This is a genomic window from Myxococcus sp. CA051A (assembly GCF_013336705.1).
GTDB classification, from domain to species: domain Bacteria; phylum Myxococcota; class Myxococcia; order Myxococcales; family Myxococcaceae; genus Myxococcus; species Myxococcus llanfairpwllgwyngyllgogerychwyrndrobwllllantysiliogogogochensis.
In genome coordinates, this window is the sequence record NZ_JABUMS010000028.1 from 1 (window position 1) to 57671 (window position 57671).

The 57671-nt window shown below is 69.5% G+C and carries 41 protein-coding genes (1 of these 41 running past the window's edge); 27 read left to right on the forward strand and 14 right to left on the reverse strand.

Features of this window, described 5'->3' with window-relative positions; translation table 11 throughout:
- Positions 1 to 244: 244 nt before the first annotated feature.
- From HUA74_RS42030 to HUA74_RS42045, 4 genes are all read right to left on the reverse strand, one after another.
- A complete protein-coding gene (locus HUA74_RS42030; protein ID WP_174459075.1) occupies positions 245 to 487 on the reverse strand; it encodes a hypothetical protein in 243 nt (80 codons plus the stop codon).
- A 28-nt stretch (positions 488 to 515) separates the two neighbouring features.
- Positions 516 to 962: a hypothetical protein gene (locus HUA74_RS42035; protein ID WP_217443712.1), complete on the reverse strand. Its 447-nt coding sequence runs from the start codon at positions 960 to 962 to the stop codon at positions 516 to 518.
- A gap of 9 nt (positions 963 to 971) precedes the next feature.
- On the reverse strand, positions 972 to 5618 hold the full coding sequence (locus tag HUA74_RS42040; RefSeq protein ID WP_174459077.1) for a DUF4157 domain-containing protein: 4647 nt from the start codon (positions 5616 to 5618) through the stop codon (positions 972 to 974).
- Positions 5619 to 6017: 399 nt separating this feature from the next.
- Entirely contained in the window at positions 6018 to 6377 is a 360-nt protein-coding gene (locus tag HUA74_RS42045) for a transposase (protein WP_174459078.1), read from the reverse strand.
- 501 nt (positions 6378 to 6878) lie between these two features.
- On the opposite strand from HUA74_RS42045, the gene HUA74_RS42050 reads away from it, so the two are divergent.
- The 23 genes from HUA74_RS42050 to HUA74_RS42160 all read left to right on the forward strand — a co-directional run bounded on the left by HUA74_RS42050 (position 6879) and on the right by HUA74_RS42160 (position 44595).
- A complete protein-coding gene (locus HUA74_RS42050) occupies positions 6879 to 7490 on the forward strand; it encodes a DUF4255 domain-containing protein (protein ID WP_174459079.1) in 612 nt (203 codons plus the stop codon).
- A complete protein-coding gene (locus HUA74_RS42055) occupies positions 7487 to 8224 on the forward strand; it encodes a hypothetical protein (protein ID WP_174459080.1) in 738 nt (245 codons plus the stop codon). Before HUA74_RS42050 ends, HUA74_RS42055 begins: the two co-directional genes overlap by 4 nt.
- 11 nt (positions 8225 to 8235) lie before the next feature.
- Positions 8236 to 9897, forward strand: coding sequence for a phage tail sheath subtilisin-like domain-containing protein (locus HUA74_RS42060; RefSeq protein ID WP_174459081.1), 1662 nt, complete (start codon positions 8236 to 8238; stop codon positions 9895 to 9897).
- Positions 9898 to 9914: 17 nt separating this feature from the next.
- Entirely contained in the window at positions 9915 to 10370 is a 456-nt protein-coding gene (locus HUA74_RS42065) for a phage tail protein (protein ID WP_174459082.1), read from the forward strand.
- Between the two features lie 37 nt (positions 10371 to 10407).
- The gene (locus tag HUA74_RS42070; protein ID WP_174459083.1) at positions 10408 to 11916 is read left to right on the forward strand and encodes a phage tail sheath protein; all 1509 of its coding nucleotides are present in this window, start codon (positions 10408 to 10410) and stop codon (positions 11914 to 11916) included.
- Entirely contained in the window at positions 11913 to 12422 is a 510-nt protein-coding gene (locus tag HUA74_RS42075) for a phage tail protein (protein WP_174459084.1), read from the forward strand. Before HUA74_RS42070 ends, HUA74_RS42075 begins: the two co-directional genes overlap by 4 nt.
- A gap of 4 nt (positions 12423 to 12426) precedes the next feature.
- A complete protein-coding gene (locus HUA74_RS42080) occupies positions 12427 to 13326 on the forward strand; it encodes a hypothetical protein (RefSeq protein ID WP_174459085.1) in 900 nt (299 codons plus the stop codon).
- A gap of 3 nt (positions 13327 to 13329) precedes the next feature.
- On the forward strand, positions 13330 to 13518 hold the full coding sequence (locus HUA74_RS42085) for a hypothetical protein (protein WP_174459086.1): 189 nt from the start codon (positions 13330 to 13332) through the stop codon (positions 13516 to 13518).
- 12 nt (positions 13519 to 13530) lie between these two features.
- Complete coding sequence (locus tag HUA74_RS42090) at positions 13531 to 14616, forward strand: phage late control D family protein (protein WP_174459087.1); 1086 nt, start codon at positions 13531 to 13533, stop codon at positions 14614 to 14616.
- Entirely contained in the window at positions 14616 to 15320 is a 705-nt protein-coding gene (locus HUA74_RS42095; protein ID WP_174459088.1) for a phage baseplate assembly protein V, read from the forward strand. Before HUA74_RS42090 ends, HUA74_RS42095 begins: the two co-directional genes overlap by 1 nt.
- Entirely contained in the window at positions 15314 to 16876 is a 1563-nt protein-coding gene (locus HUA74_RS42100; RefSeq protein WP_174459089.1) for a hypothetical protein, read from the forward strand. The genes HUA74_RS42095 and HUA74_RS42100 overlap by 7 nt, the downstream gene beginning before the upstream one ends.
- A gap of 21 nt (positions 16877 to 16897) precedes the next feature.
- Positions 16898 to 17290: a GPW/gp25 family protein gene (locus tag HUA74_RS42105; RefSeq protein WP_174459090.1), complete on the forward strand. Its 393-nt coding sequence runs from the start codon at positions 16898 to 16900 to the stop codon at positions 17288 to 17290.
- 1 nt (position 17291) lies between these two features.
- Positions 17292 to 19646 (forward strand): putative baseplate assembly protein, encoded by a 2355-nt coding sequence (locus tag HUA74_RS42110; protein WP_174459091.1) that lies wholly within the window; start codon positions 17292 to 17294, stop codon positions 19644 to 19646.
- A gap of 2 nt (positions 19647 to 19648) precedes the next feature.
- Positions 19649 to 22090 carry a phage tail protein gene (locus HUA74_RS42115; protein WP_174459092.1) on the forward strand — a complete coding sequence of 814 codons (2442 nt, stop codon included), beginning with the start codon at positions 19649 to 19651 and terminating at the stop codon, positions 22088 to 22090.
- Positions 22091 to 22093: 3 nt separating this feature from the next.
- A complete protein-coding gene (locus HUA74_RS42120; RefSeq protein ID WP_174459093.1) occupies positions 22094 to 23026 on the forward strand; it encodes a hypothetical protein in 933 nt (310 codons plus the stop codon).
- A gap of 38 nt (positions 23027 to 23064) precedes the next feature.
- Positions 23065 to 24990 carry a hypothetical protein gene (locus HUA74_RS42125; RefSeq protein ID WP_174459094.1) on the forward strand — a complete coding sequence of 642 codons (1926 nt, stop codon included), beginning with the start codon at positions 23065 to 23067 and terminating at the stop codon, positions 24988 to 24990.
- A 24-nt stretch (positions 24991 to 25014) separates the two neighbouring features.
- On the forward strand, positions 25015 to 29664 hold the full coding sequence (locus HUA74_RS42130) for a hypothetical protein (protein ID WP_174459095.1): 4650 nt from the start codon (positions 25015 to 25017) through the stop codon (positions 29662 to 29664).
- Between the two features lie 42 nt (positions 29665 to 29706).
- Complete coding sequence (locus HUA74_RS42135; RefSeq protein ID WP_174459096.1) at positions 29707 to 34305, forward strand: hypothetical protein; 4599 nt, start codon at positions 29707 to 29709, stop codon at positions 34303 to 34305.
- A complete protein-coding gene (locus HUA74_RS42140; protein ID WP_174459097.1) occupies positions 34299 to 35918 on the forward strand; it encodes a hypothetical protein in 1620 nt (539 codons plus the stop codon). The genes HUA74_RS42135 and HUA74_RS42140 overlap by 7 nt, the downstream gene beginning before the upstream one ends.
- A gap of 147 nt (positions 35919 to 36065) precedes the next feature.
- Positions 36066 to 38075: an ATP-binding protein gene (locus HUA74_RS42145; protein WP_174459098.1), complete on the forward strand. Its 2010-nt coding sequence runs from the start codon at positions 36066 to 36068 to the stop codon at positions 38073 to 38075.
- A 53-nt stretch (positions 38076 to 38128) separates the two neighbouring features.
- Complete coding sequence (locus HUA74_RS42150) at positions 38129 to 39838, forward strand: kelch repeat-containing protein (protein ID WP_174459099.1); 1710 nt, start codon at positions 38129 to 38131, stop codon at positions 39836 to 39838.
- A 581-nt stretch (positions 39839 to 40419) separates the two neighbouring features.
- A complete protein-coding gene (locus tag HUA74_RS42155; protein ID WP_174459100.1) occupies positions 40420 to 43974 on the forward strand; it encodes a hypothetical protein in 3555 nt (1184 codons plus the stop codon).
- Positions 43975 to 44595, forward strand: a complete 621-nt coding sequence (locus HUA74_RS42160) for a hypothetical protein (RefSeq protein WP_174459101.1) — start codon at positions 43975 to 43977, stop codon at positions 44593 to 44595.
- Between the two features lie 156 nt (positions 44596 to 44751).
- On the opposite strand, the gene HUA74_RS42165 is transcribed toward HUA74_RS42160, so the two are convergent.
- The 8 genes from HUA74_RS42165 to HUA74_RS42200 form a co-directional block, all read right to left on the reverse strand.
- A complete protein-coding gene (locus HUA74_RS42165) occupies positions 44752 to 45267 on the reverse strand; it encodes a gamma carbonic anhydrase family protein (RefSeq protein ID WP_174459102.1) in 516 nt (171 codons plus the stop codon).
- Positions 45268 to 45295: 28 nt separating this feature from the next.
- Positions 45296 to 46684, reverse strand: a complete 1389-nt coding sequence (miaB, locus tag HUA74_RS42170) for a tRNA (N6-isopentenyl adenosine(37)-C2)-methylthiotransferase MiaB (protein ID WP_141644407.1) — start codon at positions 46682 to 46684, stop codon at positions 45296 to 45298.
- 73 nt (positions 46685 to 46757) lie between these two features.
- Entirely contained in the window at positions 46758 to 47279 is a 522-nt protein-coding gene (locus HUA74_RS42175) for a hypothetical protein (protein ID WP_141644406.1), read from the reverse strand.
- Between the two features lie 162 nt (positions 47280 to 47441).
- Positions 47442 to 49511: a hypothetical protein gene (locus tag HUA74_RS42180; protein ID WP_174459103.1), complete on the reverse strand. Its 2070-nt coding sequence runs from the start codon at positions 49509 to 49511 to the stop codon at positions 47442 to 47444.
- Between the two features lie 599 nt (positions 49512 to 50110).
- Entirely contained in the window at positions 50111 to 50941 is an 831-nt protein-coding gene (locus tag HUA74_RS42185; RefSeq protein ID WP_174459104.1) for an Imm49 family immunity protein, read from the reverse strand.
- 22 nt (positions 50942 to 50963) lie between these two features.
- Entirely contained in the window at positions 50964 to 51536 is a 573-nt protein-coding gene (locus tag HUA74_RS42190) for an imm11 family protein (RefSeq protein WP_371745618.1), read from the reverse strand.
- Between the two features lie 23 nt (positions 51537 to 51559).
- The gene (locus HUA74_RS42195) at positions 51560 to 52222 is read right to left on the reverse strand and encodes an AHH domain-containing protein (RefSeq protein ID WP_174459106.1); all 663 of its coding nucleotides are present in this window, start codon (positions 52220 to 52222) and stop codon (positions 51560 to 51562) included.
- Positions 52219 to 53310, reverse strand: coding sequence for a hypothetical protein (locus tag HUA74_RS42200; RefSeq protein ID WP_174459107.1), 1092 nt, complete (start codon positions 53308 to 53310; stop codon positions 52219 to 52221). The genes HUA74_RS42195 and HUA74_RS42200 overlap by 4 nt, the downstream gene beginning before the upstream one ends.
- Before the next feature lie 253 nt (positions 53311 to 53563).
- Between HUA74_RS42200 and HUA74_RS42205 the strand changes: the two genes are divergently transcribed.
- The 4 genes from HUA74_RS42205 to HUA74_RS42220 all read left to right on the forward strand — a co-directional run bounded on the left by HUA74_RS42205 (position 53564) and on the right by HUA74_RS42220 (position 56199).
- Entirely contained in the window at positions 53564 to 54208 is a 645-nt protein-coding gene (locus tag HUA74_RS42205) for a glutathione S-transferase family protein (RefSeq protein ID WP_174459108.1), read from the forward strand.
- A 168-nt stretch (positions 54209 to 54376) separates the two neighbouring features.
- Positions 54377 to 54649 carry a hypothetical protein gene (locus HUA74_RS42210; RefSeq protein ID WP_371817398.1) on the forward strand — a complete coding sequence of 91 codons (273 nt, stop codon included), beginning with the start codon at positions 54377 to 54379 and terminating at the stop codon, positions 54647 to 54649.
- A 130-nt stretch (positions 54650 to 54779) separates the two neighbouring features.
- A complete protein-coding gene (locus HUA74_RS42215) occupies positions 54780 to 55208 on the forward strand; it encodes a YciI family protein (protein ID WP_141644403.1) in 429 nt (142 codons plus the stop codon).
- A gap of 67 nt (positions 55209 to 55275) precedes the next feature.
- Complete coding sequence (locus HUA74_RS42220; protein ID WP_174459110.1) at positions 55276 to 56199, forward strand: JmjC domain-containing protein; 924 nt, start codon at positions 55276 to 55278, stop codon at positions 56197 to 56199.
- Between the two features lie 27 nt (positions 56200 to 56226).
- Here the strand turns inward: HUA74_RS42220 and HUA74_RS42225 are convergent, their stop codons facing one another.
- Together HUA74_RS42225 and HUA74_RS42230 are read right to left on the reverse strand one after the other, a co-directional pair.
- Positions 56227 to 57624, reverse strand: coding sequence for a VWA domain-containing protein (locus tag HUA74_RS42225; RefSeq protein WP_174459111.1), 1398 nt, complete (start codon positions 57622 to 57624; stop codon positions 56227 to 56229).
- A protein-coding gene (locus HUA74_RS42230) for a class I SAM-dependent RNA methyltransferase (protein WP_174459112.1) crosses the window boundary here: on the reverse strand, positions 57624 to 57671 show its 3' end. The gene runs 1266 nt beyond the window's last position; the window shows 48 of its 1314 coding nt (coding positions 1267–1314); its start codon lies beyond the right edge, outside the window; its stop codon occupies positions 57624 to 57626. Before HUA74_RS42230 ends, HUA74_RS42225 begins: the two co-directional genes overlap by 1 nt.

Below are 57671 nucleotides of genomic sequence, written 5' to 3' on the forward strand. Positions count from 1 at the left end.
ATCGTCCACGGCGGGAACTCCTCGGCTCCCCTGCCAGGGGGAGACCGTCTCGGTTGGTTTCACCGAGGAGCTTCCCTCTTTCACGCTCATCCCTGCTCGCCGACTACACACTTATAGGGACACGACCCTGGATTTCGCCACCCGGCCCGGCGCCGACAAGTCCTCACCCTTGGCGGAGCGCTATCCGCAACTCCTCAACCAGGTTGACGAGGACCTCGCCACATTGGCGCGGACATTGCGAAGCTCAGCGCTTCCTCCGACGCGTGAGCCAGCTCGTCACGGCGACGAGGACCAGCGCCAGGTAGACCCAGCCTCCGAGGTGGATGGCGTCCGTGAGCCACGGCGGTGTCACGGGGTGGGGCTCAACGAGCCGGGCCGCCGCGACGACGAGGCCCGTGATGGATAGCGCGACGAGGAGGAGCGCCCAGAGTGGCAAGCCGAAGAGGCTCACGACGAATCGGCCATGACTGTCTTTCTCGAGGGGCATCGGGTGCGTTCCCAGAGGACCACCGGTGTCAGGTGAGCAGGTGCTTGAGGAGCGGCAGGACTCGCTCCGACTCCTCACCTGGATGTGTCTCCACCCACCAGTCGAGGTGGCTCGAGATGTAGTGCGCAGCGGATATCACCTCGGGCGTCAAGGCGACCGTCTCCGCCGAGACGAACCGATAGTGCTTCGGGTCCACGTATCGGAGGACGATGCGTGCCCACTGAGCCCGGTGGCACACTCCGCAACTCCATTGCTCGAGCGCGTGAACGTCCTCTGTTCCGACGGGGTCCCGAAGCTTGAGATATGCGTCGCTGAACTCCTGGAGTCCTGTGTCCAGGAGTTCGCCCGGCCGAACGTTGATGCTCTCCGGATCCCAGCGGAGGTCCGAGGTATGCAGATTCGTCTCATCCTCGACCGTGTGCGCACCACAATGAAGACAGGTCAACGGAGTCAGGAACCATACGACGTAGGCCATCATGGACTCCTAGTTGGGTGGCACGGGGGGACGTCCTGTCGGAGGGCCGAAGACGATCTTCAAGCTGCGGCCCTGGACTTGAATGACAAAGTAACCCTCGGGATAGCGTTGAACCAACTGGGCTTTGAGCCCGTCGCTGGAGAGGGGAGAAAATGTCCTGGGCGACACTCCGAATTGCCGAGCGAGGGGAATGGCGAGATCTTCGTCCACGGAGATGATGAGCGGCACCGCGCCTGGGGTGGTGTCCGCGAACAATGCGTCCACGATGATTCCGCGGTCCACTCCGCCTTTCCCCTTTCCGACCTGCGCGGCGATCAATTCGTCGAGGGCCGCGCGATAGCGAGGATGGGTGCGGTCGGGGGTGATGCCCTGGAGGCTCGGGAGAGATGGCGATGGGCGGCCAGTCACAGTCTGTCCCCCGACTGCTTCCGCGCCAGCGAGTGGTGAGAGGCGGAGGTCCGCGTCGGGTCCAACGATGTCTGCGAGAGTTGGGGTCGCGCCATCTGGAGGGTCGATATAGGGCCCTAGACCCCGAGCATTTCGGAGGCCGTTGATGGCATCCCGATGGCTGATGGCCAGGTCCGCGAAGCGGATGCCGGGGGCACCTGTCGTCGGGTGGACGCCCGCCAACAGGTTGTCGATGGCGACGCGCGCGTTGCTGTCCAGGATGATGGTGCCGGAGGTCACTGGCGCGCCCGGGAGAAGCACCTCCGCTGGCTCTAGGCCATACGCGACCCGTGCCAGGCGGACGAGGCGGCCGGAGGCGCCTCCCGCCGAGTCGAGCAGATCCTCCGCCATGCGCACCGGCGCCCGCTGGAGCAGGGCCTGCAGATGCGAGCCACGCACTGGCCCCGTCGCCCCCAGGCCGAGCGCGGTGTTCACCCGGCCGATGCCGACGGCGGCAATCACATCGCGTGCCTCGGCCGCCGAGATGTCCATGATGGCGGCGCGCGCGGCCACGGAGAGTTGGCGCAGCAGCGCCTCGGCCTCCGCGGCGGAAAGTTGCATGGCCCAGACGAGCTGAGGCCGCGTCACCGCATCATCGAGCCGCGCCAGGACCTCGAGGCCCCGTGGGCCCACCTGCGCCGCGGTGTCCACGAGCTCGCGCGCCGAGTACCGCGACAACAGCCTCCGCAGCGCGTCTTGAGAGACCTGCGTGAGGAGGTTGATCTCCGCGGCGCTCAGTCCGTCCGCGAGCAGCATCTCCAGCCCCTCGCGCTCCCACACCCGCAGGGCGCGCTGGGCCGCCGACGCGCTCAGTCCGCCGGCCTCGATCCGGGCGAGCAGCGCGCCCTCCGCACCCGCCGCGCGCACCCCCGCGAGACCGGGCGCCACACCCCGACCCAAGAGGTAGCCACGCGACATCCCCCAGCCAAACGCGCGGCTCATGCTCTGCAACGGCGAGCCGATGACGCCCGGCAAGGCCCGCGCCGCCGCGACCGCCTGCATTGGCATGTTGCGGATGCCCCCGCCGATGCTCCGCACGCCGCGTCCCACCGCGCCAGGAACCTGGGGCAGTCCTCGGCGGACGGCCGCTCCCATCCTCGCGAAGTTGCCTCCTCGGATGACGCTTCGCCCCGCGCCGCGCACCGCCGTGCCGAGCCGCGTGGTCAGCCCGCCTCCCCAGCGCGCGCCGCCCCCGGCTCGGATGATGCCCCGCTGCATGCCACGGCCGCCCACCTGGGCCAGCTTCGCCATGCCCATCTGCAGCAGGACGTTGCCCGCGGCGGAGACGTCACTCGACATCCGGTCCGACGAGCGCTGCAGCTCCTCCGCGTTCCGCGCGACGCCCGCCTCGTAGAGGTTCTTCAGGAAGCAGAGGAACTGGAAGAGCAGCGCGAACTTGCCGACCGCGATGGTCCACCCACCCGCCGTCACCATGACGCTGGCGCAGAAGGCCACCACCGGACCCAGCGCGGGGCCGAGGATGCCGAAGGTGACCAGGATGAGCGCGGTGCACAACGCGGCGATGACCGCCGCCAGCGCGGTGATGGAGCCGAGGATGATGGTGAGGCCCGTCGCGATGTCCGCGGCGATCTTCAGCAGGTTGCCGATGGGGTCGCGCTGCCAGGCCTGGATGTTCACCACGTTCGCCGCGCCCGATGCGATCATCCCGAAGCCCGACACCACGCCGAGCAGCGGCGTCACCGGGTTCACCAACCCAACCGCCAACGTCAAGAACCCTGGCCAGGGGATGCCCGAGAGCTTCGCCCACAGGTTCCGCCCCATCATCCGCAGCGCGATGCGCCGCCGCTCCCAGGCCGTGGTCTGCTCGAAGGGCTTGCCGGCCATCTTCTGGATTTCGACCACCGCGTCCTGGCGCCGCTTCAGCTCCAGCGCCTCGAACTCCTCGCGGCTCACGCGCGGCTCGCCCTCGGACGGGGCCGTGCCGCCGAGCACCTTCGGGATGTGGCTGGCGATCGGCCCCGCTGGGTCGAAGCTCCACCGGTCCTCGTAGCCCGCCTGGGGCTGGCGTTGCACCACCGTCTCCGCGCCCGCCTCGCTGGGGGGCCGCGGCGCGATGGGCTGCAACTCGCCCCCTTCCGCCGCGGTGGCCTGGGCCTGCTGCATCGCCGCCTGGGCCTCGCCTTCTGGCTTCGCCTCGGCCGGAGCGCCGTCACGCGCACCGGCGGCGGCCTTCCCGCCGTCGGCCACCGGCGGCGCTGCTCCCTCCTCGGGCTGCGCGGGCTCCGGCTGCGCGGGGGGCTGCGGCTCGAGGCGTGGCGCTTCGATTCCCTCCTCCTCGCGCAGCGCCCGCTCCTCGGGCGTCTCCTCGGGGATGGCGGCCGTGTTCTGGCGGTGGGTCTCCTGCTCCTCGCGCAGCCGCTCCTCGACGGTGAACGACTGCTCGACCACGGAGCGTCCCTCGGCCTCGGTCTCGTCCGCCTGGGCGGCCATCTCCCCTGGCCGATCCGCGAGCGCCTCGACCTGGGCGCGGGCTCCGTCGGTCTGCTCGCGCATCTGCGACAGCTTCTCGTCCGTGCGCTGGAGCACGCTCGTGCTCTCGGTGAGCTTCGCCTCGGCCTGGGTGTTGAGGTTCGCGGCCTGTGCCGCGTCGGCCGACAGCCCCCGGGCCCGCTCCTGGCCCCCGGAGAACGCGCGGTCCATGTTGTTGACGTCGCCGCCGGCCTGGTTGATTTCGCCGCGCTGCTCGCTGGCCTTCTCCGCGGCCTCGGCGTCGTCCGGCGTGTTGGCCGCGCTCTCGGCCGACAGCGAGGAGGACTCCTCGGCCATTCCCGCGGAGTCCTCGCGGCCCGCGTCCGCCTTGCCCAGGTGTTGCGGCGCCTGCTCCGCCACCCACGCGGTCTTCTGCCGCGACACGCCGAGGGCGGCGCGGCCCTGATCCATGACGGTGCGCCGATATGCCGCGTGGCCCTGTGACGTCGTGACGCCCAGGTCCGACTGCGCCACGCCCTTGCGTACCAGGTTGAGGTTGCCCTCGAGGATGCGCGCGTTGGCGCGCTCGTTGGACGCGACCTCCTGCAGGCCCGTGCCCTCGTCGCGCATGCCCTGGGTGGCCTCGGCGATCTCCGTGATGGCCGTTTCCATGTTCTCCGGGGGCCGCAGCGCCTGTCCCCCCGCGTCCACGGGCGCCACCTGGGGCACCGGCGCGACCGGAGCGGGCACCAGGGGCTGGGGCTCGGCCGCCGCCATGGAGAAGGCGTCCTGCGCGGCCGACTGCTCCGCGTCTCCCGCCGCCGCTTCGCCTCCTCCCGCCTCGCCCTTCTTTCCCTTGCCGCCTTCCCCTTCGCCTTCGGCCTGGGCCGGCGCGTCGACCACCTGCGCCGTCTCGGTCGCCGCGGCCTGGACGCCCGGCCGCTCCTGCGCCGCCCTGTCCACGTCCGGGCGCGCCTGGGGCTGGAGTCCGTGGCTCTTGGACGCGACTTCACCCCGGTCGATGTCGGGCTGCTCGTCCGGGACGTCCTCGTCGGCGAGCTCCTCGTCGATGCGCGCCCGCATTCGGGCGGCGGGCCCCGTGCCGTCCTCGGATTGGCGGTAGTCGGCCGGCTTGCGCTGCACCGGGGGCGCGTCGCCCTGGGTCTGCTGGACGACGTGGGTCATCTCGTGGGCGAGCAGTTCCACGTCCTCCGCGCTCTCTCCCCGCCCCAGGAAGACGTGCTCCTTGTGGGTGAAGGCACGCGCCCGGATGCTTTGGGCGGCGTCGCGGTCGTCGGATGCTTGATGGACGCGGACATCCGCGAGGTCGCGCCCGACGACCGGTTCGACGCGCTCGCGGACCCGGGGACTCAATGGCTCGCCCGAGGTGCCCGTGAGGCGGTTGGGCGTCGCGGGGGGGCGAGGCGGTGTGGCGGACGCCGAGGCGCTGGAGGCTGGCGTCGACGCGGTGCGAGCCACCTGGTCCGCCTGCTCCTCCAGCGCGCTCTTCGCGGGCGCGACCGCCAGCTTGGCCTGAAGCGGTGGCACCGCGCCGGGGCCCATCGCTCCGCGCAGGTACAGGGGGAGGCCCGCATCCGGAGCGCCCGAGGAGGAGGACTGGGGTGGCGTGGCGGCGTCGGACGCTGGCACGGCCGACCCCAGCGGCCCGCGCAGATAGAGCGGCACGCTCGGGTCCGTGGCGCTGGCTTTCGGCCTGGATGCCTTGGCATCCAAGGGCGCGGGCTTCACCTCCGGCTTCTTGGCGCGAGCGAAATCCACGGCAGTCCCCCTGCTGCGTGTCGCGTTGTCACCGCTGACTGTCCGTCAGGAAACGCCCGAATCGCTGGGCGTGTCAATCCCACACGTGATGTGTATTCAAGCCGCGCCGGTGTGCGTCTGCCCATGCTGGGGCGCCGTGTGTGGGAATGGGTCCAGGACGCGTGCTCATGGTCAGATCCTCTCAGGGAGCAACCTCCAGCTGCTCTGGTGAGTGGGGCGCTCCTACCCATGAGGGTGGTGCGATGCTCCCGTCGTGTCGAGGCGGGACCCGAGGCATGTGTGATGCGAACAGTCTCATGCCCACGCATGGGACATGAGGGAGTCTCGGACGGGTCTTCAGCGAGAGGTCGGCGGTGGCGCGCGGTAGCTCGTGGCAATTCTAAAGGGGTCTAACCGGCTTCAGGGAAGTCCGGTAAGGCGCAAGCCTGCGTGTTGGAAGAAGGCGGCGAGAATGTCGTGACGGTGGCCCAGGCGCACGAATGAAGCGCGTGCCTGGGCACGCAGCTCGGCGACAGAGTCGGGTGTGGCATTGCGGAGCTCCGCCTTCACCACGCCGTTGCAGCCCTCCTCGGGATTGAGGTCTGGCGCATCTCCTGGCAGCCGCTCAAGTCGGAAGTCCTCGGGGTGGCAGGCAACGAAGTCGAGCGTCTCGGCACTGTGGTGCTGGTTGAGGCCGTCCCAGACTGGACTCGGCTGCGTCCTGAGCTGGCTGGGCTTGTTCCTGCTCGTCACTGGCGTGGTGGCTCGGCTGTGGTCCAAGAGGCGCGGGCCCCTCGCCGCCCGCAGACTCCTGACCTCCGGGGCAACACCCCCGGCCACGCACGGGCGAAGCGCGGCGACATCAAAGCCATACCCCCCGGCACGAAGCCGCCTCCACGGCGAACGCGAATTCCTGACACAAGACAAGATTACCGCGAAATTCAATCACACCTATCAAAACGGAAATCCGTTCCGAACCGGACCCACGTCACCTCCCACCTCCCGACATGAACGGCTTCCGGAATCCTCTTTCGCCAGTCCGGAACGCACGTTGCGCATCCACCAGGTCCTCCACTTCAACGTCATTCGAGACAACTTCTGACGAAGGATCTCAATCTCATGCGTCTCCATCACAGGCGCATTCGATGCGGTGCGCCAGAACCTGCGCATGACATCTCATCAAGACACCTCACTCCATGAGTAGGCAAAAGAATCTGTTTGAATTTCGGAAATAGATTCACTTAAAGTGCGTTTGGAATTCAGGACCGAAAGGGGGGCGGCGTGGCGAACCTGTTCGCAATTCATTCCATTGGTGAATCGCTTGTCTCCTATTTCAGGCACGCCTATGAAAGCCTGCCGGCCGAGCAACGAGCGAAACTCCCGAATGTCCAGGCTTTCAATCTCTTCTCCAGCAAGGAGATGGGAGGTGGGCCCAACGCCACCGAGCCCGTCCGGCCCGCACTGACGCTGTATCTGTATCGCGTGACAATGAATGAGCACCTGCGGAACCAGCCCGCAACCGGGGGCTCCGCGTCGACGCATCCACCCCTCGCCTTGGATCTCCACTATCTGCTGACGGTCTGGGCGGAGGACGCGAAGGACGAGCACCGTCTGCTGGGATGGGCCATGAACCTGCTCCACACCCACCAGACGCTCAGCGCGTCGGATCTCAACGAGGACGGAGGCTGGGGGCCGGGGGAGATGGTGCAGCTCATCCCCGCGGAGCTGAGCAACGAGGACCTGATGCGCATCTGGGACACATTCCAGCGCCCCTACACGCTCAGCGTCTCCTACATCGCCCGCGTCATCCGAATCGATGTCGCGGAAGGTCTCGCGGCAAAGCCAGTCGTCGCTCGACGTCTTTCTTATGGAGAACGAGGGGAGGCGCAATGATGTGGGAATCCATCGACAGTCGCATCCTCGCGGCCCTCCGCTTTCTGGACGGGGAGACCTTCGAGCCCCTCACCTCCCCGCTCACCGTCTCCGGGAACTCCACCCGCGTCGTGCGCAACCCGCGCTCGCTCTATGTCCTCACCCAGGCCGCGGGCTTCGAAGCCTATACAGGCAGCTTCGACACGCCCCCGCCGCCAGCCACCACGCCGTTCGCGCTCACCGTGTCCGATCCAAGCGGAAGACACCTTCCCCGCCGCGTCTCGCTCGAGCTGCCGCGCGATGCCTCACGAACGCCTCCGGACCCCAGCCGCTCCGTCTTCACGCCAGTGGATGTCCGCATGTACCTGGCGCCCACGGCCCGGCCCGCACCGGGCAGCGCGGTGGTGCGGCTGTCGCTCCTGGACGGCGACGAGCAGCCACTGGCGCACTGGGTGATTCGCATCAAGGTCGACGTCCCGGACCGTCCGTCCACGGTGGGACTCGGGCTGTCGGACGCACGCGGCGAGGTGCTGCTCCTGGTCCCCCGCATCCCCATCATCCGCTGGGGACAGGATGAGGATGACGCGCTCATCCACACGAACTTCCCGGCCACCCTGGAGGCGGCGCCCACGCCGAGCGGGGCGGGACCGCCTGACCCGGACGTCCCGGATGCCAGCTTCACGTTGCTGCCACTCACCCTCCAGGTTGCCTCCGGCCTGGAGATTCACCGTCGGATCCAGATCCCGACTTCATAGAGGGGGGCCTCATGCCTGAATACCTCGCACCAGCGGTGTATGTCGAAGAGACCAGCTTCCGGGCCAAGTCGATTGAAGGGGTGAGCACCAGCACGACGGGCTTCGTCGGTCCGACGCTCACCGGCCCCTCGGGAGGGACACCGGAGCTGCTCACCAGCTTCGCGGACTTCGAGCGCATCTACGGAGGGCTGGACCCGCTCTCGTACGGAACCAACTACCTGGCGCACTCGGTCCGCGCCTACTTCAACGAGGGAGGCTCACGCCTCTACGTCTCGCGCGTCGTCACCACGTCCGCGGACGCGGGCTTCGCCTCGGCGGCCATCGGCGCCAGCGGGCACAGCTTCGTCGCGCGCTTCCCGGGACGCGGGGGCAACGGCACCATCACCGTCAGCGCCATGCAGCGCACGGCGAGCCCCATCGCGCTGGACCGCGCCCCGACGGGTTCGGTGTTCGTGACGAACGATGCCATTCCCGTGACGCACCTCAAGGGCGCCAGCGGCTGGGCCCCCGCGCTGCCCAACACGCCAGCCGGCGACCTCGTGACGCTCTCCATCCGCACCCGGGATGGTGCCGGCCGAGAGGTGACGTACGAGGACGTGGGGTTGGATCCCCAGCATCCCCGGTGGATCGGCAGCGTGCTGTCGGAGACCCCCACCCGCCTGTCCGAGACCATCCAGCGGCAGTTCGCCGTCCACTTCACCGGCACCACCCCGCCCGCGGGTGGAGATCTGAAGTCGGCGCTAGGCACCCTGCCCCAGACCTTCACCCTGACGGGGGGCCTCGACGGCGACGCGCCCAACACGGCGCAGTACGAGGCGGCGCTCGCGGCCCTGGCGGCCATCGAGGACATCTCCATCATCGCCGCTCCGGGCTCCTCGACGTATGGCACCACCACTGGCCCGGGCGTCCGCAACGCGCTCATCACCTCCGCGGAGAAGCGGCGCGCCTACCGCGTCGCGGTGCTGGACACCCCCGAGGGCTTCGGCCTGAGCCAGGTCCGCGAGTGGCGCGGACAGATCGACTCCAAGTACGCGGCGCTCTACTTCCCGTGGGTGGTGGTGGCCAACCCCCTGGCCCGCGCGGGCGACGACAGCATCCCCAAGGAGATCGCCCTCCCTCCCTCGGGATTCATCAGCGGCATCTACGCGCGCAACGACGTGCAGCGCGGCGTCTTCAAGGCGCCCGCCAACGAGGTCGTCAACAGCGCGCTTCGCTTCGAGACGGACGTCAACTTCGCGCAGCAGGAGGTGCTCAACCCGCTGGGCATCAACTGCCTGCGCTTCTTCCCGGGCCGCGGCTACCGCGTCTGGGGCGCTCGCACGGCCAGCTCCGACCCGGAGTGGAAGTACTTGAACATCCGGCGCTACTTCAACTTCCTGGAGCGCTCCATCGACGTGGGCACGCAGTGGGCCGTCTTCGAGCCCAACGGCGAGCGGCTGTGGGTCAACATCCGGGAGACGATCGGCAGCTTCCTGGAGACGCAGTGGCGCTCGGGCGCGCTGCTCGGTGGCGATCCGAAGCAGGCCTTCTTCGTCCGTTGTGATCGCAGCACCATGACGCAGGACGACCTCGACAATGGCCGGCTCATCTGCCTGGTCGGCGTGGCGGCCGTGAAGCCTGCGGAGTTCGTCATCTTCCGGATCGGCCAGAAGACGGCTGATGCCCGCAGCTAGGGGAAAGGAACCAGGACATGAGCACGCGCCCCACGCCCTACGGTGCATTCAATTTCGAAGTCAGCTTTGGCGGTGACTCCTTCGGCGGCTTCTCGGATGCCTCGGGGCTGAACACCGAGTTCACGATGGCCGAGTACCGAGAAGGCACGGACCCGAAGAGCCACGTGCGCAAGGTGCCCGGCATCTACAAGACGGGCGACGTCACCCTCAAGCGCGGCCTCGTCGCCTCCCGCGTCATCTGGGAGTGGATCGAGGCGGTGCGCGCCACGGGCGTCAACGGCCGCAAGGACTTCATCCTCATCACGCTGATGGACGAGGCCCGCACGCCGGTGCAGTCGTGGAAGCTCATCAACGTGACGCCCATGAAGTACACGGGCCCCACGCTCGCGGCCAAGGGCGGCGGAGACGTCGCCATGGAGGAGCTGGTGCTGTCGGCCGAGGACGTGCTGACGGGCTTCCCCAACGTGACGTAGCCGAAGCTCCTTCTCGCGGGACGGGTGAGAGTCTGGGATGAGTGGCCTCGTCTTCGAAGTCAACACACGCGCTCCGGTGAGCGCGCCCGAGCGCGCGGACCTCGCCTGCTTCGTGGGCTTCGTCCGCCGCACCCCGGGCACGCCCGTCCCGCGGGACATCCAGCAGTGGCTCGTCGAGCACGGCTGGAGCACGGCGCCGCTGTCGGACCTGGAGAACGTGCCGGTCCCCATCGAGCGCTGGAGCGACTTCGCGCGCCTGTTCGCCTGGGAGGGGACCTACCTGGGCGCCGCGGTCCGCTCGTTCTTCACCCAGGGCGGACGCAAGTGCTACGTCGTCCGCGCGGGCAATCCCTGGCCCGACCAGGCCCCACGCGCGGAGCGCGCGGCACTCGCGCAGAAGCTGCTCCCCGGCACCGGCGCGCTCTTCGACGCCTCGCCGCACGAGCGCGGGACGTGGAAGGGCGCCGCGCACCTGCTCGGCCTGGATGACGTGTCGTTCCTGTGCATGCCGGACCTCGCCGCGCTGTTCGCCGTGGACGAGGACCCGCTACCGCCGCCCGTCACGCCGCCGTCGAGCCCCGAGGTCTTCGTCGAGTGCTCCACACCGGCCCCCACCCCTGGGGACCAGCAGCTCTCCACGCGGCCCACGCCCCGCGCGGACGCGGAGGGCTACACGCGCTGGGCGAACTTCCTGATGCGGGTGAAGGCCCTGCTCTCGCGCCACGTGCGCGAGGTGCAGCTCGTCGCCGCCATTCCCCTCCCCCACCCCGACGCCGTGGCCCACGCCCACGGACGCGACTGGGTGGCCGAGGAGAACGCCTACACCTTCCTGCTCGCCACGGGTCACCTGCGGCTCATCGAGAGCGCCTTCGTCCAACTCGTCTACCCGTGGGCACGCACCCCGGGCTCGGCCCGGCTGCCCGGCGCGCTGGAGAGTCCCGAGGGCCTGCTGGCGGGAGTGCTCGCCCGGGGCGCGCTCCTGCGAGGCACCTTCCGCAGCGCGCTCAACGCGGCGCTCGCGGATGTCGATGAGCTGTTCCCCCTGTTGGACCGAAGCGCCCTCACACAACGCCCGCTCGCAGGATGGGGTGAGGGCCCGGACAAGCCCTGGCTGGAGCGGGTGAGCCTGCTGGGCCACACCGCCGGGGGACTGCGCTTACTCTCCGACGTCACCACCAGCCCCAGCGAGAGCTGGCGACAGGCCGGGGTGAACAGGCTGCTCTCCGTGCTCATCCGCGCCTCGCGGCGCGCCGGGGTGCGGACGCTGTTCGAGCCCTCCGCCGAGCGCACCTGGCGTGAGTTGGTGTACCGCATCGAAGGACTGCTCGTCCGCCTCTGGGAGGCAGGCGCGCTGCGTGGCACGAGCCCCCGCGAGGCGTTCCGGGTCCGTTGCGACAGGACCACCATGACCCAGGACGACCTGGACGCCGGGCGGCTGGTGGCGGAGGTGGAGTTCGACGCCGCCGCGGCGCTCGAGCGCATCCACGTCGTCCTGACGATGGCCGAGGAAGGCGTGCTCTCGCTGTCGCCGGAGGGAGCGGCATGACGACCCAGCCCTTCGAGCCGCTCTTCACCTTCCGCTTCGAGGTCTCCATCCAGGAGCAGCCGCTCCATGGCGACGGGGGCGATTTGAGCCCGGCCCCGGCGGGCGCGTTCTCGGAGTGCACCGGCCTGGAAGCCACCGTGGAGCCCAAGGTCATCAAGTCGGGCGGGAACAACTACGGGGCCATCCAGCGGGTGGGGCCGGTGACGTTCGCCACCGTGGTGCTCAAGCGCGGCATCTCCCGCGACGGCCGGCTCTTCAAGTGGTTCGAGCGCGTGGCCACCGGCGACACCAGGCACCGATGCACGGTGCGCATCCTGCTCAAGGCGATGCCGGCGCCGAACGCGTCAGAGCCACAGGTCCTGCTCACCTGGCGACTGGAGCGGGCGATGCCCATCAAGTTCAAGGCCGCCGATTTCAACGCCAGGGCCACCGAAGTGGGCATCGAGGAACTGCACCTCGCCCACGAGGGGCTCTTCCTCGAGTCCCAACCCGGGACGGGAGAGTGACCCCATGAGCGCGCCGACCAAGGCAACCTTCACTCCCAAGGGGCAATCCCCCATCGAGGTGCACTTCAACCCGGCCTCGCTGCAGCTCACCCTGTCCACCAAGCTCAACGAGAAGAAGAGCAAGAAGCAGGGCGGCCGGCAGGTGGTCAACGAGGGCACGGCCAAGCTCGCCGTGGAGCTCGTCTTCGACACCACGGACACGCTCGACAACGTGTGCGACACGACGGTGAAGGTGGCGCGGCTGCTCGGCGAGAAGGGCAAGCCGCCCCCGTTCGTCGCGTTCGAGTGGGGCGCCTTCAAGTTCGAGGGCATCGTGGACTCCTACAAGGAGACCCTCGACTTCTTCTCCTCGGACGGGGTGCCGCTGCGCTCCAGCGTCTCGCTGGGCATGACGCAGGACGAGGACATCTTCGCGCGCGGCGCGCCGGGACAACAGGCAGCCGGCTGGAGCCCCGCCGAGGCCGGGGCCGACTCCCAGTCCCAGGTGGCTCGACCGCCCGGAGGCGGCTCCACCACGACGACCGCCACCCAGGCGGGCGCGCCCTCCGCGGGGCGGGCCATCGCGGCGATGAATGGCGAGCTGAGCATGCGCTTTCCAAGCGCCCCCGTGCTCACCGTGGACGTGTCCGCCACGCTCTCCCCGCCGGCGGCCTTCGCGAGCGTGGGCATTGGAGGGAGCCCAGGCGGACTCCCCTCGCTGCGGGGTGCCTTCTCCGGCCTGCGGATGCCCTCCGTCAGCGCGTCCACCGTGCGCCTGGATGCGAGCCGACTGGTGCAGCGGGTGGAGACGCACACCCACGCCACGGAGGACGGCGCCACCTTCGAGCTGGGCGGACGGATGTTGAGCCGAGGGTCGCGCCTGGGTGGGAACACGCGAGTCCGCATGCGCTTCGAGGAGGAGTGAGCCATGGGCATCGTTTCGATTGGTGAGGTGGTGGGGAGCGTGAGCGACAGTCCTTCCGCGCAGCAGCCCCCCGAGGCGGGCACGGCGCAGGCCACTCCACCGGGCGGCGCGCCTGGCCCCGAGCACGCCGAGGCGCTGGAGCGTCAGCTCCGGACGAGGGCCTGGCGTCGGACGCGGCTCACTGCGGACTGAGGACCGGACGCCATGGCCGAACAAGCGCTGAGCAGCAGGCCCCTCTATTCCGCGCGCCCCACCGTGCGCATCGACGGGCGTGCGTCCGACAAGGTCACCCAGCAGTTGGGGACCATGAACATCACCGAGTCCGAGGGAGGCATGTCCTCGCTGGAGCTGAGCCTGGACAACACCGCGCGGTTCGACGACGGAAAGATGGACCTAGCGTTCGAGGACGAAGCCCTCGTGCGTCTCGGGACGACCGTCTCCGTGCATGCCGGCGACGAGGACGCCCCTCGGGAGATCTTCCGGGGGCTCGTCACTGGGATGGAGGCGAGCTTCGAGGGCGCCTCCGGGCCGGCGCTGCTCCTGCTGGCCGAGGACGCGCTCCAGCGGGCCCGGCTCGCGCGCCGCACGCAAGTCCACCTGGACACGAGGATTGCCTCGCTGGCCCAGGAGCTCGCCACGCGTATGGGGATGCGCGCGGTCGTCGACGGCTTCGACGCGCCGATGGGCCCCCACGTGCAGCTCAACGAGAGCGACCTCGCCTTCCTGCGGCGCCTCCTGGCCTCGCGCGACGGCGACCTGCAGGTGGTGGGCGAGGAGCTGCACGTGGCCCCGCGCAAGGACGTGCGGCGTGGCACCGTGGAGCTGGCCCTCCACAGCCAGCTGCGCCGCGCGCGGGTGATGGTGGACCTAGCCCACCAGGCCACCGAGGTCTCCGTCTCCGGCTGGAACGCGCTCACCGGAAGCAAGGTCTCCGGCCGCGGCACCGGGACGAACCTCGGCCCCGGCGGTGGCCGCCAGGGCGCGGAGGTGCTCCGCTCCACCCTGGGAGCGCGCGCCGAGCACCTGGGTGACCTCTCCGCGATGACGGATGCGGAGGCACGGGCCCTGGCCGACGCCGCGTTCGACCAGCGCGCCCGCCGCTTCGTCTGCGTGGAGGGCACCGCCGAGGGCAACCCCTCCCTGCGCGTGGGCACGCACCTGTCGCTGCGAGGCCTGGGCCGCCGCTACGACAACACCTACTACGTCGTCCGCGCCCATCACCGCTACGACCTGACGCGCGGCTACGAGACGGACTTCGAGGCCGAGTGCGCCTTCCTGGGAGGTCCGTGATGCAGCCCCTGCCCCAGGCTCCCATGCCGCCACACCTGGGTGCCCTGCATGGCACCTACCTCGGTCGCGTCACCTCGGTGGCGGACCCCGAGCAGCTGTCGCGCGTGCAGGTGCGCCTCGTCAGCACGCCCGACACGATTGGCGACGGGGACGCCACCGTGTGGGCCCGCGTCGCGGTGCCCTTCGCCGGCGGCGGGCGCGGCGCCTTCTTCATCCCCGACGTGGACGACGAGGTGGCCATCGTCTTCGTCAACGGAGACCCGCGCCAACCGCTCGTCGTGGGCGGGCTGTGGAACGGCGCCGCCCGTCCCTCCGAGCAGCTGGGCGGCGCGGGGGACCGCGTGGACCGCTACACCCTCACCGGCCGCAAGGGCAGCCGCATCGCCATCGTCGAGGAGACGGACGGCCAGGCCACCGTCTCCCTCACCACGCCCGGCGGGCAGAGCGTCACGGTGACCCAGCGGGACGGCGGCAAGGTCATCCTGGAGGCCGCGGGCAACACCGTCACCCTGGACACCCAGGGCGTCACCGTCCAGACGCCGCTGACGGTGAAGGTCTCCGCCAGCCGCGTCGAGGTGTCCGCCGCGCAGGTCCAGGTGGACGCCGCCATGTCCACGTTCTCCGGCGTCGTGAAGTGCGACGTCCTCCAGGCCACCACCGTCGTGGCCGCGACCTACACGCCCGGAGCTGGAAACGTATGGTAGCCCACCCCACCCTCTTGAGAGGGCTCACCTTCGACGGTGGCAGCGGCCGGCCGATGCCGTCGACGGAGAACCGCCCGGTGCTCGTGGAGCGCACGGACGACGACTTCATCTCCGCGTTCCTCGCGGAGCTGGGCAGCGACGAGGGCCGCAAGCAGCTCACGGCGACGGTGCGCAACGCGGGCGAGGGCGCGCCATCGCTCAAGCTGTACCAGCCCGTCCACCGCTCGTTCCAGCTGGCCGTGCTCGAGGCCCTCTGCGACATCCCCGGGGAGCCGCGGCTGGACCCCGCGAGCATCGAGAGCGCGGGCCTGGTGGTGCGCCGGCTCAACCCCACCTCCGGCCAACGCGAGGGGTGGATGAAGCTCAACGGCGAGGTGCGCGGCTGGGTGCCGCTCTCGGACGCGCGCGCGCTCGACACGGACCCGGACCCCGTTCGCCGCAAGGCGACGTTCCCCGCGGGCCACCCCACGCTGGACGCGCTGGTCGAGGACGCGCTCGGCGCGCCCGTGCCTTACGAGGAGAGCGTGTCGCGGCTCTTCGTGGCGCCGCCCCACGTCTGCGCCGCCACGCGCCGCACCATCCTCTACGGACTGGTGCCCGTGGCCAGCGCCGAGCAGGTGTCCGGCAAGGCGGCGCCGCCTCCCCGCTACGAAGAGGACGAGCTGCGCGACATGCTCCTGCCGTACTTCTCGGCTTCGGTGGGCGTGAACCTGGAGGGCATCGCCGGCAAGACGTACTCGTACCGCTACTCCGACGAGCTCACCGAGGACGATTCGCTCTCCGGCGCCGCGCGCGAGGTCGCCGGGCAGCGACTGGAGCAGTTCGCCACGTTCATGCGCAAGCTGGTCAGCGTCTTCAACGCCTTCGAGTCCCCGGCGATGAAGACGGCCCTCAACCGGCTGACGCTGCGGTTCGGCGCCACGAGCAAGCCCCTGGGAGACGCGCTGGCGGAGGCCGCGGACGTCTTCGTGCTGGGCCGACCGGAGCGGTTCTTTCGCATGCCGGATGCCTGGCCACGCCCGTCGTCCGGCGACGTGTCCGCGTTGGTGCGGGCCGGCGCTGAGGCTTCGAAGAGCCGGCTCGCGACGCTACTGCCCCGGCGCGGGCGCTTCGACGTGCCGGAGGCCCGCTACGAGGTCCGCGCCTTCCTCCGCGTCCGGAGAGATGACGGCTGTCCGCCCGCCATCCTCTGGGGCCCGCCCAGCCAGCCGTTCCGCATCGCGCACTGGTACGAGAACGGCAGGCTGCCGCCCATCCAGGTCGCCCTGCCCGCCGTCACCCGGGAGAACGCGCGCAACTTCCTGCCCAACGTCGCGTTCCAGGTCCCCGGCAACATCTTCGACCTGCTGTCGCGCAACAAGGCGAAGGACTTCCTGGAGGAGAAGGCGCGCGAGGGGCGCTCGCTCGGGCTCGATTGGATCTGCGGCTTCAACATCCCAATCATCACGCTTTGCGCGTTCATCGTGCTGAGCATCTTCCTGTCGTTGCTCAACATCCTCTTCTGGTGGCTGCCCTTCATCAAAATCTGCATCCCGCTCCCTCGCCGGAGCCGGTGAGGCTGCCTGGAGACCCACGTGATGAACACCCCTGCACGACCGCTGGTGAGCTTCCCGCTGCTGCCCGTGCCCGACGAGCGCGGGGAGCTCCACTTCCCCACGCTCGAGGCGAGCGTGCGCCAGTCCATCGAGGTCATCCTCCGCACGCGGCCGGGCGAGCAGCTGATGCGCCCCGAGTTCGGCGCGGGCCTGGAGGAGTTCGTCGGAGAGGCGAACGTGCTCGCCACGCGACGCCGCATCCGCGACCTGGTCGTGGACTCGCTGGCGCGGTGGGAGCCGCGAATCGACGTGGAGCGCGTCGACGTGCTGGAAGTCGACGGCGCGCCCGCCCACGCCCGCGTGGAGCTCGTCTACCGGCTGCGCCGCACCGGCACGGTGCAGGGGCTCGGGCTGACCCTGGACCTCGGAGCCTAGGATGCCCATCGTCCCTCCCAGACTCGACGACCGGAACTTCGACGACCTCGTCGAGGAGCTGCTCTCCCGCATCCCCGCGCACACCCCCGAGTGGACCCACGCTCGCCAGGGAGACCCGGGCCGCACGCTGCTGGAGCTGTTCGCCTGGCTGGCGGACACCGTGCTGTACCGGGTCAACCTCATCCCGGATCGCCAGCGGCTCGCATTCCTGCGCCTGCTGGGCATCCAGCTGCGCCCCGCCGTCGCCTCCACCAGTGTGGTGGGCGTGCGGTTCGACAGCCAGACGCTGCAGCCCTCTGTCGTGCTGCGTCCGTACTCGGAGGTGCGGGGGCCGGTGCCCTTCGAGACGCGCACGGAGCTGCCCGTCCTGCACCTGACGGCGGAGGCCTACTACAAACGGCCGCTGACCCAGGCCGAGCGCCAGGAGATGAGCCTGCTGCTCACGGGCCTGTCGCGCGTGTACGGACTGTCCTCCGCGCAGGCCGCCTACTACGTCACCACGGCGCTGTTCCCCGGCGGCGTCGCGGAGTCCGCGGGCTTCGACGTGGTGGAGCGGACGGTGGACCACTGTCTGTGGCTGGCGCTGCTGGCGCCCACCGCGGCGGACGTCGCCCCGCTGCGCCAGGAGCTGAACACGGGCTCCGCGGGCGCGCCCCGGGTGCTCAGCGTGGGCATCATGCCGTCCATCGAGGTGCCCGCCCTCCATGAGGAGATTGGCCCCCGCGCCCGCATCCCCCACCAGTGGGAGCTGAGCGGCGTCCCGGACGCGCAGGGCAACCCCACCTACCACCTGCTGTCGGTGGCCTACGACTCCTCGCAGGGGCTCACCCGCCGCGGCGTCATCCACCTGGTCATGCCAGGCCACCCGATTGGCGTGCCGTCCAACGACGTGCGCCAGAGCCTGCACGCGGGCGTTGGCGACCGCCCTCCCCGGCTGGATGACGTCAAGCGCACCGAGCGGCTCGTCGCGTGGCTGCGGCTGCGCCCCACGGTGAGGCTGTCGCACCTGTCGCTCAGCTGGGTGGGCATCAACGCGGTGGAGGTGGAGCAGCGCCGCACGTACACCGCCGTCGTCGTGGGCCAGGGCGACGGCACGCCGGACCAGGAGCTGAAGCTGCCCATGGGCTCGGTGGAGCGCGAGTCGCTCCAGCTCGAGGTGGAGGAGCCCGGCCAGGGCTACCGCCCGTGGACTCTCGTGGACGACCTGACGCTGACCGGGCGCGACTCGGCCGCCTTCCAGCTCGACGCGGAAGCGGGGTTGGTGCGCTTCGGCAACGGCGTGCGCGGCCGCATCCCCGTGGTGGGCATGCGCGTGCGCGTGGCCCGGATGCGCACCGGCGGAGGCGTGGCCGGCAACCTCCCCGCGGGCACGCTCAAGGCCCTCAGCGCGCTCACGCTGGACGGCACCGCGCCCTCCGGCGCGATGAAGGTGGAGCAGGCGATGCCCACGCAGGGAGGCCAGGACGCGGAGACGCTCCCGGACGCGGAGCGGCGCATCCCCTCCACCCTGCGCCATGGCGAGCGCGCGGTGACGGCGGAGGACTTCCGCTGGCTCGCCGCCGGCAGCCCCGGAGCGACGCCCGGCCGCGTGGAGGTGCTCCCCCGCTTCAAGCCCCACCAGCGCCGGGAGAACGTCCCCGGCGTGGTGACAGTCATGGTGCTTCCGCCCTCCAGCACCTTCCGCGCGCCCAACCCGCGCCCGGACCGCCCCTTCCTCGAGGGCGTCCACGCGCACCTGGACGCGCGCCGGCCGCTGGCCACGGAGCTGTACGTCATCGGCTGCGAGTACGTACCGCTGGGCCTGGCCACGGGCATCACCGTGCGAGAGGGCTTCGGCCGCGAGACGGTGGTGAACGCGGTGCGCGAGGCGCTGTTCCGCTGGCTGTGGCCGCTGCCTCCCGCAGGGCCACAGGGCGGAGGCTGGACGCTGGGGCGCGCCGTGAGGGACCGCGAGCTGGAGGTGGCCATCGCCCAGGTGCCCGGGGTGGACTCCATCACCGGCGTGCGCCTGTTCAGCAGCGGCACCGTGGTGGCGCTGCCGCCGACGCCCTCGGGCTCGGACGGGCCCACCTCCGCGCGCTTCGAGGTGCGGCCCGCGGCGTCCGTCACGTCCACGGGCGCCTCCGGCTCCGCGCTGCCCGCGAGCACCAGCCCGTCTCCCTCCGGCTGGCGAGCACTGGCCGGCCCCGTGCCCGGAATGCCAGTGGAGCTGGTGCTGCGCCCCTGGCAGTTGCCGGAGCTGATGGCCGTCGTCGTGGACGCGGACGGAGGCCTGCCGCGTGACCTGAAGGGCGCGCCAGACCCGTTCCAATCCCAGCCCGGGGTCGCCGTCCCCGTCGTCCCAGAGGTCTGCTGACCATGGATGCGAACCGGCTGCGCTTCTGGATGCTGGCAGAGCCACTCGTCCACTGGGAGCCCCTCCCGGAGGGCCCGTCCCTGCCGCACGCCATCCACCGCGACACCCGCCGCCGCAGCGTGCGGCTGGCGAGCTCGCCCGGAACGTTCCCCTGGACCGAGCCCGACGCACCGGCGCGGGCCGAGCAGCTCGTGAACCAGGTGCCCGGCACGCTGGACGCGTTCGGCACCTGGGCCTACCTCGACGCGGCGACGGCCACCGTCATGGCCGCTGGCGCCGGCCCCGAGCCGTACCCGCTGCTGCGCTTCGACGCCACCACGCCCCGCGCGCGGCCCAATGACCTGGTGCTTGGCGAGGATGGCGTCCTCTATGTCGCCACGGGCGGCGGCAAGGTGCTGCTCAAGGACACACGCAACCGCTGGGACCCGGCCACCACGTCGCTGGAGGGCTTCGAGGCCTGGCGGCTCGCGCCCGCGCCCGGAGGCGGTGTGTTCGCGCTGGGCCGGCCCGCCTCGCTCAGCGCTCCCTCAGGCCCCGCCCAGGTCCAGTTGGCCCGGGTGACGGGACGGCCGCTCCACCGGGGCCTGCCCGGCGAGCGCGCGCCCACCGTCTTCAACCCCGAGGACAACCGCGACCCGCCCCGGATGTCGCTCATGCTGGACGGCCCCGGCCTCCCGGGCGAGGTGCTGGTGGGGCTCGCCACCTGTCCGGACGGACGGCTCGCCCTCTTGAGCTGGGTGAATGACGCCGCGAGCGCCACGCCGCCGGGCGACGGCTCCGCGCGCCTGCGCTTCTTCACCGGCACCGGGTTGACGGCGCCCGTGGCGCTGCTGGGCGCTCGCAGGCCCTTCAGCTTCGCGTGGATCTCGGACGAGCGCCTCGTCGTGCTGGTGCGCACGGGGGAGACCACGACGCAGGTCGTGGCCTACGAACTGGAGCCAGGGCAGCAGCTCGCCGCGCCACTGGGCGACTACTACCCACTCACCCACCACGACGGCGGCCCCTTCCTGCATGGCCCCCGCGAGCAGCTTCACTACCCCATCCTGGGCGGCCCGCCCGAGCCGCTGCACCCGGTGTCGCTGCCGTCCTTCGCGCTCCAGGGCTCCCTGCGCAACGCCACGCCTCCCGATGCACCGCTGCTCGACGCGGGAAGCGCCCGCGCCGTCTGGCACCGGCTCTATCTGGAGGCCTGCCTGCCGCCCCGCTGCGGCATCCGCGTCTTCCTCGCGGCGACAGCCACCGCGCAGCGCCCGGCCGAAGACGCAGAGGACACCTGGCACGAGCACCTCTTCGGGGACGCGTCCTCCGTCAGCGGCGCGCTTCAGGTACCGCGGGGCGCGTGGGTGCCCGAGTCCTCGGAATTGCCCTTCCATCCCGGGCTCTTGCCCGGCGAGTCCGCGCCCGGCCGCCGGGGACTCTTCACCGTGCTCATCCAGCGCGCGGGGCTGCGCGTGCGCTCGCTCCAGGGACGCTACCTGTGGGTCCGGGTGCAACTCGTCGGAGATGGCCGCTCCTCGCCGGAGTTGGCCGCGCTGCGCGTCCATGGTCCGCGCTTCTCGTACGCGGAGAACTACCTGCCGGAGCTCTACCGCGAACAGGTCTTCGGCGACGAGGCCAACGCGCCGGCGACGAGCACCCCCTCGGACTTCATGGAGCGCTTCCTCGGGCTGGTGGAGGGCGTCCTCACGCCCATCGAGGACAAGATCGCCGGCGCCTCGCTGCTCACGGACCCGCGCACCGTCCCCGAGGAGTCGCTGGAGTGGCTCGCGGGCTGGATTGGCTTCTCCTTCGACGCCTCCATTCCCCAGGAGCGACGGCGGCGGATGCTGGAGGCCGCCCCACGCATCCGTCCCTGGCGCGGCACGATGCGGGGCCTGCGCCTGGCCTTGGACGCCCTCACCGACGGAGGCATCTCGCGAGGAGGCCTGATCGTCGTGGAGGAATTCCGGCTGCGCCGCACCTTCTCCACGCTGCTCGGCATCAACCTGGGCGACGAGGAGGATGCCTTGCTGCCCGGCCTGCATCGCAGCGGCAACTCGTATGTCGGCGACACGCTGTTCCTGGGCGCCGAGGACAGCCGGGAGTTCCTCGCGCTCTTCGGCCCCGACCTCCCGACGACGGCCGCCGAAGAGGCCTCGGTGGAGCGGTTCCTCGCGGAGCTCGCCCACCGCGTCACGGTGCTCGTGCACCAGGACCTCGACGCACGGGAGCTGGGCCTGGTGCAGCGGGTGGCGGAGCTGGAGGCGCCCGCGCACGTCGCCGTCTCCGTGAAGCGGGCGAGCCATCCGCTCATGGTGGGCGTGGCGTCGCTCGTGGGCATCGACACGTACCTGGGCCCACCGCCCGGCCCCCAGCCCCTTCTCGTGGGCGAGGGCGCGCTCGGCAGCAAGAATCTGCTCGAGCGACCACCCAGCCTGGACCCCCGACTTCTTGCAGGAGGTTAGCCGATGAGCTCCCCCATGGACCCGCTGCTCGAGAACGAGGCGACCGACCGCACGTACTACGCGACGGGCGTCCTCCTGGACACGCCGGACTTCGTCGCGGAACAGACGTACCACCGGGGCCGGCTGGCGCGCTCCCTCGCGGCGCTGCATGGCCCGGGCACGGCCTCCGGCCTGCGCGTCCTCCACGAGCCGTACTCGGACGCGCTCAGCGAGGCGGAGGTCGCCGTCCAGCCAGGGCTCGCGGTGGATCCGCTCGGGAGGACGGTGGAGGTCGCGTCCCGAGCGTGCATCCGCGTCAAGCGCTGGTACGAGGGCCACGACGCGGCCCAATTGCTCAGGCGGGCGCGGGCGGACCTGGGCATGGGCCTGCCTCCGGCGGAGCTGCCCGAGCAGGCCGTGGTGGCCGACCTCTTCGTGCGCTTCCGCGTGTACGAGCGCGGCTGGACGCCAGCGCTGGCCTCGGGGCTCTACGACGCGACGGACGCGGTGTCGCCGGCGCGGCTGCGCGACGGCTTCGAGCTGAAGCTCGTGCCTCGGTTGGAGACGGTGCTCCAACCGCTGCCCGGGGTGCCCGCGGGGCCCTGGCCTCGTCCCGCGGGAGGCACGCCCTTCCCGGGTTCGTCCGGGGACGAGGCCACGCGCAGGAGCGCCTTGAAGAAGGCCATCCTCGACTCATGGCTTCCCAGCCGCCAGTCACTGCTGGACCGGCTGTGGGGCGATGAGTTCCTGCCCCATGCGCTGCGCTTCGACGCGAGCCAGCCCGGGGGCAAGGTGGCCGACCCCGCCTGGGTGTTCCTCGCTCGCGTGGCGGTGGGCGTCACCAACGCGGCGGATGGCGGTGGCAGGCCCGTACGCACGGGCGCGGTGGCCGTGGACAACGAGATGCGCCCGTTCGCCGTCACGGTGGCGGCGCTGGCGCGCTGGCTGGGCATCTAGCCCCTGGACTTCGACAAGACGCGGGGAGAGTGGCTGCGATGATTGATACGACAAAAGGACCGGCGCGCGAGCGGCTCGAACCCAACGCCGCCAAGAGGCTGGAAGTCGCGGGCACACTCGTCCATGACGACCGACGGCTGCGCTCCTTCTTCTTCGATGGCCGCTTCCTGACGGCCAAGGACCTCACGCGCGAACAGGCCTACTTCCTCACCCGGCAGGCGGACCTGGGCCGCGGCGGAGGCGTGGGCGTGGTGACGGGGCTGAGCGTGGAGGAGGGCCCGGACCCGCGCGCGCTGCGCATCACCGCGGGCCACGGCGTCACCCCCTCGGGCGAGGCCGTGGTCATCCCTCGGGAGTTGACCAACGTCCGGCTGGACGACATCCCGGAGGTGCAGCGGCTGGACGCGGCCTTCGGACTGGCGCCCATCCCCCGCGAGACGGCCCGCAACCGCTCCGGGCTCTACATCGTGGCGCTGCGTCCGGTGGAGTACACGGCCAACCTGGTGGCGTCGTACCCCAGCTCCGTGGGTGGCACGCGCACGGCGCAGGACGGCGACATCATCGAGGCCACCGCCATCACCCTCATCCCCTACCCGGACAACCACGCGGGGGCGGGCTTCGAGTCGCGCCGCTCCCGGGTGGCCCATGAAATCTTCGTGCGCAACGGCGGCCTGCGCCCGCCGGTGGACGCACTGCCCATCGGGATGCTCGCCCTGGACCACGGCGTCATCCGGTGGATCGACCGCTTCCTCGTGCGCCGCGAGGTGGGCTCGGAGCAGACGGACTTCCTGGGCTTCGGCCAGGCGCCGCGCGCGCTGCGCGAGGCCCACCTGCTGCAGTACCGGGAGCACCTGGAAGAGGTGCTCGAGTCCCGTCGGCAGGTCAACCAGGGGGAGCGCTTCGCGGCCAGCGAGCACTTCTTCGCCCTGCCCCCCGCGGGCCCACTCCCCGCGGCCGCCGTCGCCGTGAGCGGGCAGGAGTCCACGGAGGTCTTCTTCCCGCCCGAGGTGGACGTGGAGCTGTCGTTCGTCCCCGAGGACGAGATTGGCGCACTGCTGGCGGAGAGCCTGTTCCTGGCCCCCATCGACCTGACGAAGACGGGCGAGGAGCTGACCGCCGTGTCCGTGCTGGTGATGGTGCCCATCCCCCGTGAGGAGATGACCCAGGCCCTGTCCGCGCTCTTCCCCGGCGAACGGACCGGAACGCTGAAACTGCGCGCCACGGCCTCAGGCCTGGTCGCCATGCGGCGGCCGGGTGATGCACTCAAGGCGCTGACGCTGCGCCGCACGCCGACGGCGCTCGCCACGCAGACGACCGAGCCCAGCCTGGCCGACGCCGTGTGGAGCGGCCTGCTCTCCAACGCCACCACGCTCTGGTACGCGCGCCGCAAGAACTTCCCCTACAAGGCCGCCGTGGTGGGCCAGCCCCAGGACGCGGAGCCTCCCGACGACGACTTCACCAGCGCCCTCAAGGAGGCGGGGCTCTACACGGAGTTCCGCACCCTCCCCTCGCGCGCCAGCGCGCTGGGCATCGGCAAGGCCTACGAGCTGTTGAGCAACCTGCTGCGCGACGACGCCGCCGGCGCGCGGCACCTCTTCGCGGGCGCCGCCGGGGAGCTCCTCCGCCAGCAGCGTGTCACCGCCGAGTCGGTGGCCACCGTGGAGAAGCGCTACACCTACGAGGGACGGGGCGGCGGCCTGGCGCTCCTGGCCAAGGCCCCCACCCCTCGGCGCACCACCGGCGCGAAGCCCGGGGCCAGCGTCGCGAGCACGCTTCCCCAGGAGGCCCTCGCGCGCGCCAGCACCATCGCCGAACTGGACCGCTACGCCCTGCAGGCCGGCCGGGAGGGCGCGGAGAAGGTGGAGCACCTGCGGGGCATCGTCACCCGGACGCTTCGGGAGGGGCGCACCCTGGACAGCGCCGTCGCGGAGATCCGCGAAACGCTCGAGACGCCTCCCACCTAGCCACGGACGGAGAAGAGGCAGCCCATGAACACCCGACCGCTGAAGGAGTCGCTCCCCGACGAGCACGTCCTCCAGGTGGAGCCGCGCCCGCGCCCGTCGGTCGATGCCGACTGGCGCAGCCGCCCCCACCTCTACAACGGCCGCGCGCTCTCCGCCGAGGCGCTTGCCTCCGAGCAGAGACAGCGCTCCGGTCGGCTCGCCCTGCGCGGACAGATGCGGGCCCCGGGCGTCATCGCCGGGCTGGAGGTGCGCCTGGAGCAGGAGGAGTCCACCTCCGGTGGCGCACCGACGTTCCTGCTTCAAATCAGTGCCGGCATGGGGCTGATGGCCACGGGCGAGGACGTGGTGATGCCGCGCGCCGCCCGCGTCCGCGTGGACCGGCTGCTGGCCTACTGGCAGCAGCGGCCCGAGGGGCCGGTGGACTTCGACATCAGCATCCTGTCGGACCGGGCGGAGGCGGACATCCCCAGGACACACGCCGATCTGCAGGCGGCCGTGCTCGTCCTGGTCCCCCTGGAGACGCATCGCAAGGCGCCGCCCGCCGCTCTCGTGGACCCGTGCGAGGCCACGTCGGAGGACGAGGCCTTCGAGGATGAGCAGTTCGTGGAGGGCTGCGCGTTGGTGCTCTACGCCTGGCCGCCGCACTGGCCCCTGCCCACGCGGGATGACCAGTGGCGCAACCGACTGGCCTGGGAGCTCTTCGAGCGCGAGCGCCTGCGTCCTCACGGAGAACATGCTCCCTGGGGAGAGGTGGGCGTGCCCCTGGCCCTCATCGGCTTCGACCCGCCGGCGGACGAGGGCCAGCCCGCGACGCCGCTCTTCATCGACCGCGCCGCCGTGGTCCGCGCCGGCGGCGCTCCTCGCGCGCGCACCCCGCTCCTTCCCTCCCAGGGCACGCCCCTGCTCTGGCAGGCCCGCATGCAGCAACTGGCCGAGCACCTGGCCTCGCTCGCGCCAGAGGAGGTCGAGAGCGGCGCCGCGATGCTGGCCCTGGACAGACTGCCCCCCATGGGCATGCTGCCTCGGAACGCGCTGAGCGTGGAGCTGGGCGAAGTGGGCGTCGCGCGCCGCTTCTTTCCCGAGTCCTTCGAGCTGGAGTTCGTGCCCGTCCCGCTCGAGCAGTTGGACGCGGTGGCCCATGCCAGCGCCTCCCTGGCGCCGCTGAGCACCTCTCGGCCCGAGCACGTGCGTGTGCTCGTCCCGGTGCCCGAAGCGCGCTTCCAGCCCCATCTCTTGCGCCGGCAGGAAGTGGCCCCCGAGTTCCAGGAGGCCATCGAGGCCGCGCTCGCCCGGCTGGGTGAATGGCTGCGGCGGCGCGAGGACCTGCGCGGCAAGGCCACGCTGCTGCTCAACGCGCTCGAAGGTCGCAAGACGAAGGCCGAGCGGTTCCCGATGCCGGAACCCGACGAGGTTCCCGGTGAGGAGCCGAGGCCCAGGCCCCCCGACCCGAACCCGTATGGCCCGGAGGAGGCGGACTACGGAATCGTCAGCAACACCGTTCCCGCGCTCGACGAAGTCCTCCCTCCCCTGGGAGAGAGCAGCCGCTGGGGGGACCCCGCCCTGCTCGGCTTCGACGCGGATGAGGTCTCCACCTCCATGTCGACCGCGTCGGGCGCGGACCGGTTCGGCCTCGCCGCGCGGCAAGGCGCGGACACGCTCGCGCTGACGAGCTTCGCGGACACCTGGCAACCCTGGGAGACCCTCCTGGGCACGTTGGAGGGCGCCACGCAGACCCTGCGCGGCTTCAAGGTGGTCTGGAACGACAGAGACCCCGCGGTGGTGGTCCTCGTCAGCGAACCCGGCGCCCCCCCTCCGCCAGGAGGCCCCAACGTCTCACCGGCAACCTGGTTCGTGCGCGTCTACCACCACACGGCCGGTAGGGGCTGGCGCTGGGAGGAGACGCGGCGGGCCCAGGCGACCGCCATCTCCGACTTCACCGCGGTGTCATGGGGCGAGGGCCGCATCGACGTGTTCGCCGCCTCTTCGACGACGGTGGAGGCGGGGACGACACACGAGGTCCTCCACTTCACCTGGGTGGACGAGCTCAAGGACCCACCTCCCGTCGCCTCGCTGACGCAGACGGTGGGCCGGCAGGTGCAAGGCCTGAAGGCCCTCCAACGGGAGGAACAGAACAACACCCGGCGCATCGACCTGCTCTTCCTCGCGAAGCAGGCGGAGGTCGGAGACCAAGAACCGGCCTGGCTTCACCACCTCTCTGGTGTGCACGAGGCCGGCGCCTTCTCGCTGAGCGCCATCACCCTGGTCGAAGTGAACAGCGCCACGGGCGACGCCCTGGCGGCCTGCCTGTCCGGCAAGGACGTCCTGGACGTCCTCGTCATGAGGTCCACCGGCATCTTCCACGGTCGGTTCCAGACGGACTGGAACTTCGACGACGCCCCCCTGAGCGAGACGAATGGCAGCTCCGGCCTCCAGGTCGTGTCGCGGATGGACGGGCAGCTCCATGCCTTCTGGTGGACCCTGCCCGACATGCTCCTCTTCAATGCGTGGTTCGACGGCGACAAGTGGCACCCGGCGCGCACGCTGGCGCAGGTGGATCTGCTCCGCGCGGGCACGGTGTTCGACGCGGCCATCTCCGGCGGCACGCCCGAGGTCTTCCTCGCCACGCAGAACGGCCTCCAGCACCTCAAGATGCTGCCGGACAGTACGCGCGCGCTCGTGGAGCAGCAGGGACTGCGGGGCACCCTTGCCCAGACGCAGGGCCTGCTGAGCCGGGTGGACGACCTCATCCAGGCGGGCTCCTCCCAACTACAGGCGGACACCCAGAACGTGCGGCAGCTGATGCTCGGCGGCAGCACGGAGGCCAGCCGGTTGGTGGTGTCCCCCATCCTCGGCGCGACCATGGTGCAGAGCCCGCTGGCGGCGCGAGCCGACATCGAGCACTACTTCAACCGCTTCCTCAAGCGGCGCTTCGTCCCGGAGGTCGAGGACCCCGTCAGCAAGGAGGACGCCCGCGAGACGCTCGTCCAGGCCACCTTGACGCGCGCCTCGCTGACCGGGCGACTGGTGGAGCTGGTGAGGGAGCTCCAGGTCGACGTGGCGGGCATGAACCTGTCGGGCATCGCCATCCACGACGGCAGCGCCACGAAACCGAAGGTCCGGCTGGTGGTGGGCACCAAGGTCGTCGACCGCGAGAGCATCCCCCTGGACACGCTGGTGAAGAACCGCACCCAGTTGGATGCCGTCGTCCAGCGGCTCACCCTGGAGCCGGAAGGCATCGACGCGGCGCTCCAGGGTCGTGTTCCGCCCGCGTCCTGGGGGCCGAACGACTACTTCAGCACCTCGGTCCATCACCTGGAGGACATGCTCGTGCTGCTCCGGGAGTTGGAGCGCCGGACCCGGCCCTTCGCCAACGCGGTGGCGGGCTACGAGCGCGCCCTCGCCCGCATCGAACAGGACCATGCCGCGCTGGCCAGGCGACTGGCGGTCGTGGACACGGAGGTCGCTGAAGGCCGCCAGGACGTCACCGTCGCGCGCGCCCTGAAGGCGGAGGAGCAGATCCGCGTCCACGACATCAACGAGCGGCGCCAGGAGGTGCTCGACCAGCACGTGCCCTTCTTCGTCTACCAGCGCCCCCGCCAGTGCGACCTGACGAGCGACGCGCCCTCGCACGTGCTGGACCCGGGCTTCGTTCCGGACCTCCTCCCGGAGGTGCTCGCCAGCACCGCCGCCGCGCCACCGGAGCTGCTCGCCTTCATCGAACTCGTCCGGGACTCCCCGCTGAGGTGGTTCACGCTGGCACCCCGGCTCCTGGACGGGCTGGACCGTATCGGGCTCCTCCACCGCACTTTCGAATGGGCCCAGGTGCGCGCCATCCAGCGGACGCCCATCAAGTATCCCGTCGTCACCAGCCGGGCGGCTTCGCCCTACGTGAAGAGCCTGTCCCGCCTGCTGGCCGTGCGCGAGGACCTCATCGCGCATCAGCGCGTCGCCTTCGTCGGCCTCCAGCCCGCCATCCTCCAGGAGCGCACCTGGTTGGAGCTGCGGCAGAACGCGCGCGAGCAGCTGTCGCTGGGGGACCTCATCGACACGGCCCATGGCCGCTCCGACGTGGGCCGCGATGCCTCCACCGAGTTGGAGGACATGGCCAAGGTGGCCACGGGCCTGTACCAGCGCTTCGGCGAGGTGCTGCCGGCGCTGCGCCTGGAGTGGGCCGAACGGATGAGCCAGTACGACACGCCCGTCGACCTGCGTGACCTGTCGCGACTGCCGGGCTGGAGCACGGTGGACGTCGTCGAGCGGCGCGCGTTGCAGCAGCTGACGGACTGGCTGTACCAGCGGGTGGTGGCCACCGAGCCGGAGGCCGTCTCGCTCATCAGCGACCTCGTGCGCGGATGCATGTTGCTGGCGAGCCACGCGCCGGTGAACGAACTGCTGTCCGGACACGTCTCCCGGCCCACCGAGGCCCGCGTGGGAGGCTCCATCGAGCTGGCGGTGGACCCCTCCCGGGTGCGCGTGGGCATGCATGTGACCATCCGCTCCGAGCAGCGGACGGTGCAGGCGGTGGTGGTGGACCTGTCCGCCAGCTCCGTGCGCGCCCGCGTGGTGTTGACGTCCGCGCCCGTGGTGACCCTGCAGGTGAAGACCTCGGCGTATTTCTCCGAACCCGCCCGCGGCACCGGCGCCCTCCTGCCCTATGTGGGCATCTGGCGGTGAGGCCTCGATGAAGCCTGGAACCTCCCGGAAGGAAGTCCGCGCATGAGTCCCCGACCGCTAAAGGAGCCGCTCGCCGACGAGCACGTCCTCCAGGTGGAGCCGCCGCTGAAGCCGTTCGCCGACTCCGGCTGGCGCAGCCGTCCGAACCTCTACACGGGCCGAGCGCTCTCCGCCGAAGCGCTCGCGGCCGAGCAGCGCCAGCACTCGGGCTGGCTCGCCGTGCGCGGCCAGGTGCGCTCCGCAGGCGTCATCTCCGGACTGGAGGTCGATCTGGACTCCGACCTGGGCGAGGACCGGGAGGCCCATTTCCCCGTCTTCACCATCGAGCCCGGCATGGGGCTGACCGCCAGCGGCGAAGACGTGCACCTGCCGCGCGCCCACCGCGTCCGCGTGGACCGGGTCCCGGTGTACCGGACGGGCGACAGTCCCTCGGGCCTGCCGCTCGACGCGCTGGCCCATGTGAACGCGGCCGACACGCAGTACGGCCTGCGCGCCGCCGTGCTCGTCCTGGTGCCGGTGGTGACGCGCAGGGAGGACTCGCCGGACCCGAACGACCCGGGCGAGGTTGACCTGGACAAGCGCACCCTCGACGACCACCAGTGGGTGGATGGCTGCACTCTGGTGCTCTTCGCGTGGCCTGCGGAGTGGCCCCTGCCGGAGCGGGATGCCCGGTGGCGCAATCGCCTGGCCTGGGAGGTCTTCGAGCGCGAGCGCCTGCGTCCGCATGGCCAGCCCGCGCCCTGGGAGGAGGTGGGCGTCCCGCTGGCGCTCGTCGGGTTCGAGTCGGACTCCTGCGCCGAGGGGCCCGCCACGCCCCTCTTCGTCGACCGCGCCACCGTGGTGCGCCCGGGAGGCGCGCCGCGCTCGCGCACCCCGCTGCTGCCCGCGCACGGCACCCCGCTGCTCTGGCAGGCCCGCATCCGGCAGCTCTCCGAGCACCTGACCGCGTTCCTCCCCGGGGATATCGACAACGGGACCGTGCTCCAGTCCCTGGCCCTGGTGCCGCCGGTGGGCCAGTTGCCCCGACACGCCATCAACCTGGAACTGGGCGCGGTGGGCGACGAGCGCCGCTTCTTCCCCTCCAGCTTCGAGCTGGACTTCCGCCCGGTGCCCCTCGAGCAGTTGGACGCGGTAGCGAAGGCAAGCGGCTCGCTGGCACCACTGGACATCGCGCGGCCCGAGCACGTGCAGGTGCTCGTCCCCGTGCCGGAATCCCACTTCGAGCCCTTCCTCCTGCGCGAGGAAGAGGTGGCCCCCGCCTTCCAGCAGGCCATCGACGCCGGCCTGGCGCGGCTCGAGGAGTGGCTGGGCCGCAGACAGATTCTGCGCCGCAGGGCCACGCTGCTCCTGAACGCGTTGTCGGGCGAGAAGTCGGAGTCCGAGCGCTTCCCAGGGCTGGACCCCGTCATCGACGGCGAGCGGCTCCCGAACCCCAACCCCTATGGCTCGCGGGAGAAGGCCTACGAGACGCAGGACGTCCCCCCACCGGGCAACGTTCCCCTGCTGGACGAAACGCTGCTGGTCAACGGCACCTGGGCCGAACCCACCTGGCTGGGCTGGGACAACTACGGCGTGTCCACCGCCCGCGCACCGGGGACGGCAGGCATCGCGGTGCTGTCCCGAAGCAACTCCTACGTCTTCGGCACGTACCTCACCCTGCGGCGTCTGCTGCCGGAGGGCACCCAGACGCTCGAGCGCATCTTCCATCCCTGGGGACCCATCGACTTCAAGCTGCTCTACACCGGCGACCAGCCGGTCATCGTCATCCTCGCCCACGGTCGCGGCAGCGCGTTGCCGCATCTCCTCCTGCTGCGCAAGTCGTCACAGGGCTGGGAGCCCGTGGGGCACCAAGAGGTGTACGTCTCGCCATCGAGCATCCGGCACTTCACCGCCGTGTCGTTCGGGAGCGGGGGCATCGATGCGTTCGTGGCCACGACCTCTGGCATACGGAAGTTCACGTGGATCGACTTCTCGCCGCGGGGGCAGCAAATGCTCGCGCCCGACACGTACGTCCACAAGGTCGTGGCCCTCTGCCCGGAGGAGCTGGGAGTCGAGCTGCTCTTCCTGGGGAGCCCCAGCGGCGATGCCCCGGCGTATTGGCTCCACCACATCTCGGCCTGGCATGAAGGCGGCGGTCCGGAGCTGAGCCCCCGGCAGCCGACGGGAACGCTGGCCGCCGTCCAGGTGACGAGCGCCAAGGGCCGCAGGCTGGAGGCCGTCGTCTCCAGCGGCACCACGAAGCGGCTCGACGTGCTGGTGATGGGCAGCGGCCCTTCGGCGGGGCTGCGACACGCGTGGTTCGACGGGACGTGGAAGCTGGGCATGGAGCTGGTGAGCGTCACGGGCGGGGACGCGCTCGTCGCCGTGTCGAGGGGGGATGGCCAGGTCCACGCCTTCTGGTGGGACAGCCCGGGCGAGGCGTCGTTCTCCGGCTATGGCCCGCTGTGGTACCGCCGGTTCGACGGGACCCGCTGGCAGCCCGCCGAGTTGCTGACGCAGGAGGGGCTGTACCTGAACTGGAGGGACACCGTCCTGGAGCAGCCCTTCGACGTCATCCTCGAGGGAGCCAGTCCCAACATCTTCCTGGCAGCCAACCGGGGACTGTTGCGCCTGCGAAAGGTGGCCGAGAGCACGCGGGAGAGCGTCCGTCAGCGCGGCCTGAGAGGGCTGGTCGGCAACGTGGAGGGCCTCTACACCGAGGCCACGCGGCTCATCGACACCAGCTCCGCTCGCGTGCAGACGGAGCTCCAGCACCTCCGGCAGGTCATGCTCACCAGCAGCACGGAGGCCAGCCGGCTCGCGGTCTCCGCGAACGAGGGCAGCACCCTGGTGGACAGCCCGCTGGTCCTGCGCTCCGACACGGACACCTACCTGACGCGCTTCCCCACCCTCCTGGGACGCGTGACGCTCATCCGCCTGTCGGATGCCATGGAGGCGCTGGAGCAGGCCACCACCACACGGCTCGAATTGCTCCGCCCGTTGCTCGACCTGGTGAAGCGGCTGGTCGGCGTGAAGGAGCTCGGGCTCGACGTGACAGACCTGTACCTGGGTGGCGTCTCGAAGGTGACCACCTCCGCGGGCCCCAGGCGGGTGACGTTCACCACGACGAGGCAGGTGTCGCGGGAGAACCTCTCGCTGCGCGACCTCGTGAACAATCCGGGGATGCTGGCGGACGCGCTCGCGCGCATCGACGAGGAGCCGGAGAACATCCGGCGCGCGCTCGCCACGGCGCGCTTCAGGTGGACGGAGTCGGCGTACTTCTCCACGGCGCTCCAGCACCTGGAGAACACCCTTGGCCTCCTGCGGGCGTTGGAGCGCCGCCTGCGCCCCCGGGTGAATGCCATGGCGGGCTACAAGGGTCCCCTGACCCGCCTCGAGGAGACGTGGACGGGGTTGGACAGGCGCCTGAAGGTCGTCGACGGCGAGGTGGCCGAGGCACGTCAGGACACCACCGTGGCCCGCGCCCTGCTCGCCGAGGAGACGATCCGCGTCGCGGCCGTCAACACCCGACGCTCACAGGTGCTCGCGCGGCACGTGCCCTTCTTCGTCTACTTGCGTCCCCGCCAGTTCGACCTGACCTGGGGCGAACTCTCTCGACTGCTCGACCCGGGCTTCGCGCCGGACATCCTCCCCGAAGTGCTCGCCAGCACCGCCGCCGCGCCGCCTGAGCTGCTCTCCTACGTGGAGCTCGTCCGCGACTCGCGGCTCAAGTGGTTCTCCCTCGCGCCAGGATTGCTGGGGAGCCTGGACCGGATGGAGGTCATCCACCGCACCTTCGTCAGGGCCCAGGCGCGCGCCCTCCAGCGGCTGCCGGTGCGCTACCCGCTGGTCTCCAGCCGTGCCGCCTCGCCCTTCGTCCAGGGCCTGTCGCGCCTGCTGTCCTCCCGCGAGGACCTGGTGGCCCGTCAGCGGCTCACCTTCAGTCGCTTCCAGCCCGCCATCCTCGAGACACGGACATGGCTGGAACTCCAACAGAGTGCCCGCGAGGAGCTGTCGCTGGGAGACCTCATCGACAGCGCGCACGGCCGCCCGGACGTGGCCCGCGACGCGGCGACGCTGCTGGAGCACATCACGAAGGTGGCCACGGGCCTGTACCAGCGCTTCAGCGCGGTGCTGCCCGCCATCCGCCTGGAGTGGGCCGAGCAGATGAGCCAGTACGACGCGCCCGTCGAGCTGCGCGACCTGTCGCGCCTGCCCCGCTGGGAAGAGGTCGACGTGAGGGCGCGTCGCGAGATGCAGTTGCTGACGGGCTGGCTGTTCGCGCGGATCGTCTCCACGGAGACCGAGGCCGTCTCGCTCGTCAACGACCTGGTGCGCGTGTGCATGCTCGTGGCGAGCCATGCCCCCGTGAACGAGCTGTTGTCCGGCCACGTCACCAAGCCCACCGAGGCCCGAGTGGGCGGCTTCATCGAGCTGGCGGTGGATCCGGAGCGGGTGCGCGTGGGGATGCAGGTGCAGATCCGTTCGGGCACCCAGACGGTGCAGGCAGTGGTGGAGGACATCGCCTCCAGCGTGGTGCGAGCGCGGGTGCTGTCGACGTCGACGCCCACGGTGACGCTGCCGGAGCGCGCCTCGGCCCGCTTCGCCGACCCCATGCGCGGTGGTCACGGGCTGCTGCCCTTCCTGGATGCCGCATGGTGAACGGGGCGACGCGGCATGTGGAGACAATCCGGCTGACGGCCCGAACCCCGGCGCTCGTGCGTCGCGGCGCCGTGCTGCTGGAGGACGCGCTGCGCACCGCCTCGTTCCCGGAGGCCGGCCGTGGCCGGGTCCTCGTCATCCGACGGCTGCCGGTGGGCGTCATCCATGGCCACCTGCCCCCCGCGAGCGTCGCCCTCGCGCTGGAGCGCGTGGTGCGGGAGCTGGCGGCGTCCGCGGTCCATGCCGAGGAGCCGTCCGCTCCACACCGGGACGCGGTCTTCTTCCATGACGACGCGGAGCCACCGCTCGCGCTCGCGCGGAGGCTGGTGCGAGGCGAACCGGTGATGGCCTGGTTCTGGCCCTTCGCCGTGGCGGACTTCGCCCCCTCCCGCCCCCGGGACGAACAACTGCGCCGCGTGCTCGCCGCCGCGTTCACGAGCAGCGCCGGGCTGGGTGCCGCCGTGCGGCTGGTCGAGGTGCTCAACCAGCGGGGCGACCTGGACGTACTGCTGGGCGTCCTGCGAAGGAGCGATGGTGAGGACCTCCTCCAGGTCTCGGGAGGCACGCCGTCAGTCCCCGGCTCCGTGAGCGCGCGACTGGAACGCATCGAGGCAGGGCTCGAACACACCGCGCTGCGGTCCGTGGTCGCACGCTGGGTCGCCGACTGGGGACCCGCGGACGCGAGGTCGGTGTGGCTCACAGCCGTGGCGCTCGTCGTGGAGCGACGCGCGAGACTGGCGGACCGGGGACTGTTCGAGCGGGCCGCGCGACTCGCGGCTGGGCTCACCGTGCCCCTGGAGACGGCGAAAGCCCCCCACCCCACGCGCGCCCGCGCCCAGGCAGACGAAGCACAAAGCATCACTGCGTCGGCCACGCACAAGGACGATGCGAAGGGATCGCCCCTGCCCCTGCGTGGGTCCGGCGCCGAAGCCACGTCGGCCGTTGCCTCGATGAGAGAGCAGCCCCCCGAATCGTCCTCGGCGCAATCAGCGAGCCCGAAGTCTCCGCCCACCAAGCCCGTGGACGCAGCGCCTCGGTCCGCTGGAGCACGCACCGTCGTTCCCGGCGAGTCGCGGAGGAAGCCCGACAGCCTGGCCGAGCCCCCCACGCGGTCCGACCGACCGACGTGGTCCGAGACACCGATGCGCACGGAGTTGGGCGGGCTCCTCTTCCTCATCCCCGTCCTGGAGAGGCTCGGCCTCCCCGCCCTGCTCGATGCCGTCCCCTCTCTCATCGAAGCCGAGATGCCGGAGCGCCTGTTCGGAGCCATCGCACGAAGGCTCGGAGCCACCGAAGCGGATGCGACGCTCGCGCTGTTCGGATCCAGGGCGCTCGGCGCGCTTCCGCGCGGTCTGGAGTTCGACCTGGAGCTGCTGCTGCGCGGCCTGCGGGTGGCGGTGCGGCGCTGGTGTCTGCGGCGTGGAGGCATCGGGCTGCGCGCGCTCGTCCTGCGCCCGGCGCGCATCATGGCCACGCGCACGCACCTCGACGTCCTGCTCGACATCCGCGGTGCGGACCCGCGCGTGCGCGGGCTCGGGCTCGACATCGACCCGGGTTGGGTGCCCTGGCTCGGCCGCGTGGTGCGGTTCCACTACGTCTACGGGGAAGGCTGAGAGGGGAACCGATGTCACTCGAAACCCTCCGCACACGCCCGACGTCGAGCCGTACGCGTCGATGTCCGGCCCCATCCAGGCCATCCGACTGGGCGACTTCGAACCTGTTCCCGCGCTGGATGTGAGCGAGTGAAGAGTCCCGCCGTCATGCCCGAACCCACCCACGAGCCTCCACTCACCCTGCGCGACTTCGCCCTGGCGAGCGTGGCGCGTCAGCTCGGCCCCGACGAGGCCCCGCGGCTGGAGGTCCACTTCCTGCGTCAGACCCTGGAGTCCGTGGAGGCGCGGCACTCCGACTGGGTCCTCGGTGCTCGGGCCTGCCTCGAGGCCCCCTCGCCTCGCGACGTGCCGCTGGTGCGGCTGGCCGGACAACTCGGCCTCACCCTGCTGGAGCAGCTCGTCGTGGCGCTGGCCGCCGCCGTCGAAGAGGAGCCCGTCGTGGGGCGCGTCCTTGCCTTCGTCCAGGCGCCCACCGGGGGCTCGCGTCCGACACTCGGGCTGATCTCCCGGGCCCTCGCCGACGCGGCCCCGCCAGGACAATCGCCGCTGCACATCCTCGCGGCGGGCGCCGCCCTCCAGAGTGGATTGCTCGTGCGGCACGGGGTGGAGCTGCCCCTCGCCGAGCAGTCGCTGGCCCTCCCACTGCCCCTCTATCTCGCCCTCCAGGGGCAGGATGGCGCGTGGCCGGGGACGACGCTCGGGCCTGGCGCCCTGCCGACGATTCCCCTGCCCGACTCCACGCTCGAGAGTGTCCATCGCCACGCGCGGACGCTGATGGCCGAGGCGCGCGGCGCGCTGCTCCTCCGCGGAGGCTCCACGGCGGAGCACCGCACCGTCGCCACCGCGCTGGCCGCGGCCATGGGACAACGCCCCCTCTTCATCGAGACCGACCGCCTCGACTCGCTGGGCCCCTTCCTGTCGCTGCGCTCGCTGCTGCCGGTGTTCTGCTTCGACCTCGCGCCCGGGGAGCGCAAGGTCGTGCCACAGCCCTCCGCGTACGACGGTCCCGTCCTCATCCTCGGTGGCGTGGAGGGTGGCTTCGAATGGCCCTCGGGGAGTCTGCTCACCTGGACGCTGCCGGTCCCCGCACGCGACGAGCGAGAGGCCCTGTGGCGCGAGGCGCTCCAGGACGACGAGCTCGCGGCGCAGCTCGCCAACACCCACCGCCACCGGGCGGGGAGGATTGCCCACCTGGCCCACGCGGCGCACCGCCACGCGGCCCTTCGCGGCAGGACCCGCGCCGAGGCGCAGGACCTGATGGCCGCGTCCTGGGTGGGAGATGGGGGCGGACTGGGGGCACTGGCCCAGGCGCTGCCCGAGCACATCAGCGACGAGGCCCTGGTCGTCCCACCTCCGCTCGCCGCTGAGCTCCAGGCGTTGTTGCTGCGCTGCCGCGCGCGGGACGGCCTGTCGGAGGGGTTGGGTGCGTCCGCGACGACGCGCTATCGCACCGGCGTGACGGCGCTCTTCGTGGGACCCTCGGGCACGGGCAAGACGCTGGCCGCGGGCTGGCTGTCCACCCGGCTGGGCATGCCGCTGTACCGGGTGGACCTGGCCAGCGTGACGAGCAAGTACATCGGTGAGACAGAGAAGAACCTCGCGCAGATCTTCGCGCGCGCCGAGCACGCCGAGGTGATGCTCCTCTTCGACGAGGCGGACTCGCTGTTCGGCCGACGCACGGACATCCGCGACTCGAACGACCGCTTCGCCAACGCGCAGACGAACTACCTCCTCCAGCGCATCGAGTCCTTCGACGGCGTCGCGCTGCTGACGAGCAACAGCAAGGGCCGGTTCGACCCCGCGTTCATGCGCCGGCTCGACGCCATCATCGACTTCCCGATGCCAGGGCCCGAGGAGCGGCGGGCGCTGTGGCTGTCGCACCTGGGGACCCGGCACCGCGTGAGCCCCAGGGACTTGAACCGGCTGTCGGCCATGGCGGAGCTGGCGGGCGGGCACATTCGCAACGCCGTGCTGCTGGCCGCGGTGCTGGCGCGTCAGGAGGCGCGCCCCATCGAGTACGCCGACCTCTTGAGAGGCTTCGCCAGCGAATACAAGAAGCTCGGTCGGCACGTCCCGACGGAGCTGCGTGACGCTGGCCCCACACCGGCGCCGCCCGTGAAGGCGACGCCGCCCCGCACGCCCCCGGGCGAACCCTGACCCTGCTTCGTTACGCAGGCATCCCGACACGCGAGTCCCTGGAGGAATGATAGATGCCCACCCCATCACCAGAACCCGGGCCCACGACATCCACCCTCGTGTTGGGCGAGGGTGCGAACACCCACGTACTCCCCGCCAACGACGATGGCTCGGCGGGCCCCGTCGAGCTGGGCTTCCCCGTCAACTTCTTCGGGACGCTCCACACGTCGGTCTTCATCAACACCAACGGGAACGTCACCTTCCGGGAGCCGCTCTACAAGTACCTGCCCTTTCCCATGGGGGCTGGGACACCGCCCATCATCGCGCCCTTCCTGTCGGACGTGGACGTGAGGGGCGGCGCCTCCGCGCGCGTGCGCCACGGCACCACGACCTTCGAGGGCAGCCCGGCCTTCTGCGTGAACTGGATCGACGTCGGCTATCACACGGGGCGCTCCGACAAGCGCAACCGCTTCCAGTTGCTGCTCGTGGACCGAAACGACGTGGGCCTGGGCAGCTTCGACCTCGTCATGAACTACGACCGACTGGTGTGGGAGTCGGGCGAGTCCGGCGGTGGCAGTGACGGCCTGGGAGGCCACGCCGCGGGGGGTGGCTTCTCGTCCGGAACGGGTGAAGCAGGCACCGCCTTCGAGTTCCCAGGCGCGCGCACACCCGGCGCGCTGCTCGATGGCAACGCCACCACCGGGCTGACGCGCACCAGCCGGAACAGCTCCATCCTGGGGCGCCACGTCTTCCGGTTTCGGGGCGGTCAGCCAGAGCTTCCGCGCCCGGCGGGTCGCAGCCAGAAGGCCCTGCCTCGCGCCGTGCTCCGACCGGATGGCCGGGTGCTCGTCCTGGGAGACTCCCAGCCCGTCGTGGATCTGTTCGTGCCAGCCTCACTTGGAACACCCGATGCCTGGGTCGCCGCGCGCGACTCGCTCATCGACCGCCGGTTCCACACCGCCACGTTGTTGGAGGGACCTGGCCAGGTCCTCGTCACGGGCGGAGAGAGTCAACCCACCACCACCGAGCTCCACGACCCGCTGACTGACACGTGGCGGGCCCTGGCGCCGATGAGCGTGGGGCGCATCTCCCATACCGCCACGCGGCTGAACCATGGCCGGGTGCTGGTGACGGGAGGCTACAACCCGTCCACGCAGGGGCTCGACACGTGCGAGCTGTATGAAGCGGGGAGCAACACGTGGACGGCCACGGGCAAGCTGGGCACCGGCCGGAGCAAGCACACCGCCACGCTGCTTCCGGACGGGCACGTGCTCGTGACGGGAGGACTGGATGCGTCCTCGAACCCGCTGCGCTCGGCCGAGTTGTACGACCCCACCGCGGGCACCTGGGAGACGGCGGGCGACATGGAGGGATTGCGCTTCGAACACACGGCCACGCTGCTTCAGGACGGGCGCGTGCTCGTGGCGGGAGGCGCACCCTTCATGGACATCAGCGGCTCCGCGGAGGTGTATGACCCGGCGGAGAAGACCTGGACGCCGGTGGGCAACATGGCCCGGCCGCGTCGAAAGCACACCGCCACCCTGCTGCCCACCTGCCATGTCCTCGTCACCGGAGGCGGCCACGAGCACGTGGGGACCCTCGACAGCGTCGAGCTGTACGACGTGCACTCCGGCACCTGGGGCACCGTGTCGTCGCTGAGCGTGGCGCGGGCCTACCACGCAGCGGTCCTGCTCAACGACGGCCGTGTCCTCATCGTCGGCGGCGCCAACGACACGGCCCGAGGAACGTACGAGCTCTACTACCCACCTCGCCACAGGAAGTAGCCGGAAGGTCGGTCCTCATGTTCCGCCGCGGCCCGCGCAGGGAAGAACGCGTCACCCGCTCGACGAACACCTCGTCGAGGGAGCGCGCTCCACGTCCTCCGCGCATTCGGGAGCAAGAGCGGGAGGACCGCGACCCGGAGGAGACGCCCGAGCCAGAGGTGGCACGTCGCGGCCGGGACCACGTTCCGCGCTATCTCGGTGGACAAGGGACGCCGGAAGTCGAGACGCTCCCCGTGTACCTCGGAGGTCGAGGACCGGCGCTGGACGAAGCCGGAGCGCGCGGACCCGACGGGCCCGGCGTTCCACGCTACCTGGGCTCCGAATCGAGCCTGCTCGCAGCCAGGGCGAACGCAAGCCCAGGCGCCGACGGTGCCGACACGGAATGGCCCGGCACGAGCGATACCGACACGGCAAAGCGCGCCCCAGAACCCGAGAAGGAATCCCGAAGCGCCGAACCCGCCCGTGCGGCGGTGAGGGCGGAGGCTCCGGCGACAACAGACGGAGGCTTGAGTGGCGACGGTGGCGGGACGGGTGCCACGGCCGAGGCGCCAGCCACCCTCGACACGGGGAGCCCCGGCGCCGTGCTGGAATCCCTCGCGCGCACACCGGCCACGGCGGCCCTGGCCGCGTTTACTCAGGCCAGCGAGGCCTCCCCTGGCGTCCTCCAGGCACAGCGCGACGAAGCCCAGGCGCGCCTCCCCGTGATGCCAACGCCCATGGGCCTCCCCGCGCGGGAACGCGTTCCCCCGGAGCAAGCCCTCTCCAAGGAGGCTGCGACAGCTCCGCTCCAGACGAGCGCCCCCGCCACCGGGCCAGGGGCCCTCCTCGTGGGGCCGCTGGCGCCCGAGGCCCCGGCGTTGCCCGCCCCCGAGCCCACGGTCCTCGCGGGAGGCACGGGCGAGTCGAGCGACGCAGAGCGTGACGGCGATCAGGAGCTCGCCCACAGCGCACAAGGGGCCCTCGCCAGCGTGGGCCCGTGGACCACCGGAGTGCCGACACAGGCCACGGAGCGGCCCTCCGTCGAACTGAGCGGCGACGCCGACCCGACACACCTGGAGTCGGCCTACGGCGCGTCGGACCAGCAGACACACGCCGCTCGCCTCGACGCGGCCCAGGACATCCAGGGGGACTTCGGAGAGAACGCCATCTTCCCGGAGCCTGATCCTTCGATGCTCCGGCCGCACCTGTCGGAGGCGGGGGCCACCGCCGCCATGCCTGGAGCCTCCGCCGCCGCGCTGTCGATTCCCGCCGAGGCGCGGGCCTCCGTCGATGCGGGTGTCTCCCCTCCGCTCCAGGAGCGCATCGGCGCCGAACAGCAGCACTACACGCAGGAAGAGGCGAAGTACGAGAGCGATACCGAGCAGGCCCACGCGCAGGCCCACGAGGACATCTCCGAGTTGGGCGACGAGGCCCGCTCCACCCAGACAGATGCGCAATCCACGGCCCATGCCTCCGTCGGCCTCGCGCGACGTGACTGGGAGGGAGAGCACACACGCGTCGAAGCGGACTTCCAGGGCAAGGCCCAGACCGCGAGGACGGACCATCGCGACCGCATCTCGACCGAGGCGCGGGAAGGCAACAGCAAGGCCGACGCCCACATCGCAAAGGCGGAGCAGGACGCGAGTACGGAGAGTCAGCGCGCGGATGCCGAGGTCGAACGCAAGAAGCGCGAGGCCAAGAAGAAGTCCAGTGGCTTCTGGGGCTGGGTGAAGTCGAAGGCGAAGGCGCTCATCGACGGCCTCAAGGCCGCCGTCAACTTCGTCTATGACAACCTGCACAAGGCGGTCAAAGCCCTCTTCGATGCCGCCAAGAGGCTGGCGCTCGCGGCCATCGAGCTGGCGCGCAAGGCCATCGTCGGGCTCATCCAGGCCTATGGGGCCATCCTGAAGGGCCTGGTGAGCATCGCCCTGGCGGCCTTCCCCGACATCCGCGACCGCATGCTGCGGCGAATCGACCAGGCGGTCGAGACGGCCACGCGGATCGTCAACACCGCGGCGGAGGTCCTCAAGAAGGGCGTCGCCGCCGTGTTGGACTTCCTGGCGGAGACCATCGACAAGGTCCTCGGGCTCGTCCAGAGCATCTACAACGGTCTCCTCACCGTGGTCGGCATGCTCATCAGCGGCGAGCTGCAGGAGCTGCTCGCCCGCTTCGCTGACCTCGTCGCGGCGGCGAAGACGGCCCCCGGACAGTTCGAGACGGCGGCCTATGAGGAACTGCTCGGGGGCAACCTCGACCAGCCCTTGTCCCCCGCGGAACTTGTCGCGGCCGGGCGCATGCCGCCAGCGGTCGCGGCGTCCCCGGAAGGCACGGCGCCCGCCACGCCGCAGGCCACGCAAGACCCAGGCGCCGACGCGCCGCTCCCGGGTCCGCCCTGGACGGAGGCCAACGTCGGCGCGGATGAGGTGGCCGAAGAGGAACAGCTGTCTCCCCTGCTCCTGGCGGAGCTGCATCAACAGACGGGTGGCGGCGATGGAACGGTCGTCTTCGGAGAGTCCACCGAAGCGAACCGGACGCTCGACGCCGCGCTGGGACTGCCCACGTCCGGGCAGGCTCCGGCGGCCCAGACACAGACAGAGGCGGGACCAGAGACGTTCCCAGACGACGGCCTCACACCGCCCGAGCGCGCGGCAATCAAGTGGGAGGCGATGAAGAAGGGGCTGGCCGCGTGGTGGTCCGCGAACTGGCCCTATGTACTCGCGGGCGGCGTCCTGGCCCTGGCCGGCTTCATCATCGCCAACATCCTGACGGGCGGCGCCCTCCTGGCCGCGCTCCTGCCCATCATGAGTGTGATGGGGTCCCTCTTCACGGGGCTCATGGTGATGCAGCTGGCCGGGCATGTCCGCGACTTCCTGCAGAAGGGCTGGAATGGAGACATCGCGGGCGGAGGCAAGAGCCTGGCGAAGGGCATGGCGGCGGGAGCCATCGAGCTCATCTCGCTGCTGACCTTCAAGGCCGGCGGACTGGTGCTCAAGGGGGCGCGAGCCACGGCCCGGGGCGCGGTGAAGGGAGCCCAGGCGCTGGCCCGAGGTGCCTCGGGAGCGGCGCGTGTGCTTCGCGGGGGCGCCAGCTACGTGCTCAAGGGCGGCAAAGTCCTGCTTCGAGGCGTCGGCAAAGGCATCGCAAGAGGTGTGGAGAACCTGCGCGCGCTCGGCGGCAGGCTCTTGAGCCGCACCCGGTTCAAGGGCTTCCGCATCCTGCTCCAAGGGCGTCGCTTCCGGCTGGAGGGCCGCATCAATCCCTGGGTGTTGCTGGTCGAGGGACCCGACCTCACCACGACCATCACCGAGGCACATGTCCGTACGCCTGGGGCCACGCGGCTCAGCAACAAGCAGCTCGCCGAACTCCGCCAGAGCCCCCATCCCCAGGACTACCTCAACAAGGTCCATGCGGACGACCTGGTCACGGCGGGGACGACCCCGGCGAACGCCCGGAACCCGTGGCCCCACTTGGAGTCCGTGGAGGACTTCGCCGACCGCATGCGCGCCGAGCTGAACAAGGCGAAGGGCGAATACGACCGACTGCGCCAGACGAGCCAACTGAGCCAGGCGGACGCCGCGAGGTTGAGGCAGTTGGAGGACGAGGTCCTGCCCACTCTCTCCAAGGATGTTCACGCCCTGGAGAACCCGGCGGCCCTCAAGCCGCCCCGAGTAGATGCCCGTGACGTCCCGACTCACGTCACGACCGCCAACAAGCTCACGGTGGAAGTGCCACAACAGCAGTTGGACCACATCCTGGATGCCCATACGGTCGAGAACTTCGACCCGGTCCGGCGCGTTGGAGAGCTGGGGAAGGAGCCCCTCACACACGTCACCTCGTTCTTCCCGGAGAGGACCCTCACGAACCGCCGCGAGCTCTACACCCTCATCGAGCAGGCACTCTCCGGGAAGGGAGGGCGCAACATCGTCGAGGCCAAGAAACAAGGCCTCAATATCAGCCTGCGCAACAATCGCCTCCAATGCTGGGTCGGCCCGAAATCAGGGGGTGGCCTGAAAGTGAACTCAATTTATGTCCAGGGTGGTCAGCTCACATTGACGAAAGCGCAGATCCAGGCATATGCCAATGCGATCCAAACCGGGACACGCACCGTTGACGACATCCGCCGCGAGATTGCCGTGCGGTTCGCGAGAGGATTCTAGATGGACACGATGGAACGAGAACTGAGGGCGCGGCTTCGCAGAATCTACGTGGATGGATGGCAGTACTGGGAAGAGCCTGCCAACCAATCCGAGACCCAGGAGCGACAGCTCGAAGTGCTGAGGCAAAGTGTCACCCAGCTCCTGGGCCATCCCGCCACGGTGCAGACCACTCCACGGGACATCAACAACTACTACGACATCGAGTGTCCACTGAGCCCCCGACTCCCTCCTAGCCGAACGGAGATGTCCTTCGAGGGACATGGCCCGGAGGAACCCGCCGAGTACTTCCAGATGCTGTTGAGCGTCGTGGCTCCAGTGGTCGCTGGAGTCTGGCACCGCTTCTCTCCTCCCGGCATCGAACCTTGGCACGAGATGTTCGACCTCCTCAGCGCGGAGTGGTTCGCGACACATCCCGGGCACGAAGCCGCCGCGCGCGAGCTGATTCGTGTCGCGGAAGGACTCGGGCTCACCGTCCTGGGCTGGGACGTCACCCTCAAGCCCGCAGACAAGGACTGGCCAGTGGAGCGCTTGATGCCGGAGGACCCCGACCTGCGGCACTACCTGTTCAAGGGCTACTACGACGACTGGGGCGGAATCGCCAAACCCGTCCGGGACCCGTAATCAATCACACGCGTCACCAATGCCTCACGTCTGGAGTCACCCGGCTCCGAGGTGTAGTGGGGGAACGCAAGGCCTTCGAACACCACATCGTCGAGGCCGGGCACATGAGAACCACCGAGCCCCAGCCGAGATTCTTGAAAGCGACGGGCCCGCGAGTCAGCGGCTGGCGCGGTACTCGTTGGCCAGCTCCACGTAGTGGTGGGCGGACATCAGGAGGAACTCGCGCTCCGCCTCGGTGAGGGGCCGCTTCACCTTGCCGGGTGAGCCCATCACCATGGAGCCGGGAAGCACCTTCGTCCCGGGCGTCAGCAGCGTCCCAGCGCCGATGATGCAGTCGTCCCCTACTTCCACCTCGTCCAGGAGGATGGAGCCCATCCCGACGAGCACGCGGTTGCCCACGGTACAGCCGTGCAGCACGACGTGATGCCCCACCGTCACGTCGTCACCGATAAGGGTGCTCGACCTGCCTCCGGTGACGTGGACCAGGGACAGGTCCTGGAGGTTGGTGCGCCGGCCCACGCGGATGGGATTCACGTCGCCGCGCAGCACCGTGTTGAGCCAGATGGAGGACCCCTCCCCCAGCTCCACGTCCCCCACCACCTGGGCGGAGTCATCCACGAAGCAGCTCGGGTGGATGCGGGGGGACACCCCGCGAAACGCTCTCAGCGCCATGTTGACACCTCTTCTCGCGCGCGGGCCCTCAGGCCTCCGCGACGACATGGAACGGCGAGACGGGCGGCGCCACCGGCAGCGGCTCCACGGTGGGCAACTGCAGCACCGCCAGTTGCTTGCCCGAGAGCTGGTTGGGCGTGGAGCGATCCACCTTCACCGTCACGAAGGAGCCCGTGGGCGCGTCGCCCTCGAAGTTGACGGTGCGGTTCTCCGGCGTGCGGCCGAAGCGCTTGGCGGCGTCGTATCGCGAGTGGCCCTCCACCATCACCTCCACCACCGAGTCCACCAGGGCCGCGGTCGTCTCCGCGCTGATGCGACGCTGCAGCTTCTGCAGGCGCTCCAGCCGGGCGATCTTCACCTCGTGCGCAATGGGGCCCCAGTCCTTCTCACGCAGCGCCGCGCCCGTCTTGGGGCGGGGGCTGTAGATGAAGGAGAACTGGTTGTCGAAGCGGACCTCCTCGGTCAGCTTCATCGTCATCTCGAAGTCCTCCTCGGTCTCCCCGGGGAAGCCCACGATGATGTCGGTGGTGACGGCGATGCCCGGCCGCGCCTCGCGCAGCTTGTTGAGCCGCTCCATGTACTGCACCACGGTGTAGTCGCGGCGCATCATCTTCAGGATGCGATCACTCCCGCACTGCACGGGCAGGTGGAAGTGAGGGGCAATCTTGGGCTGCGTGCGGAACGCCTCAATCAGCTCATCGGAGAGGTCGTGCGGATGGCTGGTGGTGAAGCGCACGCGCTCGATGCCCGGCACCTCGGCGGTGCGAAGGAGCAACTGGGCGAAGGACACGCCGCCCAGGTACGAGTTCACGTTCTGGCCGATGAGCGTCACCTCGCGCACGCCGACCTTCGCCAGCGAGTCCACCTCCAGGAGGACCTCCGGGAAGGCGCGGCTCACTTCACGGCCGCGCGTGTGCGGGACGACACAGAACGAGCAGACGTTGTCGCAGCCCTTCATCACCGTGACGAACTCGGTGACCTTGCCGCGAGACGTCTCCGGGTCGGCGCGCGGGAAGACGTACTCCTCCGAGTCCACGAAGGCGGTCTCCACCACCCGCGCCCGCTCCGACTCCACGCGGCCGATGATGTCCGGCAGGCGGGCGATGTTGTCGGGGCCGAAGACGAAGTCCAGGTACGGCACCTTCTTGATGAGGCGGTCCTTCTCCTGCTGGGCCACACAGCCGCCCACGCCGATGAGCGCGCCGCGACTGGCCTTCACGGGCTTGTAGCGGCCCAGGGCGGACAGCATCTTGTCCTCGGCCTTCTCGCGGATGGAGCAGGTGTTGAGGATGATGAGGTCCGCGTTTTCCGGCACAGGCGTCGGCTCGTAGGACATCTTCGCCAGCACCTCGCTCATGCGGAGCGAGTCGTTGACGTTCATCTGGCAGCCGAAGGTGTGGATGAAGTAGCGCTTCATGGGGATTCTCTGAGCAAGAACGTGCCCTTATGCGACGGTCGGGCACGGAAATCAACCGAACCGGGGCCCGCGGTCATCCCTGACTGAGCAGTCCGGTCATCCGGGTGTGGAGATCCAGGAGGGAGCCCTCGCGTTCCCGGAGGAGCGCCAGGGTGGCCTCGCCATAGCGGCGGCCCAGGGCCACCGTCTCCCGCTCCTGCTTGCCCAGCTCGTCCCGGACGCGGGTCCGCAGCTCCTCCGCCGAAGCCTCCGAGGCCCCTTCGAGCTGACGCAGCTTGTCGTCCAGCTTCCGAGCCGTCCACCGGCGGCCGCCGAAGGCGCGCAGCATGGCGATGCCCTGCTCCAGCGCCTGGGAATCCAGGCCGGAGGCCGTCTGGGCCAGGGCGTGGGCACGGGCCAGGGCTTCCGAGCCTCTGGCCGAGCCCACGTCGGCCAGGAAGGCCTCCTGGTAGCGCACCAGGGCATCGAGCAAGGCGCCGTCCACGGGCGGCATGGCCATGCGAAGGGTCCGGTCATCCGCCGCGGAGAGGTGGGTACCCGTCTCGCGGTTGGGGACGTCCTGGTAGCCGTGGTCGTCGAAGAGTGAGGGGGCCATGGGACTCCTGGGAAAAGGCCGGGCAGGTGTAACAGGGCCCGTCCCGTCGCGGTAGGGTTCGCGACACTCCTCTCCTGGCGCGAATCTGAACATGCCCAGGTAGCGCGCCACCGAGCGTCCCCACCCGAGGAACCTGCGCTCGCCAGGATGCGCTCGTTCAGCTCACGAAGGGGCTCCCTGCTTCCCTGAAGGCGAGGCCACCCCCGCTGCCGCCGCGGCCGATACGCCAACAGGGGCGGCGCCCGCCGCTGCCGCTGCCGCCGCTTCTGCCGCTGGCGAGGCGCCTGCCGCCCCCATCGGACCCATGGCGGGCAGAACGTCCGTGCGCTCATAGTCCGAAATCAAATTCAGGAGTTCGGGATTGAACGTCCCCGTCGCGACAGGGGGATGAGTCAGAGCCCCGGCTGCGCCGCCCGGCCCTGGATTCAAGGCGTCCTTGACGGCTGCGGCCCTTTTAGCAACAGAACCCGGGCCTTTATCCAGAACCCCCTGCTTGACATTGAAGTCAAAGATCACCGCGCGATACATTGCAACCATCTTCCGGGTCTGCGCCACAACCAGATCGAACTCTCCGCGATCCTCCAGTTCGACAATCTCTCCAACCAAAGCACCGAGATCCGAATTGATTCCCAGCAACCGCGCCCGGTTATTTCGCAGCCAGTGCCGCTTGACAAAGCACTGCAGTCGCCCCTGTATATCGTGATTGCTCGCGATCAGATCCATGGAATTGACATATCGCCGCAAAAAATCCCTGTCATTGCAGCGCCCGATAATCCAATCCCTCTGCCGAACATCGACTCCTTCATCCGGATAGTTGGCACATACCCTGATAAACTCAGCAACATCACCACCGCCACTCCTCTTGACAAAATTATCAAACAATGCCTGCTTGTGTATTATACCTTTGCCATCAGGCCAGAGTTGATAGGCCATCGGGATGCCTGCTGAAATAGCCTCACCGAAAGACTGATCCCCCTCTGCGATAGTGAATGACCTATCCGCGGCGCGCCACAGTTTCTGCATGACGGAATAAGGAATCACCGCGCCCGGTTCCATGGCCACAACCTTTGTCGTCCGATCATCCTGGATCAGAGTAGACACACTGAACCACTTATTCTTCTCGACCTCCAGAACGCGGAGTCCTCGAGTCCGACAATACTCGCCGATGTATGACGCCTTATTGCGCCGACCTTTACCGCCCGCTCCGCCCTGTTCCATGAGATTGTGATTGACGGGCAAGACGATGGCATTCTTGATGCCGACATCAAACACGACGCGATCCAGTAAAAGATCGTATCGAGCCTTGGACTTCTGGCCGGCACCATAACCAAAAAAGAACCGACACCCCTGGTGGTACTTCCTCAAGAAGTCACAAAGCGCCTTTGTGGACTTCTCGGCATCGGACTTCTCGGCATCGGACTTCTCGGCATCGGACAGCTTCAACTCGGCAAGTGGGATCGGCGCTCTCAACTCCTTGTTGATCATGATACCGATTTCACCGTCCCCCAACCCCGACTGCCTTGTGAAGACGTCCAGCGCCCTCCCGACGCGATAGCTATACTCCGATACAGCCAGATCCCCCTCCGTAGTGGTGGCAGCAGGAGTCTCCAGGGAGATATCCGGACTCCATCCCACTTCCTGCACCTTACTGACCCACGGAAAACTCGACAGCATCGTGTCGAATTGGGAATGGTTCGAGGTGGCGACGATCCTCCATCCCGTCCCCTGGTGAAGCAGACGCCCCGTATGCAGGCCGTTGATCAGGTCGCCAAAACCATTCTGGTCCGCACTGTTGACCAGGATGTCCACATACGGGAGCTGCAAATCCGAATAGAGCGAGTCCAACTGGATCTGCTGTTCAGGCGTCAGCGGCTTGCGTCGACGATGCCCCCCTCTCCCTTCCCAGTGTTTTCCCAGTGAAGAGGCCCCTGCGGCGGCAGCGGCAGCGGCTGACCCTGTCGCCGCCCCCTTGGGGTTCTTCGGGACCTGTTCTTTGCTTGGTTTGGATGCCACGGCGCTGGCGCCCGAGCCAGCGGCCGACTGGGCGCGCAAGCGTTGATAACGCTGCTGGAGCGTCTGCAGGGTCGATTGGAGTCGAGTCGCCAGGTACTGTTTCGTGGCCCAGTCGACGGGGACGCCTTCTGCTTTCAGATCTTCCGTGCAGGAGGTGCAGAAAACGGCCTTTGCACCCTGGCCCGCCCCCACGCTCTTCCCACAAATTCCACAAGACATGTATCGGATCCATCGCGAGGACTTCGCGCGTAAAAGACATGCGTGAGCTTCGTGTCGACGTCCGTGGGCGGCGTCCGGGGAGGACGTAGGCCGATGAGGGCTCCCAAGCGGCGTTACCCAGGTCGTCATGCATGGCGCAGGGCAGGCAAGAGGGGGCCTGCGCCAAGATCGAGAGGCACGATGCGGTTTCTCGCCGTGCCACTGCGGGCGACTTTTCAAGGCACAGCAAGCGCTGTGCCGCAACACACTCAGCCCGCCTGGAGGGCGAGCGAGCGCTCCAGGGCATGCACGGCCCGCGTTCCCCAAGAACGCGTTCGCGTCCTCGGCGGACGCCTGGCGCGAGGATGAGAAGACCAGGAGCGCTTTGCGGGTAGCAGGCGGGCGGGCACCACGGGCTTCGCTCCTGCGCCGCGCAGGAACTTCACTTGTGACTCGCTGGTGCGGCTCAGCGCCGACGCAGGAAGGCGATCAGATCGCTCTTCTGCTCGAGGGAGAGGGACTCCGGTGGGCCTTCATGCTCTGGCGGATGGACGGGGATCTCCTCCTCCAACCCCGGCGCCACCCCTGCTTGAGGGAGCGCGCCGTGACGCACGAGGGAGTCAGGCCGGCGACGAGCCTCGGCGCGTGGGCCGCCGTGTTCCGCTCAGCTTCGTCATCTCCGCGAAGATATCGTCCGGCCTGCCCTCAAGGGCGTACTCACGGACACTCCATGGGCATCGGCGAAAAGTCCGTGCCGTGGAGTGGAGCCCCTGGGTGCTCGCGATTCGAAGCAGCGCCAGCCCCTCGATGAAGACGCGGCTTCGCGGCTCGAACGTCGACACATCCTCGGAGTGAGGCCGCAGGTCGTCCTGTTCCAGGCAGTGTCCATCGATGACTGCCTCCAAGGCTGATTCGAAATCCTCGCGAGAGCCCTGCTGCAACGCCGTGCATACGTCGAAGCGGCTCGAGTGACTGTCCTTGACGGCCGCCTCGAATCGCCGAAGCACTGTCCCCCTGACGACTGGGTCGGCGCGCTTCAGGCATTGGTGGAGAAAACACTGATACGCGAAGTCATCTTCGTATTCCCCATCCGGTATCCTCACCGAGGGAGACAGGTCGCCAATCTCGACAGCCAAGGCGATGTCGCCCGCGGCCACCGCGCAGAAGAAGGCCTCGCTTCGGCCCCTGGCACACCGAAAATCGTTCGGAAGGCCCTCGTCACGGATGCGACGGAGATAATCCCGCCGTGCCAGCGCCGCCCAGCACAGGTGCTTCTGGAAGCTCGCTCTGTCCGCGGCCACGAGCAAGGCACAGCAGGCTGTCGCCTGAAAGCACTGCTCCACCTCCTCGTAGACCCGCCCCAGCTCCACGGCGGGAGCACCCCCGGCGATGGTGGCCAGATGCTCCTGGAGCTCTTCCATGATGTCTTGTTGCTGGGCGTGCAAGCTCATCGAGATGCACCCTCCGGGCAGCTCAGGACTCGAACTCGTCGATGGGCGTGAAGCGGAGGCCCGTGAACCCCTCCTCCTCCAGCGCCGCGGCCAGGTCCGGGTGGACCAGGACGTAGTATTCGAGGTGCTGGGGTCGGAACAGGAGCAGCTCTGGATTGATTGCCTCCGGCTTGAGCACCAGCTTCGTACAGGAGCTCATCTTCTCCGGGTCGATGTTGTTCCACCGGTACTTGGACTTATCCTTGTCGATGCAGTCGACGACCTTGAACGGATTGACGATGAAGTAGTCATCGCTGGCGACCTTCTTCTTGTGGTCGATGATTGAAACGCGAAGATACTCGACGTCGCGCGGCCGCCTGGCTTCGATCACGTCCTTCAGCCGGCGGGAGACCACCAGCGCCCGGTTCAGGTTGCTGATGTTATCCGCCAGGGCGATGTACTTCCGGTGCTTGGCGGACATGGCGAAGCTCGCATCGGCCGGAAAGCCCTGTGCCCGGCTGACGCCCTTGCTGAGCTGATACTCGTCCTCGACATTCAGGACGCCATCCAGGACACAAAAACGATCTCCGACATCCCACTCCCAGACGACGGGCATGACGCTCACGTTCACCTCAGGTATCAGAACGGCAGCTTGATCTTCTTGAAGATGGAGTCCAGCAGCGAATACGCCACGCCGGGAGAACGATGGCTGGGCGTCTTCCCCATCGAGAAGGGGTAGTACCACTTGCGCGCGAAGCCCTCGTCGTGTCGGCTCCTCCAGCAGAGCTTCGTGCCGCCTTTTCGCGTGCCACGGGACTCCAGGCGCCCACGAAATTCGATACTGGCGCTTCGCAGCTCCTCCTTCAGCTTCGCGATGTCGACGTCATGAACCTTCTTCTTCGCGGTGAGGGAGCACCAGACATTCTCCTTCAGGTACTTCGAAACCTCGTCCGTGAACCCATCCCGGGTGTTGTGGTCCACCTGGTGGGAAGGAAGGTCCACGGGGCTCTCTCCATCGGAGTCCCGGTACTGCCGGTTCAAGGGGAGTCCGATGAGATTGTGAGCGGCGTTGATGTCCCACGGCGTCACCCATAGACACGCCTCGATGTAGTCGGCGAGGTCTGGCGGCGACTTGGGATAGTCCCCCCTTCGCTTTCCCACGGAGGACACACAGACGATGTGATGTGCCTCCCAGAACCCTGGCCTCTCGAAGCCGGTGTTGCAGTTCTTCTGGAAGCCGCTCACCCGCTGCGTGACGATCTCCCGCTTGCGCGTCTTCGCGATGTGTTTCACAAGGCTCATTGCGCCCTCCCCGCGGTCATCGACGGCGGACTCCGAAGGTCGGGCCCGCGTTCGAGCAGTACGCTTGCGCGGTGGCCGTCATCGCCAGCCACCAGAATCAACGCGTGCCGTCCTGGGCCGTAGCCTCGGGCGAAGGCTCGCGTGGCGAGACAGACCGAGACCAGTGGGGACACGGTCCCCAGTTCACCGAAGTTCAGGGCTGGAATGACGGACCTCCATTCCTCGACGCGACATGCGTCCCGCGCCCGAAGCAACGTCTGGCCCCACTCCCTCGCCCGGAACTCTTCCCCGTTGAGGTCCAGATAGAGACTTCCCTCCGGAATCGACGTGGCCCCTGCTCGCACCAGGGCCATGGTGAGGCTCTCCCCCATTGCCCGCCCCATGGGAGGAGCCTTCGCATCGCGGCTTTGCGTCTCCTGGGCCGTCACCGGACTGAAGAGGTAGGCAATGGGAGGCCGCGCGCGCTCGCGGGCTGCGTCCCGACGTTCCAGCAGCAAGGCCACGGCCCCTTCGCCCGGCAAATACCCCACCGGATGATCGGGCGTCTTGAGGCGACGCGTCTCGAGTTGTGCCTCGATTCGTTCTGGCGACACGAGTGAGTCGCAGGCCAGCACCAACGCCTGGTCGCACCGCCGTGCCGCGAGCAACTCCATGGCCTTCGTGAGTGCCTGAATGGTCCCACCTCTCTCGTCCTGGAAGAGATGGAGTGACATCGGCGTGGGAATGAAGCGCGCCTCGGCCTGGATCCGGGCCGCCAGCAACCCCGCGACCTCGGTGGACTCCCTTGTCGGACTCGTCCCATGTCCAAGGCTTCGAGGAAGACAGAGGAAAAAGTCGAGCTGCCCCCACCAGTCTCCGTGGACGGTCGCCTCCAGGTCCTCCAAGGCCGCGACACCGAGTTGTACGAGCCGACCGATTCCCTCGAAGCCCTCGGTCAGGGGGCCAGCGGTGTGGCCCACGAGGGCAACGCGCTCGGACGTCACCTCATCGAGGCAGGTGCTCAACGCCAATTCACTGGCGCGGACGATGCCCGCCCTCGCAGCCGCGGCGGCCTGGGTGACAGGGCCCAGGGAGGTCGCCGCGCCCATGGCGCAAAGCCCGACGGAGACTGACATTGATTGGTGGGATGCCATCCGACTTCCCTCCCAGAGTCCGAACTCCCAGTATGCCACTGAGCGCATGGGAAGGACAGACGCCGGCTCCGCGTTACGCGTCGAACGCCTTCCTCCACGCCGGGCGCGCGGTGCCTCAGGACGGGCCCGAAGATACCTGACAAGCCCTTGTCACCCCTGGCGGGCAGGTTCCCCCTTCATCCATCCGCGCGGTCCAGGAGAACGCTTCATGAAGCTCTACTTCCACCCCTTGTCCGGAAACTCGCGCCGAGTCCTGCTCGTCGCCACCCACCTCGAAGTACCTCTCGAGCGCGTCGTGGTGGACCTGCCAAACGGCGAGCAGCGCGCGACGCCGCATCTGGGCCGCAATCCCAATGGCCTCGTTCCTGTCCTCGATGACGATGGCTTCCTGCTCTGGGAGTCGCGCGCCATCATGCAGTACCTGGCCGAGATGACGCCGGGACAAACCCTGCTCCCCACGGATGCGCGTGGGCGTGCTGACGTGACGCGCTGGCTCTTCTGGTGCTCGGCGCACATGGCGCAGGCATGCACCATCCTGGTCTTCGAGAACTTCGTGAAGGCGGTGGCGGGCCGTGGGCCGCCGAACCCCACGGAGGTCGCACGGGGCGAGGCGCTCTTCGCGCAGCACGCGCGCGTCCTGGACGAGCACCTCGCGGGCAAGACGTGGGTCTCACAGGAACGTCTGACGCTCGCGGACTTCTCGTTGGCCGCGGCGTTCGCCCTCGCCGGACCGGCGCGACTGCCTCTCGGGGAGCATGCGAACCTCCGGAGCTGGCTCGGTCGCGTGCAGGAGCTCGAGGCGTGGAAGCGCACCGCACCGTCCATGCCGCCATCCGCGAGCGTGAGAACCTGAGGCCTCACGCGCCCCCCACGGGCACTTCATCCGACAGGCAATGCGGCGACAACGCCTGGATGCGCACCCCGTTGTCCTGTCCGCGAAGCCTGCTAGCCTTTGCGCGCATTCCTCATGCAGGCGGACCCGACAAGGAGCGTTCCGATGAAGGCGGCTTGGAGTGTCGTAGTGGCCCTGACAGTGGGGCTCATCGTGGGATGTGGTGCTGGTGCGATGGAGGAGGACCCCGGGGTGGAGGAGGCGCTCGCCACGTCGAAGTCCGAGCTCGCCGTCTGCGGCGATGGGGTCTGCGCGCCCATCGAGCGACTGCGCTGTCCGGCGGATTGCCCTCCTGGCGAGTACTGCGGGAACAGGGCGTGCTGCCCTGGTGAAACGACGCAGAGCTGCCCCGAGGACTGCACCCAGGGAAACCCGGGCCAGTTCTGCTACCGGACATTCTGAGCCACCCCACGCGCCGAGGGGCCCACCGGCGCGCGGCAGCGTCCCCTGAAATGACCGTGTCGAACCGCCGCACGGTCATTCGTTGTAGGGATGGAGCCACGCCTCACATCCCCACTCCAGGAGTTACCGCATGCGCTTCATGCTCATCCCCCGCCCTTCCACGCTGGAGCCCACGCCACCGGAGGCAGCCTTCGACGAGGCCGTCTTCATCGCGCAGATGAAATACAACGAGGAGATGCACAAGGCCGGCGTGCTCATCGCCTCCGAGGGCCTCAGCCCGTCCCCGGGCGCGCACGTCGTCTTCAAGGGCGGCAAGGCCAGCGTGAGGGACGGCCCCTACGCGGAGACGAAGGAACTCATCGGCGGCTTCTACGTGCTGGAGGTGGCGTCGAAGGAGGAGGCCATTGAATGGGCCCGCCGCTACCCGGGCGGGATGGGCAATGACGACGTGATGGAGGTCCGGCCCCTCACCGGCGCCGAGGACATCCCGCCGGCTCTGGTGACGCTCATCGAGCAGGTAGCCCCCACCTGGAGCCAGACCTTCAAGAAGTCGCCGTGACGCGGCGGCCCCTGGGTACGGTTTGGGCTCCGGAGACTCAGCCCAGAGCCCAGTAGCTCGCGTGTTAATGTCGCTCATGGACTTGGAGTCATCGGAGCGCCCCTTCCTCGACCAGCTCTTCACGCCGCACTCGGGTCGCGAGTTCCTGGCGGAGTACTGGCCCACGCGGCATCTGGTCTGCCACGGCCCGCTCGAACGGCTCGGGGAGCTCGCGGCGCTCCCCGAGCTCCATGACCTCGAGCGGCTGCTGCACACCTACCGCAACCCGGTGATGGTCGCGCTGCCGGACCGGCGCGATGAGCACAGCGTCATCCGGGTGGAGGCGCAGACCGCGGCGGCGCTGTACCGCAGCGGAATGGCGCTCATCCTCGACTCGGCGGAGCGCTACCTCCCCCTGGTCGAGCAGTGGCTGCACATGGTGGCGTTCGAGCTGGGACTCGCGCGCAACGCCGTGGCGCGGGCCATCTTCTATGCCTCGCCGTCGGGTGGCGGCAACAGCCCCCACTTCGACGCGAACGCGAACATCGTCGTGCAGGTGCGCGGCACCAAGCGCTGGACGCTCGCACCCAACACACAACTGCCCCTGCCCACGGACCGCTGGGCGATGAACATGGGCCCGCCCTCGCCCGAGCTGGCCAGCTACCTGGAGCAGGAGCTACCCGAGCAGATGCCCGAGGGTGCCGAGGTCATCACGCTCGAGCCCGGCTCGGTGCTCTTCGTCCCGCGCGGCTACTGGCACTCCACCGAGGCCTCGGAGGACACGCTGGCGCTGAATTTCACCTACAGCCAGCCCACCTGGGCGGACGTGGTCAGCGCGGCGCTGCGACAGCAGTTGCTGAAGGACGTGCGGTGGCGCGCGCTCGCCGATGGAATCGGCTCGCCGGACCCCGAGCGCAGCGGAGCGTGCCACACGCGACTGTCCGAGCTGCTGCACGAGCTGCAGGCCCACGTCCTGGAGTTGGAGGCCCGGAAGATCGTGGAGGAGAGCTAGGGCGCCCTTCCGGGGGGCCGCGATACCTCAAGCCGGAACGAGCTGGTCAGCGATGCGGGCCAGGTCGGAGACGGAGGTCACGACCACGGCCTGGTGACAGTGCTTCTCGTACGTGAGCATCTCGCTGTCACCGATGCCCCAGTTGCCGCGCTGCTCGGGGCAGATCCACAGCAGTCGCTTCGCCTTGCGACGCAGGTCCTTCAGCGCCCAGACATTGTTGGCGTTGTAGTTGTTGCGCCCGTCCCCGATGATCATGACGGTGGTGCGGCGGGTGATGCTGCCCAGGTGGTCCCGGGTGAAGTCCGCCAGCGCGCGGCCATAGTTCGAGTTGGCGCTCAGGGACACCGTCTTGCCCGCCGTCGCCATGTCGATGGCCTCGTCCACGTCGAGGTCCTTGAAGTACTGCGTCACCTCGCCCACGTCTGACACGAAGACGAACGAGCGCACGCGCACGAACAGCGACTGCATCGTGTGCATGAACAGCAACATCATCCGAGCCGCGTTGCGGACCGAGTCGGACACGTCGCACAGCACCACCAACTCCGGACGCTCCGGCCGGCGGCGACGGAACTGGGGCAGCATGGGCACCCCACCCCACGTCATGTTCTTGCGCAGCGTGCGGCGGACATTGAGCGCGCCCTTGCGGTGCGAGCGCTGCCGGCGAATCAAGCGACTGCGCAGCTTCTCCGCCATCGTGCGCACGGCGGACTCCATCTGGTCCACCTCCGCCTGGGTGAGCAGGTGCAGCGGCTTGTCCTGCACCGTGTCGGTGCGACGACGGATGCGAGCCTCCGCCTGCCGCTTCACCTCCTGGCGCGCGGCATCTTCAATCTTCCGCATCGCCGCGGCGACGTGGCGCGAGACAATCTCCACACCCTCCGGAGACAAGCCGCGCGCATGCAGTTCATCCTCCAGCGACTTCATGTCGGAGCGAGCCCGCTCCATGCCGGCGCCCGCCAGCATGCGCCGCGCGAAGAATCCCCCTTGGAGCGGACTCTCCAGCTTCGACAAGTCCAACTGGAGCGAAGCCGTCCGGAAGATCTGCGCCAGCCGCGCCCGGTCCCCTTCCAGCACCGCCTGCGCGAGCGGAGACATCTCCGGCAGCAGGAGGTTCATCTGGTAGATGACCATCTTCAGCGTGTCCCCGTCCAGGTAGCCCTCTTCCTGGAGCTGCGCGGCCAGGGACTTGTCGATGGCCTCGAACGTCGCCGCCGCGCCGGAGAAGAAGAAGTCGAACGCGCGGTTGAATGTGTCCACGTCCAGCTCACGCTTCACCAGCGTGGTGCGCATCACCGCGCGAAACAGGGCCCGGTCCACCAGCCCTACCTCGGCCGTGGCCCGCAGCGCGTCCTGCACCTCGGAGGTGCTCACACGCACGCCGTTCTGTCGGAGCACCTCGGCGAATTCGACGATGCGCGCGTCCATCAGTCCCTCCTCTTCCCCGAGTCTGGCCGCTCGAAGGACATCACGGC

Bases quoted from the DNA above. Each gene is read 5' to 3' on its own strand.
- HUA74_RS42110 (WP_174459091.1), top strand. From the start codon at position 17,292: ATGCCCATCGTCCCTCCCAGACTCGACGACCGGAACTTCGACGACCTC.
- HUA74_RS42035 (WP_217443712.1), bottom strand. From the start codon at position 962: ATGGCCTACGTCGTATGGTTCCTGACTCCGTTGACCTGTCTTCATTGT.
- HUA74_RS42135 (WP_174459096.1), top strand. From the start codon at position 29,707: ATGAGTCCCCGACCGCTAAAGGAGCCGCTCGCCGACGAGCACGTCCTC.
- HUA74_RS42075 (WP_174459084.1), top strand. From the start codon at position 11,913: ATGACGACCCAGCCCTTCGAGCCGCTCTTCACCTTCCGCTTCGAGGTC.
- HUA74_RS42150 (WP_174459099.1), top strand. From the start codon at position 38,129: ATGCCCACCCCATCACCAGAACCCGGGCCCACGACATCCACCCTCGTG.
- HUA74_RS42125 (WP_174459094.1), top strand. From the start codon at position 23,065: ATGATTGATACGACAAAAGGACCGGCGCGCGAGCGGCTCGAACCCAAC.
- HUA74_RS42220 (WP_174459110.1), top strand. From the start codon at position 55,276: ATGTCGCTCATGGACTTGGAGTCATCGGAGCGCCCCTTCCTCGACCAG.
- HUA74_RS42030 (WP_174459075.1), bottom strand. From the start codon at position 487: ATGCCCCTCGAGAAAGACAGTCATGGCCGATTCGTCGTGAGCCTCTTC.
- HUA74_RS42065 (WP_174459082.1), top strand. From the start codon at position 9,915: ATGAGCACGCGCCCCACGCCCTACGGTGCATTCAATTTCGAAGTCAGC.
- HUA74_RS42115 (WP_174459092.1), top strand. From the start codon at position 19,649: ATGGATGCGAACCGGCTGCGCTTCTGGATGCTGGCAGAGCCACTCGTC.
- HUA74_RS42145 (WP_174459098.1), top strand. From the start codon at position 36,066: ATGCCCGAACCCACCCACGAGCCTCCACTCACCCTGCGCGACTTCGCC.
- HUA74_RS42140 (WP_174459097.1), top strand. From the start codon at position 34,299: ATGGTGAACGGGGCGACGCGGCATGTGGAGACAATCCGGCTGACGGCC.
- HUA74_RS42200 (WP_174459107.1), bottom strand. From the start codon at position 53,310: ATGGGCGCGGCGACCTCCCTGGGCCCTGTCACCCAGGCCGCCGCGGCT.
- HUA74_RS42205 (WP_174459108.1), top strand. From the start codon at position 53,564: ATGAAGCTCTACTTCCACCCCTTGTCCGGAAACTCGCGCCGAGTCCTG.
- HUA74_RS42165 (WP_174459102.1), bottom strand. From the start codon at position 45,267: ATGGCGCTGAGAGCGTTTCGCGGGGTGTCCCCCCGCATCCACCCGAGC.
- HUA74_RS42225 (WP_174459111.1), bottom strand. From the start codon at position 57,624: ATGGACGCGCGCATCGTCGAATTCGCCGAGGTGCTCCGACAGAACGGC.
- HUA74_RS42100 (WP_174459089.1), top strand. From the start codon at position 15,314: ATGGTAGCCCACCCCACCCTCTTGAGAGGGCTCACCTTCGACGGTGGC.
- HUA74_RS42095 (WP_174459088.1), top strand. From the start codon at position 14,616: ATGCAGCCCCTGCCCCAGGCTCCCATGCCGCCACACCTGGGTGCCCTG.
- HUA74_RS42160 (WP_174459101.1), top strand. From the start codon at position 43,975: ATGGACACGATGGAACGAGAACTGAGGGCGCGGCTTCGCAGAATCTAC.
- HUA74_RS42055 (WP_174459080.1), top strand. From the start codon at position 7,487: ATGATGTGGGAATCCATCGACAGTCGCATCCTCGCGGCCCTCCGCTTT.
- HUA74_RS42195 (WP_174459106.1), bottom strand. From the start codon at position 52,222: ATGAGCCTTGTGAAACACATCGCGAAGACGCGCAAGCGGGAGATCGTC.
- HUA74_RS42120 (WP_174459093.1), top strand. From the start codon at position 22,094: ATGAGCTCCCCCATGGACCCGCTGCTCGAGAACGAGGCGACCGACCGC.
- HUA74_RS42070 (WP_174459083.1), top strand. From the start codon at position 10,408: ATGAGTGGCCTCGTCTTCGAAGTCAACACACGCGCTCCGGTGAGCGCG.
- HUA74_RS42175 (WP_141644406.1), bottom strand. From the start codon at position 47,279: ATGGCCCCCTCACTCTTCGACGACCACGGCTACCAGGACGTCCCCAAC.
- HUA74_RS42090 (WP_174459087.1), top strand. From the start codon at position 13,531: ATGGCCGAACAAGCGCTGAGCAGCAGGCCCCTCTATTCCGCGCGCCCC.
- HUA74_RS42180 (WP_174459103.1), bottom strand. From the start codon at position 49,511: ATGTCTTGTGGAATTTGTGGGAAGAGCGTGGGGGCGGGCCAGGGTGCA.
- HUA74_RS42130 (WP_174459095.1), top strand. From the start codon at position 25,015: ATGAACACCCGACCGCTGAAGGAGTCGCTCCCCGACGAGCACGTCCTC.
- HUA74_RS42190 (WP_371745618.1), bottom strand. From the start codon at position 51,536: ATGCCCGTCGTCTGGGAGTGGGATGTCGGAGATCGTTTTTGTGTCCTG.
- HUA74_RS42105 (WP_174459090.1), top strand. From the start codon at position 16,898: ATGAACACCCCTGCACGACCGCTGGTGAGCTTCCCGCTGCTGCCCGTG.
- HUA74_RS42215 (WP_141644403.1), top strand. From the start codon at position 54,780: ATGCGCTTCATGCTCATCCCCCGCCCTTCCACGCTGGAGCCCACGCCA.
- HUA74_RS42185 (WP_174459104.1), bottom strand. From the start codon at position 50,941: ATGAGCTTGCACGCCCAGCAACAAGACATCATGGAAGAGCTCCAGGAG.
- HUA74_RS42080 (WP_174459085.1), top strand. From the start codon at position 12,427: ATGAGCGCGCCGACCAAGGCAACCTTCACTCCCAAGGGGCAATCCCCC.
- miaB (WP_141644407.1), bottom strand. From the start codon at position 46,684: ATGAAGCGCTACTTCATCCACACCTTCGGCTGCCAGATGAACGTCAAC.
- HUA74_RS42060 (WP_174459081.1), top strand. From the start codon at position 8,236: ATGCCTGAATACCTCGCACCAGCGGTGTATGTCGAAGAGACCAGCTTC.
- HUA74_RS42085 (WP_174459086.1), top strand. From the start codon at position 13,330: ATGGGCATCGTTTCGATTGGTGAGGTGGTGGGGAGCGTGAGCGACAGT.